A 56,225-nucleotide genomic window follows, 5' to 3' on the forward strand; every position below is an offset into this window, starting at 1 on the left:
GGCTCCAGCACAGCCCACTGGCCATCCGACAGATCCCCACGCCCCATCCGATGAGCCTGGCATCAAGTCCGATGACCTTCCAAAACAGACCCTAGCCCCCGATCGCCGACATCGGCCGGTCGGGCTGGTGGAACTCCGGGTCGTCGATCCCCGCGCCCGCCTTCTTCCCCCACATCGCCGCCCGCCACAGGGCGCCGATCTCGGCGTCGTCGGCGCCCGTGCGCAGGGCGGTGCGCAGGTCCGTCTCCCCGGTCGCGAAGAGGCAGTTGCGCACCTGGCCGTCGGCGGTGAGCCGGGTGCGGTCGCAGGCGCGGCAGAAGGGGCGCGTGACGGAGGCGATCACGCCGACCCGGGCCGGGCCGCCGTCGACCAGCCAGCGTTCGGCCGGCGCGGCGCCCCGGCGCGCGGAGGGCTCCGGGGCGAGCGCGAAGCGCGCGGCGAGCCGGTCGAGGATCTCCTCGGCGGTGATCATCGACGTGCGGTCCCAGCCGTGCTGGGCGTCCAGCGGCATCTGCTCGATGAACCGCAGCTCGTAGCCGCGCTCCAGGCACCAGGCGAGCAGGTCGGGCGCCTCGTGGTCGTTGACCCCGCGCATCAGCACCGCGTTCAGCTTCACCGGGGTCAGCCCGGCGGCCTCGGCGGCGGCCAGCCCGTCCAGGACGTCCTGGTGGCGCTTGCGGCGGGTGAGCGTGAAGAACACCTCGGGGTCGAGGGTGTCCAGGGAGACGTTGACGCGGTCGAGCCCGGCCTCGCGCAGCGCCGTCGCGGTGCGGGCCAGGCCGATCCCGTTGGTCGTGAGCGAGATCTCCGGGCGCGGCTCCAGTTCGCCGCACGCGGCGACGATCGCGACGAGCCCGGGGCGCAGCAGCGGCTCGCCGCCGGTGAAGCGCACCTCCCGCACGCCGAGGTCGCGCACCGCGATCGTGACCAGCCGGACGATCTCCTCGTCGGTGAGCAGGTCGGGCTTGCCGAGCCACTGCAGCCCCTCCTCGGGCATGCAGTACGTGCAGCGCAGGTTGCACCGGTCGGTGAGGGAGACGCGCAGGTCGACGGCCTGTCGTCCGAACGTGTCGAGTAGCACGGCGGTCCCTTCACCAGTAATGCGGCCGGCCCGGCCCACCGTCGCGGCGGGGCCGGGCCAGCATAGTCATCGCGCGGTGATCAGTGGGCGCCCAGTCCGGTCAGCGAGCGGACCTCCAGTTCAGCGTACTTCGCCGGGTCGGGGCTTTCCTTGGACAGCAGGGTGCCGATCCAGCCGGCCAGGAAGCCGATCGGGATGGAGACCAGGCCGGGGTTCTCCAGCGGGAACCAGTGGAAGTCCGAGTCCGGGAAGAGCGAGGTCTTCGCGCCGGAGACCACCGGCGAGAAGATCACCAGCAGCACCGAGCTGATCAGGCCCGCGTAGACGGAGGCGACGGCGCCGGCCGTGGTGAAGCGCTTCCAGAACAGCGAGTAGAGCAGCGTCGGCAGGTTCGCCGAGGCGGCCACCGCGAAGGCCAGGGCGACCAGGGCCGCGGTGTTGAGCTTGCCGGCGAAGAGGCTGAGCACGATGGCCACCGCGCCGATCGCGACGGCGGCCCACTTCGCCGAGAGCACCTCCTCCTTCTCGGTGGCCCGGCCGCGCCGGATCACGTTGGCGTAGAGGTCGTGCGCGAAGGAGGCCGAGGAGGCCAGGGTGAGGCCGGCGACGACGGCGAGGATGGTGGCGAAGGCGACCGCGGAGATCACCGCGAGCAGGATCGCGCCCCCGGTGGAGCCCGCGCCGCCGCCGAGCGACTCGGCCAGCTGCGGCGCCGCGGTGTTGCCCGCCGCGTTGGCCGCCTTGATCGCCTTGGGCCCGACGAGCGCCGCCGCGCCGAAGCCGAGCGCCAGCGTCATCAGGTAGAAGACGCCGATGATGCCGATCGCCCAGAGCACCGACTTCCGCGCCGCCTTGGCGGTGGGCACGGTGTAGAAGCGGACGAGGATGTGCGGCAGGCCGGCGGTGCCGAGCACCAGCGCGATCCCGAGGCTGATGAAGTCGAGCTTGGTGGTGCCGCTGACGCCGTACTTCAGCCCGGGTTCGAGGAAGGCCGCGCCCTTGCCGCTCGCGCTGGCGGCGGCGCCGAGCAGCTCGGACGGGTTGAAGTGGTACTTGGCGAGGACCAGGACGGTCATCAGCGCGGTGCCGGCGATCAGCAGCACGGCCTTGACGATCTGCACCCAGGTGGTGCCCTTCATGCCCCCTATCACCACGTAGACGACCATCAGCGCGCCGACCGCGACGATGGTCCAGCGCTTGGCGCCCTCCCCGCTGACGCCGAGCAGCAGGGCGACCAGCGTCCCGGCGCCGACCATCTGGGCGAGCAGGTAGAAGATCGACACGATGATCGTGGAGACGCCCGCGGCGGTGCGCACCGGGCGCTGCTTCATCCGGAACGCGAGCACGTCCGCCATGGTGTAGCGGCCGGCGTTGCGCAGCGGCTCGGCGATCAGGAGCAGGGCGACCAGCCAGGCCACCAGGAACCCGATCGAGTACAGGAAGCCGTCGTACCCGGAGAGGGCGATGGCGCCGGCGATGCCGAGGAAGGACGCGGCGGACATGTAGTCGCCGGAGATGGCCAGGCCGTTCTGGAAGCCGGTGAAGCCCCGGCCGCCGGCGTAGAAGTCGGCGGCGTCCTTGGTCTGCCGGCCGGCCCAGACGGTGATGCCGAGCGTGAGCAGCACGAAGAACCCGAACAGGGTCATCGTGAGTCCGCGGTGCTCGGTGGCGGAGCTGGCGAGCAGGATCATTCGGCGGACTCCCGGGGAGCATGGACGACGGCGCCGTGGGCCTCGCGGATCGCGGCGGCGGGCGGGTCGATCCGCCGGTCCGCGTACCGGGCGTACCACGCCGCGATGGCGAAGGTGGTGACGAACTGCAGCAGCCCCAGCACCAGTGCGACGTTGATGTGCCCGACGACCTTGGTGCCCATCAGACCGGGCGCGTAGCTGGAGAGCAGGATGTAGAGCAGGTACCACAGCACGAAGCCGATGGTGACCGGGAAGGCGAAGTTCCGGAAGGAACTCCGCAGGGCCCGGAACTCCTGGCTCTCGTCGATGAGTTGGACATCCGTAGGGGCAGTGGTGATCGGCGGCGATTCCACGCTGTACTCCTCACTCCTTCGGCGTAGCGGTCGCACAAGGCGGACGGTCGGACGTGAGGGGCGTCACAATCCGTATGCGCGCCGCGCAATGCTAGGAGCGTCGTGCCCGCCCCGGAAGGGGTTGACTGCGATCGGCCGCCTGTTCACCCCCTCGCACTATCCAATTGGCCGAAAACCACCACTGGCGTCACTTCGGGACCGCCTCGCCCCACGACTGAGGGGCGCCACCGTCCAACGGTGGCACCCCTCGTGACGATCTCTCGGGTTCGAGCGGGACCGTCAGAAGGCGATCCGGACCTTCAGGGCCGAGCGGTCGTCCATCGCCCGGTAACCGTCCGGGACCTCCGCCAGTCCGACCGTCCGGTCGAACACCAGGCCCGGCTCGATGGCGCCCGAGAGGACGTCGGGCAGCAGCTCGGGGATGTAGGCGCGGGCCGGCGCCACCCCGCCGTTCAGCGAAACGTTGCGACCGAACATCTGGCCGATATCGACGCCGGCGCTCCCGCCGTGCGGCACCCCGACGTAGCCCACCGCGCCGCCGTCGCGGGTGATCGAGACGGCCGTGCGCATCGACTCCTCGGTGCCGACGGCCTCCAGCACCGCGTGCGCGCCCAGTCCGCCGGTCAGCTCCTTCACGGCTTCCACGGCCGCGTCGCCGCGCTCGGCCACCACGTCCGTCGCGCCGAAGCGCCGGGCGAGGTCCGTGCGGGCGGGGTGCCGGCCGAGCGCGATGATCCGGCCCGCACCGAGCCGGTGCGCCGCCAGCACTCCGCACAGGCCCACCGCGCCGTCGCCGACCACGGCGACCGTCGCGCCCGGACGCACCCGCGCCGAGACGGCCGCGTGGTGTCCGGTGGACATCACGTCCGACAGTGCGAGCAGGCCGGGCAGCAGCTTCTCGTCGCCGGCCGCCTCCTTCGGCAGCCCGACCAGCGTCCCGTCTGCGAACGGCACCCGGACCGCCTCGCCCTGGCCGCCGTCCGAGCCCACCTGGCCCCAGAAGCCGCCGTGCGGGCAGGAGGTCTGGAGGCCTTCGAGACAGAACTCACAGGTGCCGTCCGACCAGACGAACGGCGCCACGACGAGGTCGCCCTTCGCGAAGCCGCGCACCTCGGCGCCGGCCTCCTCGACGACGCCCAGGAACTCGTGGCCGATCCGCTGCCCGGCCACGCGCTGCGCGACCCCGCGGTAGGCCCAGAGGTCGCTGCCGCAGATGCAGGCGTTCAGGACCCGGACCACGGCGTCCGTCGGCTGGCGGACCACCGGGTCGGGGACCTCTTCGATCCGGATGTCGTTGGGGCCGTGAATGACGGTGGCGCGCATGGATTTTCGTCCTTGTCTACGGGGTCGGCCGCATGTACGACGCCTATGCGGAACACTCTATTCCGACCGCCCCACCTGAACATTTCGGCCGGACGCCACCCGATCGGCGCTTATCCTGTTGGACCATGCAACCGATCCAGCCCGAGACGCACGGCGTGCACCTCCCGGCCCAGCGCACCGCCACCCTCGACGGGGGCTTCGCCGTGGTGGACGTCGAGACCACCGGCCTCGGCCGCTCGGACCGCGTCATCTCCGCGGGCGTCTACCAGCTGGACCCGGACGGCGAGATCACCGACCACTGGTACACCCTGGTCAACCCCGAGCGGGACCCGGGCCCGGTCTGGATCCACGGCCTCACCGCCCAGCTGCTCTCCGGCGCCCCGACCTTCCCGGAGATCGCCGACGAGTTCGCCACCCGCCTCGCGGACCGCGTCCTGGTCGCCCACAACGCGCTCTTCGACTGGAACATGATCTCCCGCGAGTTCTCCCGGGCCGGCCGCCGCGCCCCGGTCGACCAGCGGATCTGCACCATGGTCCTCTCCCGCGACCTGCGCCTGCCGCTGCCCAACGGCAAGCTCTCCTCGCTCGCCGCGCACTTCGGCGTCCAGCAGCGCCAGGCCCACAACGCCCTGGACGACGCCCGCGTGCTCGCCGAGGCGTTCCGCCCCAGCCTGCACCTGGCGCGCCTGGGCGGCGTCCCGCTGCCCCTGCAGACCTGCGTCGCGGTCACCGACCTCGGCGAGGACGAGCCCGCCGCCCCCGGCCGCAGCGGCTGGACCGGCGCCGCCTACCGCCAGGCCAAGAAGCGCCCGCCGTGCCCGTACCCGAACCCGGGGCGCTGGGAGGACGGCAAGCCGCTGGTCCAGGGCATGCGGGTGGCGTTCACCGGCGACACCGCCACCGACCGCGAGCTGCTGGAGGACCGCGCCGCCGAGGCCGGCCTGCACATCGCCGGCTCGGTGAGCCGGCTCACCAGCCTCCTCGTCACCAACGAGCCGAACAGCTGGAGCGGCAAGGCGCGCAAGGCCCGCGAGGTGGGCACCCCGGTCGTCGGCGAGGACGCCTTCCTCCAGCTGCTGCGCGAGGTCGCCCCGCACCCCGGTGCGTGAGGCGCCTGTGAGGTCGGCGTACGGTTCCCATGTGTACCGTTTTCTGCTGACCCGGCAATGGCTGATCACCCTGCTGATCGCGCTGCTGCTGATCCCCACGACGATCAAGCTGGGTTTCTGGCAGCTGCACCGTCACGAGGCGCGGGTGGCCCGCAACGAGCTGATCGCCAAGGCGCTCACCGCCCAGCCGGAGCCGTTCGACAGCCTGTCGCCGACCGCGGGCTTCGCGGTCCCCTCGGACCTCACCTGGCGCGCGGTGACGGCCGCCGGCCAGTACGACCCGGCGCACGAGTTCGTGGTCCGCAAGCGGACCGACTCCAACGGGACCATCGGCTACTTCGTCGTGACCCCGCTGAAGCTGTCGGACGGCAAGGGCACCGTCCTGGTCAACCGCGGCTGGGTCGCCTCCGGTGACACCGCCACCGAGTACCCGCCCGTCCCGGCGGCCCCGAACGGCGAGGTCACCGTCACCGGCCGGATGCGCGCCGACGAGACGGTCAAGGGCAGCGGCGGTTTCGTCAAGGACCGGGCCGGCCTGCCCGACCGCCAGTTCAACCTGATCAACACCGAGCAGCAGGCCAAGGAGACCGGCGTCCCCCTGCTCGGCGGCTACCTGGAGCTCACCGGCACCACCCCGGCCCCGGCCGCCCAGCCCGCGCTGATCCCCGACCCCGACCACTCCGACATCGGCCCGCACATGGCCTACGCGATCCAGTGGTGGCTGTTCACCTCGATGATCCCGGTCGGCGTGTGGATCCTGATCCGCCGCGAGGCCAAGGACCGCGCCAGGCAGCAGGCCGAACCCGAGGCCGCCGCGGAGACCGTCCCCGTCTGAGACCGTCCCCGCCCGAGGTCGGGCGCGCTTGAGGTCGGGCGCGCTTGAGGTCGGCCGCGCTTGAGGTCGGCCGCGCTTGAGGTCGGCCGCGCCACGCCGGACGCCCCCGACCCGGCAAGATGTCCCCCATGGATCTCGGACTGAAGGACAAGGCGTACGTCGTCACCGGTGCCACCCGCGGCCTCGGCTTCGCCACCGCCCGTGAACTCGCCGCCGACGGCGCCCACGTGCTGGTGACCGGCCGGACCGAGGAGGCCGTGGACGCGGCCGTCGCCGAACTCGCCGGTCTCCCCGGCACCGTCCACGGCGTGACCGCCGACAACGCCGACCCGCGGACCGCCGAACGGCTCGTCGCCGAGGCGAGCGCCGCCTTCGGCCGCCTGGACGGCGTCCTGATCAGCGTCGGCGGCCCCCAGGCCGGCCCGGTCGGGACGACCCCGGAAGAGGCCTGGCGCGACGCCTTCGAGTCGGTCTTCCTCGGCGCCCTGCGCATAGCCCGCACCGCCGCCGCGACCCTCGGCGAGGGCGGCGTGATCGGCTTCGTGCTCTCGGCGTCCGTCCGCCAGCCGATCGCGGGCCTCGGCATCTCCAACGGCCTGCGCCCCGGCCTCGCGATGGCCGCCAAGTCGCTCGCCGACGAGCTCGGCCCGCGCGGCATCCGGGTGGTCGGCCTGCTCCCGGCCCGGATCGACACCGACCGGGTCCGCGAGCTCGACGCCCTCGGCGGTGACCCGGACGGCGCCCGCGCCCACCACAGCGCCGCCATCCCGCTCGGCCGCTACGGCACCCCGGAGGAGTTCGGCCGGGTCGCCGCGTTCCTGCTCTCCCCCGCCGCGTCCTACCTGACCGGCGTGATGGTCCCGGTGGACGGCGGAGCCCTGCGCACCCTCTGAGCCCCCGGCCCGTCACTCCACCCGCGGAGGCCTCCGCCGCTGCCGCCGCCGACGGCGCCGCGGACCGGCGGGGGCCTCCTGGAGCACCCGGATCCGCAGGTCGGCGGGCAGCTCCGGCACCCCGAGGCTCCCGAGGGCGTCGGCCCGCGGTCCCGTCTCGAAATGCTCCACCAGCGCGGCCGGGTCCCCGCCGGGGGTGAGCCGGACGGCCCCCCGCAGCCGCGGGTGCCCGGGCGCGCGCACCAGGCGCACGTCCACGCGCTCGACCTCGGGCAGCACGACGGCCCCCGACTCCAGCGCCTCCTCCAGCGCCCGCGCGCTCACCCGCATCCTGAGCCCGGCCACCCCGGGCGTCGGCACCGCGATGCTGGAGAGCCCGGTGCGCCGCAGCTGCGCCACGAGCCACCACACCATGGCCAGGACCAGCGCCGACAGCCCGCCGATGACGGTCGGCCACCACCAGGAGCCCGCCACCCACCGGGTGCGCGACCTCGCGCTCACCACGGGCTGGTGGGGCGAGGTCAGCGGCCACCAGTCGGGCGGGTGCACCCCGAGCCGCCCGTACAGGTCGAGCCCGCCGGCCAGCACCAGCACCCCGGCCACCACGAGCGCCGCCCCGACCAGTCCGATCAGCACCCGGTTGACGGTCCCCCGGCTCATCCCGCCGCCCCGCCCACGCCGCCCGCGCTCCCCGCCGCCTCCGTCTCCGCCTCCCCGGCCCCCTCCCGCGGCACCGTCCGGACGTCCAGCCGCAACGGCCGCGCCAGCGTCACCCGCGCGAGCTCGTCCCGCAGCTGCCGCTGCAGCGACGCCGGGTCGGACGGCCCGTACAGGTGCACCCGGACCCTCCGCCGCCCGATCTGGATCCGGACCCGCTCGACGTCCGGGAGCCCGGCCGCCCGGTCGGTCAGCAGGTGCCCGATCCCGGACCGGTTGATCACCGCGCTGGTGCCCCCGTGCGGACGCAGCGCCAGCCACCGGCGCAGCCCCGGCGCGAACGCCAGCCAGAGCAGCAGCGCCCCCAGCCCGGTGGCCGCCCCCGCCCCGACCAGGACCCACAGGTCGTCGAGGTGACGGGTCGCGAGCTCGTCCGCGATCTCCGCCCGCCACCGCCGGACGGAGTGCCCCGTCCGCACCGACACCACGTCATAGAGCAGCGCGCCCGCGATCACCAGCACGCCCGCCGCCACCAGCACCGCCTCGGGCGTCCGCGCCGCCCGCGGCCGCCGTACCTTCCCCTCGCCCGCCCCCGCCCCCGCCTCCCCCTCCTCCGGCGCCGTCACGACCGCCCTCCCGTCACCAGCCGCTCCACGACCACGACCACCTCCGACACCCGCGTCCCCGTCAGCCCCTTGACCCGTGTCCCGACGCGGTCCCGCACGGCCCGGGCGAGCCCGGCCAGATCGGCGGGGAACGGCAGCTCGACCTCCACCCGGACCCGGACGGTGCTGCCGGGGACGGACACCGACACCACGGGCAGCGCACCCCTGACCGACCGTCCGGCCCACGCCTCCGCCAGGGCCTCCGTGGCCGCGCGGGCCGCGATGCGCGCGTACGCGCGGTCGGAGATCCGGATCCGGCCGCGCGTCGCCGCCGGGGCGGCCGGGCCCGCCATCAGCGGCGCCGGTCGCGGCCGCGGAGCAGGTCGCCCAGGTCCCCGAGTTCGATGTCGCCCTCCAGCAGCCGCCCGGCCACGAAGCCGACCAGCCCCAGCGCCGCCACCAGCAGGAAGGCCGCGAACCCGCCGAAGTACCCGGCGAAGCCGAGCGCCATGCCCACCACAAGGCCGACCACGGCCAGGTTCATCCGCTACTCCCTCGTCCTGCGCCCGGGATCCCGCGCGCCCGGGCCGTCACTTGAGCTTGGGCCGCTGCCCGGACGGCACCATCTGCTCCTCTTCCTCCTCGAACTCCGGCTCGTCCGGGAGGTGCACGTCGTTGACCGCGATGTTGACCTCGACGACCTCAAGGCCGGTCATCCGCTCGACCGCGTTGATGATGTTCTCCCGCACCTGGCGGGCGAGTTCGGGGATGACGACGCCGTACTCGACGACCAGCGCGATGTCGATCGCGGTCTGCTTCTCGCCGACCTCGGCCTTGATGCCGCGTCCGACGCTGGACCTGCCGCCGGGCACCCGGTCCCGCATGGCGCCGAACGTCCGGGCGAGCCCGGAGCCGAGGGCGTGGATGCCGGAGACCTCGCGGGCCGCCATGCCGGCGATCTTCTCGACCACTCCGACGGCCAGCGCCGTCCGGCCGCGCTCGCCGACCGGCTTGGGCGCGGCGGCGGCGGACCCGCCGGTCGAACCGGGCGCGCCGGAGGAACCGGACGGGCCCGAGGCGTGGGAAGGAGCAGAGGCGTGGGAAGGAGCGGAGGCCGGGGCGTTGGCGGGGTTCTTGTGCATGCTCGCGGGCGTCGGAGTGTCAGGCATGGGGCGGGTCTCCCGTCGTACGGCTCCAGCTATATCGCAGATCCCCACAACTCTGGCATTTCGCCACGTTTCGCGCCCGCCGAGCGACGCTCCGGCAACCCCGCGGGAACCCCCGGGAACGACGGAGGCCCGGCTCCGGGGAGCACCCCCCGGACCGGGCCCACCGAGCGGGAACGGACGTCAGTCGCCGATGCCCGCCAGGTCCCGCAGACGACGGGCCTGTGCGAGCCGTTCGGCGGAACGCTGCTCGTCGAACGACCGGCCCGAGGCCCCCTGCAGCAGGGCCTTCGTCTCGATCGCGGCGTTGCGCGGCGCGGCCAGCAGCGCGGCGGCCAGGTCGCGCGCGGCGCCGTCGAGCTCCGCGCCCGGGACGGCGATGTTGGCCAGGCCGATCGCGACGGACTCCTGCGCACCCACCCAGCGGCCGGTCACGCAGATCTCCAGCGCCCGCGCGTAGCCCACGAGTTCGGTGAGCGGCTTGGTGCCGGCGAGGTCGGGGACGAGCCCGAGCGACGTCTCCTTCATGGAGAACTGGACGTCCTCCGCGACGACCCGCAGGTCGCAGCCGAGCGCGAGCTGGAACCCGGCGCCGACGGCGTGCCCCTGGACGGCCGCGATCGAGATCAGGTCGGGCCGGCGCCACCAGGTGAAGGCCTCCTGGTAGGTGGCGATGGTGTCGTCGAGCTCCTTCTCCTCGGCGGCCGCGAGCTGGAGGAAGCTGGGCTCGCCGGGGATGCCCTCGGGGGTGAACATGGCCCGGTCGAGGCCGGCGGAGAAGGAGACGCCCTCCGCGCGGAGCAGCACGACGCGGACGGTGCCGGGCAGATCACGGCCGGCGGCGGCGAGGGCGCGCCACAGGGCGGGCGACTGGGCGTTGCGCCGCTTGGGCTGACACAGGGTGACGACGGCGAGGTCGCCGTCGATCTCCAGGCGGACGCCGTCCTGCTCCCCGCTCGGGGTCTGCGGGTCGGTGGCGGGGGCGGTCATGCGGAGACCTCCGGTGGCGAGGGACTTGGCTACCGGAGAGTAACAAACCCGGGCGCGCAGCGGCAGACCCAGCCGCCCGGGAGTGCGGGGGAATTCGTCGAAAAGGAAATGCGGGCATGACGATCGGCGGCCGGTCCACTCGATCCGAGGGTGGACGAATCAGCTGGTCGACTCACGATCAGCCCACGATCGTCGGACAATTAGCGACGATCGCCACTCGTCTCCCCGGTCGGCGCCCTGCCGCCGCGTCATCCAGCCATGAGCCGACGGGCCGTCAGGAACCGGCCCCGGCAGTCGCCTTGTTCTTGCCCCGCGTGGCACCGCCGCGGCCCCGGAGGATCACTCCGGATTCGCTCAGCATCCGGTGCACGAAGCCGTACGAGCGACCGGTCTCCTCCGCGAGAGCGCGAATGCTCGCCCCGGAGTCGTACTTCTTCTTGAGATCGGCCGCGAGCTTCTCACGCGCGGCACCGGTCACCCGGCTGCCCTTTTTCAGAGTCTCGGCCACCCGTGCCTCCTCGTAGCGTTGCTCGGTCAGATTCCCATGATCACCCATCCACCGCGTCCTGGCCACCCATTCGACAAGGTCGATGTCGGGAATGCGCCGTCCTTCGGTGGTGATCCGAGCGCACCAGGGCGCTCACGCAGAGTGCACGCCCCCGGGCGAATTGCGCCGGGTGCCGGAAAATAGCTGATCAGCAGCGTCGGCCCGACCACGATCGAGTGGCGGGCCGACGGAAGCTCCTTAAACGGAATCCGGGACTGCTTCATTCCCGGACACGCCGTAAGGACTAGGTTTTCTGGTCCGAAAAGGGGAGGGGGCGTCTACTTCCGGTCAGGCGAGCGAGACCAGATCGGCGTAGGACGGGTTCCACAGGTCCTCCACGCCGTCCGGCAGCAGGATGATCCGCTCCGGGTCGAGCGCCTCGACCGCGCCCTCGTCGTGGGTGACCAGCACGACCGCGCCGGAGAACTCGCGCAGCGCGCCCAGGATCTCCTCGCGGCTGGCCGGGTCGAGGTTGTTGGTGGGCTCGTCCAGCAGCAGCACGTTGGCGGAGGAGACCACCAGGGTGGCCAGCGCCAGACGGGTCTTCTCGCCGCCGGAGAGCACCCCGGCCGGCTTGTCCACGTCGTCGCCGGAAAACAGGAAGGAGCCGAGGATCTTGCGGATCTGCACCAGGTCGGTGTCCGGCGCGGCCGAGCGCATGTTCTCCAGGACGCTGCGGTCCGGGTCGAGCGTCTCGTGCTCCTGGGCGTAGTAGCCGATCTTCAGGCCGTGGCCCGGGATGACCTCGCCGGTGTCCGGCGCCTCCACCCCGGCGAGCATCCGCAGCAGGGTGGTCTTGCCGGCGCCGTTGAAGCCCAGCACGACGACCCGGGAACCCCGGTCGATCGCCAGGTCGACGTCGGTGAAGATCTCCAGCGAGCCGTAGGACTTGGACAGGCCGCTGGCGGTCAGCGGGGTCTTGCCGCAGGGGGCCGGGTCGGGGAAGCGCAGCTTGGCGACCTTGTCGTTCATCCGGACCTGCTCCAGGCCGGAGAGCAGCTTGTCGGCGCGGCGGGCCATGTTCTGCGCGGCCACCGTCTTGGTCGCCTTGGCGCGCATCTTGTCGGCCTGCGCGTTCAGCGTCGCGGCCTTCTTCTCGGCGTTGGCCCGCTCGCGCTTGCGGCGCTTCTCGTCGTCCTCGCGCTGCTGCTGGTACTGCTTCCAGCCCATGTTGTAGACGTCGACGCAGGAGCGGTTGGCGTCCAGGTAGAAGACCTTGTTGACGACCGTCTCGACCAGGTCGACGTCGTGCGAGATGACGATGAAGCCGCCCTTGTACGTCTTCAGGAAGTCCCGCAGCCAGACGATGGAGTCCGCGTCCAGGTGGTTGGTGGGCTCGTCGAGGAGCAGCACGTCGGAGTCGGAGAAGAGGATCCGGGCGAGCTCGACACGGCGGCGCTGACCACCGGACAGGGTGTGCAGCGGCTGGCCGAGGATGCGGTCCGGCAGGCCCAGCGCGGCGGCGATCGTGGCGGCCTCGGCCTCGGCGGCGTACCCGCCCTTGGTGAGGAACTCGGTCTCCAGCCGGGCGTACTTCTTCATCGCGTTGTCCTGGGTGGCGCCCTTGCCGTTGGCCATCCGGTCCTCGTTCTCGCGCATCTTCTTGAGCACGGTGTCGAGGCCGCGCGCGGAGAGGATGCGGTCCTTGGCGAGGACGTCGAGGTCGCCGGTGCGCGGGTCCTGCGGGAGGTAGCCGACCTCGCCGGAGCGGGTCACCGTGCCGGCGGCGGGCAGGCCCTCGCCGGCCAGCACCTTGGTGAGCGTGGTCTTGCCGGCGCCGTTGCGCCCGACCAGACCGATCCGGTCGCCGGCGGCGACCTTGAAGCTCGCGGACTCGATCAGAATGCGGGCGCCTGCGCGCAGCTCAAGGGCGTTCGCGGAAATCATGGCCGGGTACTACTCCTGGGACGTGGGCGGGCAGCCTGGGCGGTGCACAGGGCCGGGCGGCGGGAGGGGGCTCGTCGGCGGTCGGCACGGCGCACGGGGCGCCGACACTCGCCCGCTAGTGCCCGGAGAGAACAGCCATGACGGCAAGTCTACCGGGCCGCGCGGGAACCCCCCGGGGGGATTACCGCCCCGGGGTACCGGCGGCCCGTGGCGGGACGGCCCGGACGCTACGACTGCGGCGTCGCCGAGGCCTGGTCGGTGGCGGCGGCGGTCGGCTGGTCGGTGGCCGCCGGAGTCGGCTGACCGGCCGCCGGGTCCGGCGCCTGGGCGGGCGGCACGTCCGCCGTCGGCGTGGCCGACGGGTCGGTGCAGGCGTTCTGCGGGCGCACGGCGGCGAACGGCGCGGCCGGGCTCTCGCACGGGACGACGGGCGCCGCGGCCACGGTGTCGAACACCTTGGCCGGGACGATCGGACCGTCCGTGATCTGCACCCGGGTGCGGTCCAGCAGCTTGACCTGCGCGGCCGGCCCGGCGCTGAGCTCCCACCCGGTGCTGTCCAGCCGGTAGCCGGTGATGCCGCCGGAGACCGGCTGCCCGCTGCTCCCGAGGCAGCTGCGCGGGACGAGCACCGCGTAGTCGGTGCCGACCGTGCGCAGCGGGTCGTAGAGGCAGCTGCCCGGGGGCTTGCCGTTGTAGCGCAAGTCGCCGTCGGCGTCGCGCAGGCCCATGGTCAGGTTCGGGGTGACGATCGCCACCCACGGGGACGCCTTCTGGACGGTGTGCAGCGCCGCCGCGGCCCGGTCCTGGGCGAGCTGCCTGCGCTGCTCGTCGGTCCGCTTGTCGGCGCCCGGCTCGCCGTCGCCGCGCAGCCAGTCGGCCAGGCCGGGCACGGCGCGGTGCCAGCGCACCTCGTGGTCGCCCGGGCGCACCGAGGTGATCAGGCCGTCGTCCCAGACCACGATGGCGTTGTCACCGGCCATCGCCAGGTACAGCGCGTTGGCGCCCTCGCGGCGGTAGGACCAGGCCTGCTCGCCGGTCCCGCGGTGGACCGCCTCCAGGCCCGGCCCGACGACCTTCAGCTCCAGGTCGGCCGCGCTCAGGGACTGCGAGTTCACCGGCGTGGCCTCCGCGTCGCCCGGCCCCGCCACCCGGTCGCCGAACGGCACCGGCTTGTTGGCGTGCGCCGCCGCTCCGGCCGCAAGGACCAGCATCACCGCGACGGCGGGCAGGATCGAGCGGGGGGTCAGTACACGCAGCGGCTTCCAGGACACGTTGCGGAGGGTACCTTTCGGCGGGCACGCGAGTCAGCCGGGAATCGTCCGGGTCCCGCAGTGCGGACCGCGCACCGGAGCGCGCACGGCCGCCGCGCGCACCCCGCCGCCGACCTGCGCCGTCGGTGCCGACCGGGTCCGGCGCCGCTCCGCGCGGTCCGCCGGGGGCGGGCTCCGGGGCCGGTCCGGACTGTTACAGAGGTGATACACGGCGGGCACCCGGGGTGCCGCTGCGGCAGACGGCGTTCGAATATCGCCCACTTTAGGGTGACATTCGGCTTTTCCGACGCCCGACGGGCCTACTGTCGGCGAGCGGAGCGCCACGGTCCGTCCGCGCTCCCCCACCCGCCCCACCCGTGACGCCCGGGAGAGACCATGCGCATCGGCCGCCTGACGCTGGCCGCCGCCGCCCTGCTGCTGACGGCCACCGTCGGTGTCCCGGCCGGGACACCGCTCAGCCAGGGCGAACGGCACGCCCTCTCGTCCGACGCCTTCGAACCGCGCGGCGCCGCGCCCCGCCCGGCCGTCCAGCGGCCCCGGCACGAACCGCCCTTCGGCGCGTTCGTCGGCTCGTGGGACAACTACATCCCGCAGATCGGCCGGTACGCGCAGTGGCTCGGCAACGCCAACCTCCAGGTCGGCCACACCTACCTGGCGGGCAACAGCTGGGCGGACGTCGAGGGCGAGCCGGTGGTGCTCGGCATGTGGTCGCAGTGGCGGCTCGCCGACCCGTCCCGGGTGCTCGTGCTCGGCGTGCCGATGCTGGCGCCCAACGAGGCGAACGTGCCGGACGGCCAGGTGGCCAAGCTGCTCGGCCAGGGCGCGCACGGCGACTTCGACCGGCACTTCCTCAAGCTCGCCCACCGGCTGGTCGCCCTCGGCGGCGCGGACACCGTGCTGACCCCCGGCTGGGAGATGAACGGCGTCACCTACACCCACCGCTGCAAGCCCGACCCGACCGCCTGGAAGGCGTACTGGCGGCGGATCGTCAAGGTCATGCGCTCGGTGCCCGGACAGCGCTTCCGCTTCGACTTCGCACCCAACCGCGGGCTGGACGCGATCCCGTGGACCAAGTGCTACCCCGGCGACGACGTCGTCGACATCATCGGCATGGACAGCTACGACCAGCCGGCCGGGGCCACCTTCGACGACCACGTGCGCGAGCCGTACGGGCTCCAGGACCAGGTGGAGTTCGCCGCCAAGCGCGGCAAGCAGGTCTCGTACCCGGAGTGGGGCCTGTTCCGCAACGGCGACAACCCGGACTACGTGCAGCGCATGGTCGAGTGGATGCGCACCCACGACACCGCCTACCAGACCGTCACGGACTACTGCCCCCACGGCTTCTTCGGGTGCGACCGCAACCCGCGCTCCAGCGCGCGGTTCAAGCAGCTGATGGCGGGCTCGAAGGGGGCGCCGGCGGTCGTCCCGACGGCGCCCCCGGTCCCGACCGCACCGGCCGTGCCCTTCCTGCCCTCCGGGCCCGCCGTGCCGACCCCGCCGGGCACCCCGGCCGGCCAGAGCCCGTCGGCCGGAGCCTCGCCCACCGGTTCCCTGGCGCCGTCCCCGTCGCCCGCCGCCTCCCCCTCGCCGAGCGGGACCCCGGCCCGGCGGTAGGAAGCGCCCGGCACCCGGGAGCTCAGGCGCGGCGGCGGGCCAGCAGCGCCTCCTTGAGACGCGGGAAGCGGGTCCGCAGGACGTGCGCCACCGCCTGCCGGGCCCGGATGACACCGGCCCTGGCGGTCGCCACCGGGGCCGGGCCCCGCGGGCCGAACAGCAGCCGCTGGTTGGGCAGCTGGTCCGGCCGCCAGCGCTGCTTGTACGGCTCCTGGCCGCGCAGCAGGCTCAGCACCGGGATCCCGGCGCCGACCGTCTCGTCCAGCGCCGCGGCGAACAGGAGCCCGGCGATGTCGATCTTCTCGCGCAACTGCGGGTGCGCCCCGTACATGTACAGGCCGCCGAAGGACGGGCAGAGCAGCAGCAGGTTCACGGCCATCAGCTCGCCGTTCAGCCGGAACTGGTGCACGGCGGCCCGGCCGGAGGCAACCATCCCGGTCGTGGACTCGACCAGGTGCCGGGCGAAGCGCTCGGTGCGGTGCTCCGGGGTCACCCCGCGCTCCTGCCACTGGAGGAAGTGCAGCCGCAGCAGGGCCTCCAGCGCCGCCGGCACCTCCGCCACCGGGGTCGAGCCGACCTCCACGCCCGCCTCGGCGATCTTGCGCAGCTTCACCCGGCTGCGCTGGGCGGTCTTGCCGGGCACCCGCTTGAGCAGCTGCTCCATCGACACGGCCGGCAGGTACTGGCAGAGCGAGTCGGCGAACCGGCGGCGCCGGCCGCGCCAGTGCTCGAACACCTTCTGCACGGCCGCCTCGGGGTGGACCTCGCGCAGCTCCAGCGTGTGCCACGGCCGGGTGAGCGGGAGGGCGGCGGCGAACACGGCGGCGGCCCGGTCGGCGCAGTCGTCGTCGAGCAGGACGTCGGTGAAGTCGACCAGTCCGTCGCCGAGGGCGGTCAGCCCGCCGAGCGGGCCGCCGCGCCGCCGGAAGGCGCCCGCGCCGACCAGCAGGCCGTCCCGGCGGACGGTCACCACCAGCAGGCCGCCCGGGGTGCCGTAGTGGCGCCACCACGAGCGCTGCCAGTCGGCGGCCTGGAAGAAGGTGGTGGTCCGGCAGCGGGCGGCCAGGGCGTCCCACTCCTCGGCGAGGGTGTCGAGGGCGTCGTCCTCGCGGCGCAGCTCGGCGGTCCAGACCGGGCCCGGCGCCCGGTCGGGACCGGCCGGCGGAGCGGCCTGGGCGGGCAGGCCGGCGGCCCGGGACTCGGTCCTCATCGCGCGCTCCCGGTCGCGGCCTTCTCCTTGGCCGGGGGCTCCGCCTCGGCCCCGGCGGCGCCGGCGGGCTTGTCGGCCGTCTTCTCGGCCCGGCCCGGCTTCTCGGCCGGCTTCCCGGCGGCCTTGCCCGCGGGCCCGGCGGCCGTCCGGGCGGGGGCCTCCTCGGTCCGCGGGCGCGGAGCGCTCGGACCGGTCGCCTCCGGGGCCTCCGGGGCTTCCGGGACCCCGGGGGCGACGGGCGCCTCGGCGTCGCCGCGGCGGCGGGTCATCATCACCAGCGCGCCCAGCAGCAGCCCGGCCGCGCCGCCGACCGCGACGTCCAGGCTGCCGGACGGCGTGGTCGGCTTGTCCGGCGCGGCGGCCGGCGCCAGCGTGACCAGCCGGACGCCGGTGTCCCTGCTACTCGTGTTGGCGAAGGAGACCAGCGAGCGGGCCACCGCGTCGGCGGTCTGGGCGGCCTCCTGGGCCCGGGTGCCGGTCCCGGTGATCTCGATCATCGGGGCGTCCGGCGAGGTCGTCCCGTGCACCAGGTTCCCCAGGTCGGTGAGGGTGTGCCCGGTCTCGGCGGCGGCCGCGGCGAGCACCTGCGGCTGGCCGGCCAGCCGCCCGTACGCCTGGGCGAAGTTGGTCGCGGTGGCGGCCTCCCCCGCGTTCTGCGGCACCACGAGCACGTAGGCGCTGGCGGAGTACGAGGGGTGCGCGACGACGGCGTACCCGGCGCCGGCCGCGGCGCCCAGCGGCACCGCGAGCGCCACCGGCCACCAGCGGCGGACCAGGCGGCGGGCGCTTCGGCGCGGTGTGGTCATGGGTGTGACTCCTTGGAGATCAGGGCCGCACGCACGGCGGCCCTTCGGTGAGCGGGCCGGTGGGCCGTCAAGCGCGCGCCAGGCGGTCGTAGAGGGCGCCCAGGTCGGCGGCGACGCGGACGATGTCGTAGTGGCCGACCGCCGGGGGGCGCGGCAGCGGGCCGGCGGTGTGGTCGTTCAGGTGCCGCAGCTCGCGCAGCGCGGTCGCGAACGCGGCGGGCTCGGACGGGATGCGGCGGGCCTGCGGGGCGGCGCTGGGCGGCAGTTCGTCGAGCGCGGGGCAGGCGCTGTGCCGCACCGGCAGGCCGGCCGCGAGCCCCTCCAGGACGCCGAGGCCGAAGGTCTCCTCGGTCGAGGGGGCGGCGAGCACGTCCAGTGCGGTCAGCAGCTCCGGCACGTCGTCGCGTTCGCCGGTGAGCACCAGCCTTTCCCGGACGCCCAGTTCGGCGGCCAGCCGCTCCAGGGCGGCGCGCTCCGGGCCCTCGCCGATCAGCACCAGCCGGGCGTCCGGGTCGAGTTCGGCGAGCGCCTCCAGCAGGACGCCGAAGCGCTTGCCCGGTACCAGGCGGCCGATCCCGCCGACCACCCAGCTCCCCTCCGGCAGGCCGAGTTCGGCGCGCAGCCGGCGCCGGGCGGTGGCCCGCTCGCCGTCCGGCCGGCGGAAGCGCGCGGCGTCGATGCCGTTCGGGATCAGCTCGACCCGGGCCGGCGGGACGCCCCACGCGTGCAGCGTCTGGGCGACCTGGCGGGAGACCGCGACGGTGGTGGTCCCGAGCCGCTCGGCCACCAGGTAGAGGCCCTTGACGCCGCGCGTGACCGGGCGGCCCTCGATCACCCCGGCGTGCAGCGAGTGCTCGGTGGACACCACCGCACGGACCCCGGCCAGTCGCGCCGCGAGCCGGCCGTACAGCTGCGCCCGGTAGAGGTGGGTGTGCACGAGGTCGTAGCGGCCGCTGCGCACCAGCCGGACCAGCCGGGGCAGCGCGCCGAGGTCCCGGTTGCCGCGCATGTCGAGGTGGTGGACGGTGAAGCCGTCGGCGCGCAGGGCGGCGGCGACCGTGCCGGGGTTGGTGAGGGCGAGCACCTCGCACTGCTGGTGCGGCGGCAAGTGTCGTAGCAGCAGCTGGAGTTGGCGCTCGGCACCGCCGGAGGCGAGGCCGGTGACGATGTGCAGGACCCTCACCGTGCCGCCCTCCGGAGGGCGAGCCGGGCGCGGCGCAGCTCGGTGACGGTGTCGCGCAGCCGGTGCCGGCCGCGCTTGGCGCGCAGCCGCCAGGCGCCGTCGCGGTCGCCGACGTAGCAGCGGGGCAGCGCGAAGCGGCCGGTGAGCGGGGAGTGGGCGATCGCCACGGCGTAGTCGTAGCCGGCGTCGCGGACGGCCAGGGCGGCGGGCAGGTCGACGTCGCCGTACGGGTAGCAGAAGCCGGTGACCGGGCCGCCGACGACCTCCTCCAGGAGCCTGCGGCTCTCCCGGGTCTGGGTCGCGAGGACGTCGGCGGGCAGGCCGGGCAGCGACTGGTGACCGAGGCCGTGCGAGCCGATCTCCCAGCCGGCGGCGGCGAGTTCGGTGACCTCCTGGACGGTGAGGAGCTGCTTGCGCGGGCCCTCGGCGTCCCAGTCGTTGGCCCGGCCGAGCAGGTCGGCGACGACGTAGGCGGTGGCGGTGAAGCCGTACGCCTGCAGAATCGGTACCGCGTGCCGGGCGAAGTCGGCGTAGCCGTCGTCGAAGGTGAGTCCGACGAGCTTGTCGTCCCGTCCGGCGGCGCGGGCCCGCATCAGCTCGCGGACCGAGACGCCGCGCCGGCCGCGCCGGTGCAGCCAGGCGATCTGTTCGGCGAACCGCTCGGGGTTGACGGTGAGTCGGTAGGGGTCCTCCTCCTCGACCGCCACCGAGTGGTACATCAGGATCCACGGCGAGGTGGAGCCGGGGCCGGGCGGTTCGCCGATCGGGTTGCGGCTGCGGGGCAGTCGCGCCCGGTGCGGTGGGGCGTCGGTGGCGCCCGCCTGGGCGGCCGAACGGACGGTTCCCCGTTCAGTGTCCATGGGGAAGCTTCCCTTCATCGGCGACGGTTGGCGGGTTCAGGACCCGGACGGCGGCGAGGACCGGACCGCGGACCTCCCTGGCACCGAGGCCGGTGCCGAGGGCGGCGAAGGCCAGCGCCACGGCCAGCCCCCCGAACACGGTCGAGAGCAGGGGGTCGGCGGTGAGGCCGGCCGCGCAGGTGCCGAGCGCGGTGGCGCCGGCGGCGGCTGCCAGCAGCCGGCCGTGGCCGCCGAGCACCCGGCGCAGCCGCAGCGGGATGCCGCGCAGCACGAGGCCGCGCAGCAGCAGGGCCGCGGTGGTGGTGATTCCGGCCGCGTTCCCGGCGGCGAGGCCGAGCGCGCCGAAGCGGGGTGTGGCGAGCAGGCCGACGGCCACGGTGACGGCGAGGCCGAGCAGCATCGCCGCGACCGGGTACCAGTCGAGCAGGCGCCGCCCCCCGTCGTCGGTGCCCGGCTCGTCGGCCCGGCGCACGACGGGGCGCAGCGAGAAGTACGGGCGGATCATCACGCCGATCAGCGCCTGGGCGGGCAGCCCGAAGCTGTAGACCCGGATGACGGCGGCGGTGGCGGCGGTGTCCTGCGGGCCGAAGGCTCCGCGCTGGAAGAGCAGTGAGACGACCGAGGGCGCGCAGGCCATCAGGAACGCGGTGCCGAGCAGGACGACGGCTGCGGCCTGCCCGAGGTCCTTCTCCACCCGGTCGCGGGCGGTGGTGAGGTCGCCGGCCGCGAGCGCGCGGGCGACCAGCGGGAAGGTGACGGTACAGATCAGGATGCCCGCCGTCATGGCGAGTTGGGAGACCTTGGCGGCATAGTTGAGGTGCGAGATGGTGCCGGGCGGAAGTGCGGAGCCGAGGTAGCGCTCGACGAACACCTGGGACTGGCGGGTCAGGGTGAAGGCCGCGACCGGCAGCAGGGCGAACGGCATCAGGACCAGGGCGTGGCGCGAGCGGCCGGAGCGCGCGGCCCGGCCCGTCCGCAGCCGGCGGGCGAACGGGGCGACGAGCAGGACGGCCATCAGGGCGCTGCCGACCGCGACGCCGACGGCGGCCGAGCGGACGCCGAGGAAGGCCTGGCAGCTCAGCATCACGGCCAGGATGCCGACGTTGTAGGCGACGTAGATGCCGGCCGGCGCGGTGAAGCAGTGGTGGGCGCGCAGCGCGGCGGCGAGGTAGCCGGCCACGCCGAACGGCAGCACGGTGATCGCGGTGATCCGGGTGCAGGAGACGGCGAGGGCGGGGTCGCCGAGGCCGGGGGCGAGCAGTTCGACGAGCTGGGGCGCGCCGATCGCGGTGCCGAGGGCGAGGGCGCCGAGGGCGAGCAGCAGCCACGGCAGGGTGGCCCGGACGAGCTGGCGGACCGGGTCCGGGCCGTCCGGGCGCTCCTCGCGCAGCACCAGGGCGAGGGCGAACGCGGGCACCATGAGGAAGGACATGGCGTCCTCGATCAGCAGCGGCGCGGCCGTCTCGGGCACCGTCCAGGAGACCAGGAAGGCGTCGGTGCCCTGGTTGGCGCCGAAGTAGCGGGCCAGCAGGAGGTCGCGCAGGAGCCCGAGGGCGGAGCCGGCGGCGCTGAGCACGGCGGTGATGCCGAAGGCCTTGGCGAGGAAGCCGCGCCGGGGGGCCGGGCCGGGGCCGCCGGGCACGACCTCGGCGGGCGGGGCCTGGCGGGGCGCGGGCAGCGTCGGGACGAGCGCGGGCCGGTCCGTCGTCATGTCAGGCCTCCGGGGTCGCGGCGCGGGCGGCGAGGCCGAGGACGACGGAGGTCAGCACCGTGGTGGTGCCGCCGATGTCGGCGTAGAGGAAGTCGACGAGCACCCAGGTCAGCAGCGCCAGGGCGGCGAGGCCGGGGCCGCGGGAGCGGCGCAGGCAGCCGAGCAGCAGGCCGAGGAAGAGCGCGGCGTAGGCGACGATGCCGATCAGTCCCTGTTCGCTGAGCACCAGGAAGTACATGTTGTGCGGGGAGAGCAGCGGCTCGCGCTGGAAGCCGATGGTGGGGTCGGCGGCGTCACTGCCGGAGGACAGCCGCAGCGGGGCGTGGCTGTCGCGCAGCTGCTGGAAGGCCTTGGGGCCGGCGCCGTGGACGGGGTGGTCCTGCCAGATCCGGGTGGCGGTCGACCACAGGTCGTAGCGGTCGGAGACGGACTGGTCGGGGGCGGCCTCGACGGAGCCGATCGAGCTGAGCCGCTCGGTGACCCCGGAGGCGCCGAGGCCGAGTCCGCCGACGAGGACGACGGCGGCGGCCGCGCCGAGCACGACACCGCGCACGAGCAGCCGGGCGTCGGCGCGCAGCAGCAGGACGGTGACGGCGACACCGGTGGCGATCCAGCTGCCGCGGCTGAAGGAGACGGCGAGCGGGAAGGCGAGGAAGGCGGCGGAGGCGTACATCGCGCGCCGCAGCCGGACGCTGCCGCCGGGTCCGCGTTCGGCGAGGGCGAGGGCCAGGGCCGCGAGCAGGCCGTAGCTGACGACGGTGGACATCGCCATGATGTCGAGCGCGCCGAACGTGCCGACGGCGCGGATCGGCTGGCCGGTGTACGAGGCGCCGGTGCGGGTCAGGTACTGGTCGGCGCCGACGGCGCCCTCGATGAGCGCGGCTGCCACGAAGGAGCCGAGGACGAGCCGCTGGTCGATGCGGTCGCGCAGCGAGCAGAGCACCGCGGCCGGGACCAGGACGAAGACCTGGACGAGCCGGACGAAGCCGGTGACGCTGCTGGCCGGGTCGATCGAGCCGACGGTGGCCACGGCGGCGGCGAGCACGACCGCGGCGAACTGCGCACAGGTGGCGCGGGCGACGACGGGCAGCCGCCCGCGCAGCAGGTTGTAGGCGGTGAGGGCGACCAGCGCCAGCGAGGCGAGGTCGGCGGCGGTGATGTGGACGGCGGCGGTGACGTCCTTCTCGCCGGTGGGCACGCACACCAGGAGCACGGTCGCCGCGGCGAGCAGGCTCGGCCGGTCGGCGAGCGCGGGCAGGGCCTTGCGTAAGGCCGGCGGCCGGGCCGCGGCGGGGAGGGTGAGGGCCACGAAAGGTCAGCTCCCGTCCGGGTGGAGCATCAGGGCCGCGGTCCGGCAGAGGATCTTGACGTCCTGCCAGAGGCTCCAGCTCTCGATGTAGCGGTTGTCGAAGCGGGCCCGGTCCTCGATCGAGGTGTCCCCGCGCAGGCCGTTGACCTGGGCCAGGCCGGTGAGGCCGACCGGGACGCGGTGGCGGTCCGCGTACTCGGGGTAGGCCTGGCTGAACCGCATGACGAAGTAGGGGCGTTCCGGGCGCGGGCCGACGAGGCTCATGTCGCCGCGCAGGACGTTCCACAGCTGCGGCAGCTCGTCCAGCGAGCTCTTGCGCAGCAGCTTGCCGACGGCGCCCATCCGGTGGTCCTGGGAGATGTTCCAGCGGGTGGCCGACTCGTGCTCGTTGCTGGGGCGCAGGGTGCGGAACTTGAGGACGGTGAAGACCCGGCCGTCCAGCCCGGTGCGCTGCTGGCGGAAGAGCACGCCCGGGCCGGTGTCGAAGCGGACGGCGAGCGCGCACAGCACGAGGACCGGGGCGAGCAGCAGCAGGCCGAGGCCGGCGGCGGCGACGTCCAGGGCGCGCTTGGCGGCCCAGCCGGGGCGGCGCATCGCGGGGCGCCCGACCTGGAGGCAGGGGAAGCCCCAGAGGTGGTCGCCGGCGGCCGGCGGCGCGGTGGGCAGCGAGCCGTACTCGCGCAGGGCGGGCACCAGCCAGACCTGGCAGCCGAGCCGGACGGCGTCGCGCAGGGTGGCGGCGGTCTCGGCCTCGTCGGCGGCGCCGGCGGTGGCGACGACGTGCTGGACGCGGTGGCGGCGGACCTCGCGCTCCAGGACCTCGCGGCCGCCGAGGACGGGCAGGTCGGTGTCGCCGGCCAGCAGCGGCGGGTCCGCGTCGAGGAAGCCGACGGGGCGCATCCCGTACTCGCCGCGCGCGTTGAGGGCGGCGGCGACCCGGTGGCCGAGCCGGCCGGCGCCGAGCACCAGGACGGGGCTGGGGCGGCTGCGGCGGATCCGGCGGACGAGGTGGTAGAGGACGGCGCGGCCGACGACGGCGATCAGCAGCTGGGCGCCGAGCAGCGCGGTGAGCCGGGCCGGGGTGGCCGGGCCGCAGTCGGGCCAGCGGCCGTCCAGGCAGCCGGTGAGGGTGACGGCGAAGGCGGTGGCGACCGCGGCGCGCACGGCCAGCGCGGGCAGTTCGTCCAGGACGGACAGGGTGAGCCGGGTGCGGTAGAGGCCGCCGGCCAGGTTGAGGACGAGCAGGAGGGGCAGGACGGCGGCGACGCCGAGCAGCGGGGCGACCCGCACCGCGGAGTCGAGGAAGCGGTTGGCGATGCCGGCGGCGGCGCACAGCGCGATCGCGTCGACCTGGACCAGCGCGAGCGGCAGTGCGAGCCGGGAGCGGACCGCCCTGCGGTGCCGGTGCCCCGGCGCCACCGCGCGGGCCCGCGCGGCCCCGGCCGGCCGGTCGAGCAGCCCGGTGCCGGGTCGCCGCGGGCCGGACAGGGGCCGGCCGGATCGCGGCACACTGTCGTGGTCAATGGTCATCAGCGCACGAACTCCCCTGCTGTGTGCCCGGGGTGGCGGAGCCCTGGCGCCGGTTGGCGCGGGGCGGCCGCCCGGGCCCGGTGGGCGCGGTCCTGACAGCACCTGCTGCCGCCGGCGGCTCTCGATTCTCTCGCGAATTCCCGGGGAAAAATCGAAACGAAGCAGGCAAAATCAGACAATACCGAACCCGGACTTGCGGGCCGGAGGATGACTTGCCATTTCATTCCAGCCGCCCATTAATAGGTATTTCTGATTTGACGCCTCGTCCTTATCCGGTTGAGGGTGCGAATACGCCAGCGCCTCGTCAGCGGGCATTCACGGCATGTGAAACGATCAGATCCGCTCTGGGACACGGGTGCGGCGGCGTCCGGCGGCCGGACCGGCACCCAGCAGGTGGCGGTACAGGACGTCCACCTGTTCGACCACCGTGCGGACGTCATGACGGGCGACCACGTGGTCGCGCAGCCCGGCGCCGCGGCGCTCGCACTCGATCGGATCGGACAGCGCTTCGGCCATTCGGGTGGCCAGCGCCGCCGCGTCCTCCGCCGGGACGACGGCCTGCCCGTGCGCGGCGGACGGCAGGCACTCGCGGGCCCCGGACACGTCGGTCAGCAGCACCGGACGGCCCGCGGCCATCGCCTCCAGCGGGGCGAGCGCCATCCCCTCCCAGCGCGAGGGCAGCACCACGAGGTCGGCCGCCGCGAGCCACGGCCGCGGATCCGGCACGTCCCCCACCATCCGCACCCGGGACGGCTCGGCCGACGCCCGCACCGTCTCCGCGAGGGCCTGCTCGTCCGGCCCGCCGCCGACCAGTGCCAGCCGCGCCTGCGGCACCCGGCGGACCACCTCGGGCCAGGCCGCCAGCAGCACGTCCTGCCCCTTCTGCCGGCACAGCCGCCCCACGCAGACGGCCAGCGGGGCGTCCAGGTCCAGGCCGAGCGCGATCCGGGCGGCCCGGCGGTCGGCGGGCGCGTAGTGGCGGACGTCCACGCCGTTGGGCACCACCGCCCAGTCGGCGTGCACCCCCGCGGCGACGCCGTCGGCCCGCTCCTGGACGCTGACGCACAGCAGCCGGTGCGCCCAGCGGGTCGCGAAGCGCTCCCAGCGCAGGGTGGCGGCCGCCAGCGGGCCGTCCACGGCGGCGAAGGACCAGGCGTGCGGCTGGAAGACGGTCGGCACCGCGCCGCGCACGGCCAGCCGGCCGGCCAGCCCGGCCTTGGCACTGTGCAGGTGGACCACGTCGGGCGCGGCGGCCCGGACGATCCGGCGCAGCCGCCAGGCCTCCTTGGCCGTCCCCGGCCCGGGCGAGCGCTCGGCGGGCCAGTCCTGGACCAGCGCGCCCACGGCGGCGGCCTCCTCGGCCAGCCGGCCGCCGCGCGGACAGGCCACCAGCACCCGGTGACCGGCCTCCCGCTGGCCCCGGACCAGATCGACGACGACGCGGGCCACCCCGCCGTCCACCGGCTGCGAAATGTGAAGGATCGTCATATGCACGGCGGCGAGCCTAGGGTGGCATCGCCGTGCCGGGCGGCCCCCGTCACCCGCAGGTGGCGGGCCGTCCACCCGTACGGCTCGCGGCTCGTACGGGTGGTCGGACCCCTCGAAATCCCGGGCGATTTCCCGGGCCCCCCGGGGTGGTTCAGCGCACCTCGGCGGCCAGGTTCGCGAGCACCTCGTCGTGGATGCGGTTCAGGCCCTTCGGGGCGAAGGTGCGCTCGAAGAAGCCGCCGATGCCGCCGGCGCCCTGCCAGGTCGCCGAGACCGTCACCTTCGACCGGCCCTCGCCCGCCGCCGAGACGGTCCAGGTGATCACCATGCTGGAGTTGGCATCCTTCTCCACCAGCTGGTCCGGCTTCGGGGCCGAGACCGTGAACAGGCAGTCCCGCACGCGCTTCTCGGTGGCCTGGAGCTTCCAGTGCACCTGGGTGCCGGCCCCGGTGCCGCCGGCCCGGACCTCGTACTCGCTGTACTGCGCGGGCAGCAGCTTCGGGCGGGTCACCTGGTAGTCGGCCAGCGCCTCGTACACCCGCTCCGGGGCGGCGTCGTAGACCCGCTCGGTGGTGGCCAGCACCTGTCCCATGACCTGTACTCCTCGTGTGGTGGTTCCGATCTCAGCGGCAAGCCAACCACAGGGCCGCGGACCGGGCCTTCCGGGGCTCGCGCCCGGACGCGGAGGCCGTAGGGTGGCGGATGTGCTCGAACTGGTGACAGCAGTGCGCTACGTGGACCCGCTGCGGGCCGGCGGCTCCGTGCCCGGCGTCGTGGAGACCGACGACCTCGGCACCTACGTCGTGAAGTTCACCGGCGCCGCACAGGGGCGCAAGGCGCTGGTCGCCGAGGTGATCGTCGGCGAGCTCGCGCGGCGGCTCGGCCTGCGCGTGCCGGAGCTGCGGCTGGTGGACTTCGACCCGGCGGTCGCCGCGGACGAACCGGACACCGAGATCCAGGACATGCTCAGGGCCAGCGCCGGACTCAACCTCGGGATGGACCTGCTGCCCGGCGCGCGCGACTACCGGCCCGGACTGGTCCCCGTCGGCTCCGCCGAGGCCGGCCGGGTGGTCTGGCTGGACGCCCTCACCGGCAACGTCGACCGCACCGTGCACAACCCCAACCTCGTGGTCTGGCACGGGCGGCTCTGGCTCATCGACAACGGCGCCGCGCTGATCTTCCACCACCGCTGGTCCAGCGCGGAGGCGGCCGTCGGCAAGCGCTACGACCTCAGCGCACACGCGCTCGGCGGCTGCGCCCCGGACGTCCGGCTGGCCGACGAGGACCTGGGGCCGCTGGTGACCGTCGGGCTGCTGGAGGAGGTGCTGGCGCTCGTCCCGGACGAATGGCTGGCCGACGAGCCCGGGTTCGACTCGGTGGACGCGGTGCGGCACGCGTACGTCACGCACCTGGCCGCCCGCGCGGTGCTGTCCGCCGAGTGGCTGCCGGAGGGCTTCGCCACGCCCGAGCAGCTGCGCGAGGCCGAGCGGCGGCGGGCCGCCCGGACGAGGGCCGGCCGCCCGGCCTGGCTCCAGGAGGTGCCGGACCTGCACGGCAAGCCGGCGGTCGAGACGGTGTGGGAGCACCACTTCGAGAGTTAACGCACCGCGGGGTGGATCCAGTCGAGGTACTCGATCGTGGTGCCGGCCAGCAGGCCGCCCATGAGCAGGGCGAAGACCGCGGCGCCGTTCCTCCGGCGGACCTTCGCGGGGATCAGGGCCGCGCCGAGGCCCGCCACGAGCAGGCCGGTGAGCGGGCCGGCGGCGAGCATCGCGATCAGCCCCGCCACCGCGCCGACGGAGGCGCCGGCCGCGAGCCCCATCACGCCGCACATCAGGCCGACGACCACGAACTGCGCCAGCATCGGGCCCGCGGCGAGGAGTTCGGCCCCGCCCAGGACGAACCAGGGCCAGCTGCGCCCGCCGCCGACCGGCCGGGCCGGGACCGCGTTCCAACCGGTGTCGGTGTGTGCCATGCCGCTCAACTCCCCTGATGCTTCCGTTCGGTACGGATCCATCCTGGCGAGCGGGCCACCGGCGGACCTGAGTACGGGTACTCAAAAACGACCGGGGAGCGGGACCCAGTGGGCCCGCTCCCCGGTGCTCAAGTGCTCAGGTGCTCAGGTGCTCGGCTGTTCCACGCGGTCGGCGCGTCAGCGCCACCACTGGACCGCCTTCTCGGCGTTGATGATGCCCGCGCCGTAGAAGCCGTTGTCGTTCTCGTCGCCCTCGCAGGTCGCCTTCCACTGGCCGGCGCCGCCCGGGTTGAAGTCCCCGGTCGGGCAGGCGTGCGACTCGGCCTGGTTGGTCAGCAGCTCGGTCAGCTCCTCGGGGCTGGCCCACGGGAAGGTGCTGGCGAGCAGCGCGACGACACCGGTGACGTGCGGGGTGGCCATCGACGTGCCCTGCATGTAGCCGTACTTGTTGCCCGGGATGGTGGACAGGATCCGGCCGTCCTTGTCCGGGGTGTCCGGGATCTGGTAGCGGCGGTCGCCACCCGGCGCGGCGACGGTCACGACGCCCTTGCCGTAGCTGGAGTAGTACGACTTCTCGCCCTTGACGCCGACGGCGGAGACGGCGACGACGCCCGGCAGCTCGGTCGGCAGCGACAGGCAGTCGTTGGTGACCGGGCGGGTGCCCGGGGTGGTGTCGTCCGGGCTGGAGACGTCGGTGGTCTTGTGGGCCAGGTCGATGTTCTCGTTACCGGCCGCGGCCACGTTGAGGACGCCCTTGCGCTGCGAGAACGCGACCGCCTTGCGGACGGCGGCGGTGATCGCCGCCTGGTCCTTGTCGTTCGGGCAGTTGAACATCCACGGGTCGACGTAGTAGCTGTTGTTGGTCACCTTGAAGCCGTGCTCGCCGGCCCACACGAAGCCGCAGACCGCGTTCTCCGGGTAGATGAAGCCGCCGTCGTCGACGACCTTGACCGCCGCCAGCTTCACGTTCGGCGCGATGCCGACGATGCCCTTGCCGTTCTTGGCGGCGGCGATGGTGCCGGCCACGTGGGTGCCGTGGTCGCTGGTGGTCGGCTGCCAGGCCTTCCAGTCGGTGTTCGGCTTGCCGTCGACGCAGGAGACCGACTGCGAGGCGTCCACGTTGGGGGCCAGGTCCTCGTGGGTGGCGTCGATGCCCGAGTCCAGCACGCCGACGGTCACGTTGCGGCTGCCGAGCGAGATCTTGTGCGCCTTGTCGACGCCGATCTGGCGCATGTCCCACTGGTTGGCCTCGTACGGCTCCTGACCGGCGGCGGGGGCCGCGGCGGGCTCGGCGGCGACGTCGGCCTTGCCCTGGTCGGCGGCGAGGATGCCCTTGGTGCGGCTCGCGCCGACCGAGTCGACGCCCTTGACCTGGCGCAGCTTCTCGGCGAACGCGGTGTCGTTCGAGCGGGCGACCACGACGCCGATCTGCTCGTAGGAGTACACCACCGTGCCGCCCAGGGTGGTGATCGCCTTCTCCACCTTCTGCACCTGGCCGTGGTTGGCCTTGGTGTTGACCACGTAGCTCAGCAGCGGGCCGGTGGTCGAGCCGGCCGCGGGCGCGGGCGCCGCGACGGCGGTACCGGCCGGGAGCGCGAGGGCGCCCGCCGTGGCGAGCACGAGGCCCACCGCCGCGTACCGGGTCCGGCTGATCCGAGAAACACGCATAGGGGTAGACCCTCCCGAGTCGTCATGCAACAGCTGCGGCAGCAGGTGCGATGGAGTGATCGGGACGCTAATGAATATTTACTAAGAAAAGCAAGAGGTAGTCATCTAATCGTCACAACTAGACCAACAGCGGAGCCCAGGAGTCCGCAGGTCAACCGGCAAACAGTCGGTCATAGTGTTAAAAAGTGATGGTCCACGGGCCGGTTGGGACGCCTACCACCTAAAGGGTGTACAACCGGCGAGCATTGTCCGCGGCGACCATCCGGGCCAGCCGCTCCGCGTCGGCCGCCGAGCAAGCGCCGGCGGCCCGCCACTCCCCGAGCAACTCGCCCAGCCCGTAACGGAACTGGGCGGCGCCGACCAGGTACAGCTCGGGCAGGCCGTACGCGTCGGTGGAGAACAGCAGCTTGCCGAACGGCGCCAGCTCCAGCATCTCGCCGAGCACCGCCGCCACCCGGGGGCCGGTGTACGAGGCCGTCAGACCGAGGTCGACGTACACCGTGGGGAAGGCCTGCGCGAGGAACGCGGCCTGCCGGTGGTACGGGTAGCAGTGCAGCAGCACGAGCGGGACGCCGCTCGGCTCGGCGGCGCGGACGAAGGGGGTGAGCAGGGCCGGGTCGGCCAGGTGCAGGGTGAGGTCGGGATCGCCGAAGCCGGTGTGGAGCTGGATCGGCAGGCCGAGCTCGGCGCACACGTCGACGGCCGTCCACAGCAGGTGGTGCAGGAGCACCGGGTCCGTCAGCCGGCCGCGCCCGGCGCGCTGCCAGGCTCCCGCCGCGGCCACCACGGCGGCCCGGGCGGGCCGTTCGGGCGGGACGGCGAGGCCGTGCCGGTAGGCGATGACGGACTTGACGGCGACGGCCCCGGCGGCGGCCCCGGCCAGGGCGTCGCGGACGGCCTCCGGCCAGCCCCCGGCCGTCGCGGGCACCGCCTCGGCGACCGTCTCCAGCCGGATCACCTCGCGCGCCCGGACCCGGGCGGCCTCGGCGAACTCGCCGAGCGGGAGCAGCGGGCGGCCCGCGGCGGCGGTGAGCCCGGTGTCGATCAGGCAGGTGTCGAGCGCGGCGGCGGCCAGCAGTCGGCCGGTGGCCTCGGCGGCACCCAACTCCCTTCTGCGGGCGAGGTATTCGTCGGCCGGCGCATGGGCGGGCAGGCCGAGCGCGGGCGGGCACCAGCGCCGGACGACGAGGCCGAGGGCGCTGTCGAAGGGCGTGGTGCCGGGCGCGGGCGGGCGGTCCGACTCGGTGAGCAGCCCGGCCAGGGCGTCGTCCGGGAGGTCGGCCGCCACCACGCTGTGGCAGTGGTGGTCGACCAGCGCGGGGACGTCGAGGAGCACCGGTCAGTACCGCCAGCGGGTGGCGGCCACCATGCGTTCGGGGGTGGTGTCGGCGTACTGCTCGGCCTCGGCCCGGCGGACCGCGAGCACCGCCTGGTAGAGCGGTTCGCCGAGGGCCTCGCGGAGCACCGCCGAGCGCTCGTAGGCGGCGATCGACTCGGCCGGGCGGGCCGGCAGCCGGGGCACCGTGCCGGGCGCGGCGGCGGCCGGATCGCCGGTGAACTCCGGCGGCAGGGCGAGGCGCTGCTCCATGCCGGCGAGTCCGGCGGCGAGCACGGCGCCGACCGCGAGGTAGGGGTTGGCGCTGGCGTCGAAGCACTTGACCTCGGCGTTGGCCGCGGCGGAGCGCTCCCCCGCCGAGCCGGTGACCAGGCGCAGCGCGGCCTCGCGGTTCTCCAGGCCCCAGCACTGGTAGGCGCCGGCCCAGTGCGAGGGCACGAGCCGCAGGTACCCGGCGGGGCTGGAGCAGCCGAGCACGAGCAGCTCGGGCAGCGCGGCGAGCACGCCGGCCAGGAAGCCCTCGGCCTCGGCGGTCAGGCCGTGCGGGCCGGAGCCGCCGCGGCCGAGGTTGCGGCCGTCCCGCCAGAGGCTCAGGTGGAGGTGGCCGCCGTTGCCGACCGTGCCGGCCTCGACCACGGGTGCGAAGGAGACCCGCAGGCCGTGCCGGTTGGAGACGGCACGGATGGTGTGCCGGACCAGGACCGCGGTGTCGGCGGCGGCGACCGGGCCCTCGGGGGCGACGGAGACCTCGAACTGGCCCGGCGCGTACTCGGGGTGGATCTGCAGGACGTCGAGCCCCTGCTCGCCGAGGGCGCGCAGGACGTCCCGCAGGTAGTCGGAGAGGTCGGTGAGGCGGTGCATCCCGTACGCGGGGCCGTGGGTGGGGTACTGCGGCTCGTCCGCCGGGGCGCCGGCGAGGGCGGCCACCCACTCGACCTCGATGCCGGCCTTGAGGCCGATGCCGCGCGCGGCGGCCGTGGCCTCCATCCGGCGGGCGAACAGCCGCTGGCAGCCGGGGTGCGGGGTGCCGGCCTGGGTGTGCCGGTCCCCCGGGGCCCAGGCCCAGCCGGGCTGGGCGGCGAGCGGGACGACCCGGTCGAGGTCGGGGTACAGGCGCAGGTCCCCGGTGGGGCCGCCGATGATCGGGCTGGTCGTGATGGCGTCGTCGGCGAGGAACACGTCGAAGCAGGGGGCGGCGCCGACGCCCCACTGGGCGGCGTGCACGAGGCCGCCGAGCGGCACGGCCTTGACCCGGGTGATGCCGGCGTTGTCCACCCAGGTGACGGCGACCGCCTCGACCCCGGCCGCGCGGAGCCGGTCGGCGGCGGCCTCGGCCTGCCGGGCGCGCTCGGCGCGCGGGGGCAGTTCGACGGCGGCGTGGGCGTCCACGGCGACGGCGATGGTGTCAGCAGTCATGCCTTCATGCTGCCCCTCCGGGTGGGTCCGCGTAACTCCTCGATCGGGTGGTTGGAACGGACGCGCGTCCTCCCGTTCACCCGTTCGGGGTGGGGTGGTTTTGCCGCCGTCCGCCCTCTTCCTACTGGGCAGTAGCTTCGCTACAGTGGCCGCACGCACCGCCGTCGGGCTTCGGGAGCCGCACCGACGGGTGCCGTGCGTCCTTCACCGGCCGGTGCCGCGAACCGCGGCGGGCCGGGTTTCCCTCCTCGCGTCAGCGCCGCTCCGTTCACCTCCGAGCGCCTGAGCACGACGGCACACCCGCAGTTCGGCCGGAGCGGACCGGCCGCCGCGCGGGTGGGCCGCACCCGTCATCCCTCCAGCCCCCGCGCGCGGACCCTCCTCCGGCGGGCTGCCGCCCCCTGCGTACGCACGGGCGCGGCGGCACGTCCGCCGGAGCGTGCGCGGGCCCTTCATGACTAGGAGTCAGGACCATGCAGCGTCCCTTCCCCACGGTCGCCGTGGTCGGCCTCGGCACGATGGGTGCCGGCGTCGCGGTGGCGGTCGCCAAGAGCGGCCGCCGGGTGATCGGCATCGAGGCCACCGAGGACTCGGCCGCCCGGGCCCTGGCCCGGATCGAGGAGGCCACCGCGCACGCCGTCGAGCGCGCGCGGATCACCGCCGAGGAGCGCGCGGCCCTGCTCGCGCAGATCTCCGTCGGCCACGAACTCTCCGCCGCCGCGGGCGCCGACCTCGTGATCGAGGAGGTGCCCGAGCAGCTGGAGCTCAAGCGTGAGGTCTTCGCCGAGCTGGACCGGATCTGCCCGCCGGAGACGGTGCTCGCCACCGGCACCACCGCGCTGTCGGTGACCCGGATCGCCGCTGCGACCGCCCGCCCGGACCGGGTGCTCGGCCTGCACTTCTTCAACCCGGTCCACACCATGAAGCTGGTCGAGGTGGTCCGCACGGTGCTGACCGCCCCGCAGGTCGCCGAGGACGCCGCCGGGTTCGCCCGGGACCTCGGCAAGGAGCCGGTCGCGGCCGGCGACCGGGCCGGTTTCGTGGTGAACGGCCTGCTGTTCGCGTACCTGAACCAGGCCGCCGCGATGTACGAGTCCAAGTACGCCTCGCGCGAGGACATCGACGCCGCGATGCGGCTCGGCTGCGGCCTGCCGATGGGCCCGCTGGCACTGCTCGACCTGATCGGCGTGGACACCGCGCGGACCGTCCTGGAGGCGATGTACGAGCAGTCCAGGGACCGCCTGCACGCGCCCGCGCCGATCCTCGGCCAGCTGGTGTCGGCCGGTCTGCTGGGCCGCAAGTCCGGCCGGGGCTTCTACACCTACGAGGCGCCGGGCTCCTCCAGGGCCGTGGACGCGGCCACCGGCCCGGCGCGGCCGAAGGTGGCGGGCCGCGAGGTGCGGACGGTCGGCGTGTGCGGCTCGGGCACGATGGCGACCGGCATCGCCGAGGTGTTCGCCAAGTCCGGGTACGCCGTGCTGCTGGCCGCGCGCAGCCAGGAGAAGGCGGACCGGGCCAAGGCGCAGCTGGCGAAGTCGCTGGAGCGCTCGGTGGCGAAGGGCCGGATGGGCGCCGAGCAGCGGGACGCGGCGCTGGCCCTGGTGACGCCGGTCGGGCAGTACGCGGAGCTGGCCGAGGTCGACCTGGTGGTCGAGGCGGTGGCCGAGGACCTGGCGGTCAAGCGGGAGCTGTTCGCGGCCCTGGACAAGATCGTCCGGCCGGGCGCGGTGCTCGCCACCACCACCTCCTCGCTGCCGGTGATCAGCTGCGCGACCGCCACCTCGCGGCCGCAGGACGTCGTCGGCATGCACTTCTTCAACCCGGCGCCGGCGATGAAGCTGGTCGAGGTGGTCTCCACCGTGCTGACCGCGCCGGACGTCACCGCGACCGTCCTGGACCTGTGCGCCAAGGTGCGCAAGCACCCGGTGGAGTGCGGGGACCGGGCCGGCTTCATCGTCAACGCGCTGCTCTTCCCCTACCTGAACGACGCGGTGCGGATGCTCCAGGAGCACTACGCGACGGTGGACGACATCGACACCGCGATGAAGCTCGGCTGCGGCTACCCGATGGGCCCGTTCGAGCTGCTGGACGTGGTCGGCCTGGACGTCTCGCTGACCATCGAGCAGGTGCTGCACCAGGAGTTCCGCGAGCCGGGCCTGGCCGCCGCGCCGCTGCTGGAGCACCTGGTGGCGGCGGGCTGCCTGGGCCGCAAGACCGGCCGCGGGTTCCGCGACCACGCGCGCCGGTGACCGTGCCGCAGCCCGGCGGCGCCGCTCCCCGCGGGGCGGCGCCGGCCGGGAGCGCGCCGACGGCCGGGCAGCCGCGCTCGGCCTGGAACCCCGGGACGGTGTCGGCCCGCTGGCCGCGCCCGGCCGTGACCGGCCCGGTCTCGCCGGTCCGCCGGGGAAGGGCCGCCGGGGCGCAGCCGGGGCCGTGTAGCGTTCCGGACATGGATCGGGTTCAGTCAGCCACCCCGCAGCAGTCCGCCGCACCGCGCGCCGCCGACCGGCCGGCCACGTCGGCCGGGGGCACCGGCCCGGACGCCGGCCCGGGCAGCCGCCGGGCCGCGGCGCAGCGCCTGCAGATGCGCCAGGACCTGGCCACGGCCGCGATGGACCTGTTCGCCTCGCAGGGCTACGAGGAGACCACCGTCGACCAGATCGCGGCGGCGGCCGGGGTCGCCCGGCGCACCTTCTTCCGGTACTTCCGGTCGAAGGAGGAGGCGATCTTCCCGGACCACGACGACACGCTCGTCCGGGTCGCGGACCTGCTGGCCAGCGCCGAGCCCGAGGAGCACCCGCTCGACGTGGTCTGCCGGGGCATCAAGGAGGTGCTGCGGATGTACGCCTCCACCCCGGGGGTGTCGGTCGCGCGGTACCAGCTGATCCGCCAGGTGCCGGCGCTGCGCGAGCGGGAGATCGCCGTGGTGGCCCGGTACGAGCGGCTGTTCACCCGGTACCTGCTGGGCCGCTTCGACACCGGCGAGGACATCCCTTCGGGCTGGCAGCGCGGCGGCGAGGACGACTCGATGCTGGCCGAGGTGTCGGCGGCGGCCGTGGTCGCGGCGCACAACCACGTGCTGCGGCGCTGGCTGCGGGCCGGCGGCCGGGGTGACGTGGAGGCGCAGCTGGACCACTCCTTCGAGGTGATCCGGCGGACCTTCTGGGCGTCCAGCGCGCCCGGTGCCAGGCGCCGCGGATCCCTGGTGGCACCCGGTGTCAGTGGGGCGCCCGGGGAGGTGCTCGCCGAGAGCGCACTGAGTGCCAGCCCCGGAGGTGAGGTACTCATCACAGTCGCCCGGACGGACGCTCCGCTGGACGTCGTAGTGGACAGCATCCGGGCCGCGCTGAGCGGCTCCGGGCACATCTGACGGGAGCATTTCCGCAGGTCACGGAGGAAACGAAGGTCAAAAAGGGCCCGCGCCGAGGAATCGGCGGCGGGCCCTTTTCGTCCCCGTTCGGGTGTCCATGACAGCCGCCGGAAGTCGGCCAAATTCCTGACACCCGGTGTCTTTACGGCTGGCACAGGGTGCCACTACGTTGTTACTCACCAGTCGCGGCGCCGCGGCTCCCCACCTCGGCGCGCCGTCGTCCGGTGTTCCCACACCCCGGGAGCAGAGCGAGTACCACCCGGCCCACGGCCGGGCCGACCAGCCTGACCCCGCCCACCACCCACCACAGCGAAGCCGGTGTCCGCTCCCGGCCTTCCCCAGACGCCCTGTGCGCCCTCACACAGGTACGCCTCCGGAGGCAGAGCCATGCAGCAAATCCTCGACGCGATCCTCAGCAACGACGCCACGGCGGAGGACTTCGCAGCGATCCAGCTCCCCGAGTCCTACCGGGCGGTCACGCTCCACAAGGACGAGGAGCAGATGTTCGCCGGCCTCGACAGCCGCGACAAGGACCCCCGCAAGTCCCTCCACCTCGACGACGTCGCCCTGCCCGAACTGGGCCCGGGCGAGGCCCTCGTCGCCGTCATGGCCAGCGCGGTCAACTACAACACCGTGTGGAGCTCGATCTTCGAGCCGGTCTCCACCTTCGGCTTCCTGGAGCGCTACGGCCGGCTGTCGCCGCTCACCAAGCGCCACGACCTGCCGTACCACGTCCTCGGCTCCGACCTGGCCGGTGTCGTCCTGCGCACCGGTGCCGGCGTCAACGCCTGGAAGCCCGGCGACGAGGTCGTCGCCCACTGCCTCTCGGTCGAGCTGGAGTCCCCGGACGGCCACAACGACACGATGATGGACCCGGAGCAGCGCATCTGGGGCTTCGAGACCAACTTCGGCGGCCTGGCCCAGCTGGCCCTGGTGAAGACCAACCAGCTGCTGCCCAAGCCCAAGCACCTCACCTGGGAGGAGGCCGCCTCCCCCGGTCTGGTCAACTCCACCGCCTACCGCCAGCTGGTCTCGCGCAACGGCGCCGGCATGAAGCAGGGCGACAACGTGCTGATCTGGGGCGCCAGCGGCGGCCTCGGCTCGTACGCCACCCAGTACGCGCTGGCCGGCGGCGCCACCCCGATCTGCGTGGTCTCCAGCCCGCAGAAGGCCGAGATCTGCCGCGCCATGGGCGCCGAGGCGATCATCGACCGCTCGGCGGAGGGCTACCGGTTCTGGAAGGACGAGCAGAACCAGGACCCGCGCGAGTGGAAGCGCCTGGGCTCGAAGATCCGCGAGTTCACCGGCGGCGAGGACGTCGACATCGTCTTCGAGCACCCGGGCCGGGAGACCTTCGGCGCCTCGGTGTACGTCACCCGCAAGGGCGGCACCATCGTCACCTGCGCCTCCACCTCCGGCTACATGCACCAGTACGACAACCGCTACCTGTGGATGTCGCTCAAGCGGATCGTCGGCTCGCACTTCGCCAACTACCGCGAGGCCTACGAGGCCAACCGCCTGGTCGCCAAGGGCAAGATCCACCCGACCCTGTCGAAGGTCTACTCCCTGGAGGAGACCGGCCAGGCCTCCCTCGACGTGCACCACAACAAGCACCAGGGCAAGGTCGGCGTGCTGTGCCTGGCCCCCGAGGAGGGCCTGGGCGTGCGCGACGCGGAGTTCCGCGCCACGCACCTCGACGCGATCAACCGCTTCCGAAACGTCTGAGGCCGATCCGATGACCGAGCCGCAGAAGCGCGACCGGCCCTGGCTGATGCGCACCTACGCCGGACACTCCACCGCGAGCGACTCCAACGCGCTCTACCGGCGGAACCTGGCGAAGGGCCAGACCGGCCTCTCCGTCGCCTTCGACCTGCCGACCCAGACCGGCTACGACTCCGACCACATCCTCGCCCGCGGCGAGGTCGGCCGGGTCGGCGTGCCGGTGGGCCACGTCGGCGACATGCGCACCCTGTTCGACGGCATCCCGCTCGAACAGACCAACACCTCGATGACGATCAACGCCACCGCGATGTGGCTGCTGGCGCTCTACCAGGTGGTCGCCGAAGAGCAGGGCGCCGACGTCGCCAAGCTCACCGGCACCACCCAGAACGACATCGTCAAGGAGTACCTGTCGCGCGGGACGCACGTCTTCCCGCCCGGCCCGTCGGTGCGCCTGATCACCGACATGATCGCCTACACGGTCGGCAACATCCCCAAGTGGAACCCGATCAACATCTGCAGCTACCACCTGCAGGAGGCCGGGGCCACGCCCGTCCAGGAGATCGCCTACGCGATGTGCACCGCCATCTCGGTGCTCGACGCGGTGCGCGACTCCGGGCAGGTGCCGGCCGAGCGCATGGGCGACGTGGTCGCGCGGATCTCCTTCTTCGTGAACGCCGGCGTGCGCTTCGTCGAGGAGATGTGCAAGATGCGCGCCTTCGCCCGGCTGTGGGAGAAGGTCACGCGCGAGCGCTACGGCGTCGAGGACCCCAAGCAGCGCCGGTTCCGCTACGGCGTGCAGGTCAACTCGCTGGGCCTGACCGAGGCGCAGCCGGAGAACAACGTCCAGCGGATCGTGCTGGAGATGCTCGCCGTCACGCTCTCCAAGGACGCCCGCGCCCGGGCCGTCCAGCTCCCGGCCTGGAACGAGGCGCTGGGCCTGCCCCGGCCGTGGGACCAGCAGTGGTCGCTGCGGATCCAGCAGGTGCTCGCCTACGAGTCCGACCTGCTGGAGTACGGGGACATCTTCAACGGCTCCGAGGTCATCGAGGCCAAGACGGCCGACCTGCTGGCCGGCGCCGAGGCGGAGATCGCCAAGGTGCTGGAGATGGGCGGGGTGATCCCGGCCGTCGAATCCGGCTACCTGAAGTCCAACCTGGTCTCCTCGCACGCCGCCCGGCGGGCCCGGATCGAGTCCGGCGAGGACAAGATCGTCGGCGTCAACTGCTTCGACACCACCGAGGAGAGCCCGCTCACGGCCGACCTCGACACCGCGATCATGGTCGTCGACCCGGCCTCCGAGCAGTCCGTCCTCGCCGCCCTGGAGGCCTGGCGCGGACAGCGCGACGAGGCCGCCGCCCAGGAGGCGCTGGCGGAGCTCAAGGCCGTCGCCGCCACCGACGCCAACCTGATGCCGGCCACGCTCGCCTGCGCCCGGGCCGGCGTCACCACCGGGGAGTGGTCCTTCGCCCTGCGCGAGGTCTTCGGCGAGTACCGCGCCCCCACCGGCGTCGGCGGCGCCCCGGTCGCGGTCGCGGCCGAGCCCGGCGGCGAACTGGCCGCCGTGCGCGCCGCCGTGGCCGCCACCGCCGAGGAGCTGGGCGCCGGCAAGCTGCGCCTGCTGGTCGGCAAGCCCGGCCTGGACGGGCACTCCAACGGCGCCGAGCAGATCGCCGTCCGGGCCCGCGACGCCGGGTTCGAGGTGGTCTACCAGGGCATCCGGCTCACGCCGGAGCAGATCGTCTCCGCGGCCGTCGCGGAGGACGTCCACTGCGTGGGCCTGTCGATCCTCTCCGGCGCGCACTCCGAGCTCGTGCCCGACGTGCTGCAGCGCCTGCGGCGGGCCGGGGTGGAGGATGTCCCGGTGATCGTGGGTGGCATCATCCCGGCAGCGGACGGCGAGGCCCTCAAGGCCGCCGGCGTCGCCGCCGTGTTCACCCCGAAGGACTTCGGCATCACGACCATCATCGGCCGGATCGTGGACGAGATCCGGCTGGCCAACAAGCTCCAGCCGTGGACGCCCGCACCGACCCCGGCCACGAACTGACCAGCTGACCAGCTGACCACTGGGAAGGAACAGAACCACCCTCATGACCACTGTCAACCGCCTGCGCCCGCGCCGCTCCTGCCTCGCCGTGCCCGGCAGCAACCCGCGCTTCCTGGAGAAGGCCCAGGGCCTGCCCGCCGACCAGGTCTTCCTCGACCTGGAGGACGCCTGCGCCCCGCTGGTCAAGGAGAGCGCCCGCCACACCATCGTCGACGCCCTCAACAACGGCGACTGGGGCGGCAAGACCCGCGTCGTGCGCGTCAACGACTGGACCACCCACTGGACCTACCGCGACGTGATCACCGTCGTCGAGGGCGCCGGCCCCAACCTCGACTGCATCATGCTGCCGAAGGTCCAGGACGCCGAGCAGGTCAAGGCGCTCGACCTCCTCCTCACCCAGATCGAGAAGACCATGGGCTTCGAGGTCGGGAAGATCGGCATCGAAGCGCAGATCGAGAACGCCAAGGGCCTGATCAACGTCGACGCCATCGCCGAGGCCTCGCCCCGGCTGGAGACCATCATCTTCGGCCCCGCCGACTTCATGGCCTCGATCAACATGAAGTCCCTGGTGGTCGGCGAGCAGCCCTCCGGCTACAACGCCGACGCCTACCACTACATCCTGATGCGCATCCTGATGGCCGCCCGCGCCAACGACCTCCAGGCGATCGACGGCCCGTACCTGCAGATCCGCAACCAGGAGGGCTACCGCGAGGTCGCCGGGCGCTCCGCCGCCCTCGGCTTCGACGGCAAGTGGGTGCTGCACCCCGACCAGGTCGCCGCCGCGAACGAGATCTACTCGCCCTCGCAGGAGGACTACGACCACGCCGAGCTGATCCTCGACGCCTACGACTACTGCACCTCCGCGGCGGGCGGCGCCAAGGGCTCGGCGATGCTCGGCGACGAGATGATCGACGAGGCCAGCCGCAAGATGGCCCTGGTCATCTCCGGCAAGGGCCGGGCCGCCGGCATGGAGCGCACCACCAAGTTCGAGATCCCGGAGGCGTAGCACCATGCAGTTCGGACGCACCTACGAGGAGTTCGAGGTCGGCGCGGTCTACAAGCACTGGCCCGGGAAGACCGTCACCGAGTACGACGACCACCTGTTCTGTCTGCTCACCATGAACCACCACCCGCTCCACATGGACACCAACTACGCGGAGAAGACGACCGACTTCGGGAAGAACGTCGTCGTGGGCAACTACATCTACTCGCTGCTGCTCGGCATGTCCGTCCCGGACGTCTCGGGCAAGGCGATCGCCAACCTGGAGATCGAGTCGCTGCGGCACGTCGCGCCGACCTTCCACGGCGACACGATCTACGGCGAGACCACCGTCCTCGACAAGTGGCCCTCCAAGTCCAAGGACGACCGGGGCATCGTCTACGTCGAGACCAAGGGGTACAAGCAGGACGGCACGGTCGTCTGCATCTTCCGCCGCAAGGTGATGGTGCCGACCGAGACGTACATCAAGGAGCGCGGCGGCGAGCAGCCCGGCCGTCCCACCCCTCTTTCCTGAACCGCTTTTCCCCTCCCAATGCCCCGGAGGGGCAGGCCGCCGTCATCGGCCGACCCCCACCCGGAACGGGGGCCCTGCTGCCGCAGCCACGCCGGCAGGGCCCCCGGCAATCCCCCCCCCCCCGACTTTTCACGACAAATCGGAGCCGCACGATGGGACGCCTCGCACAGACCGACGGCCTCACCGAGATCCAGCGGGACATCCTCGCCACCGTGCGGGATTTCGTCGACAAGGAGATCATTCCGGTCGCGACCGAGCTGGAGCACAAGGACGAGTACCCGACCGCCATCGTCGAGGGGATGAAGCAGCTCGGCCTCTTCGGCCTCACCATCCCCGAGGAGTACGGCGGCCTCGGCGAGTCGCTGCTCACCTACGCCCTCGTGGTGGAGGAGATCGCCCGCGGCTGGATGTCCGTCTCCGGCATCGTCAACACGCACTTCATCGTGGCGCACATGATCAACGCCCACGGCACGCAGGAGCAGAAGGACTACTTCCTGCCGAAGATGGCGGCCGGCGAGATCCGCGGCGCGTTCTCGATGTCCGAGCCCGGCCTCGGCTCCGACGTCTCGGCCATCTCCACCAAGGGCGTCAAGGACGGCGACTTCTACGTCCTCAACGGCCAGAAGATGTGGCTCACCAACGGCGGCACCTCCACCCTCGTCGCGGTCCTCTGCAAGACCGACGAGGGCGGCAGCAGCCCGTACAAGAACATGACCACCTTCCTGATCGAGAAGACGGCCGGATTCGGCCCGAACCCGACCGTCCCCGGCCTCACCGTGCCCGGGAAGATCGAGAAGATGGGCTACAAGGGCGTCGACACGACCGAGCTGGTCCTCCAGGACGTCCGGATCCCGGCCGACCGGATCCTCGGCGGCGTCCCCGGCCGCGGCTTCTACCAGATGATGGACGGCGTCGAGGTCGGCCGCGTCAACGTCGCCGCCCGCGGCTGCGGGGTCGCCCGCCGCGCCTTCGAGCTCGGCATCTCCTACGCCCAGCAGCGCTCGACCTTCGGCAAGAAGATCGCCGAGCACCAGGCGATCCAGTTCAAGCTCGCCGAGATGGCCACCAAGGTCGAGGCCGCCCACCAGATGATGGTCATGGCCGCCCGCAAGAAGGACAGCGGCGAGCGCAACGACCTCGAAGCCGGCATGGCCAAGTACCTCGCCTCCGAGTACTGCAAGGAGGTCGTCGAGGACGCCTTCCGCATCCACGGCGGCTACGGCTTCTCCAAGGAGTACGAGATCGAGCGCCTTTACCGCGAGGCCCCGATGCTGCTCATCGGTGAAGGAACTGCGGAGATCCAGAAGATGATCGTCGGACGCCGGCTCCTGGAGGAGTACCGGATCGCCGAGTGACCTCCGGGCCACCCCGGCTCGACGGGTGGCCCCCGGAACAGCCGGCCGACGGGCGTGCGGGCCCGTCCCGGCATCCCGCCGTGCCACGACGGCCCCGGCCTGGTCCGCCTGGGGTCCGGCACGGCCCCGGAAGCGGCCGCAGGGCGTAGAGCTGCAGCTACGCGCCCCGCGGCCGCTTCCGCACGCCGTCGCGGCGCCGTCCCGGGGCGTCCGGGAGCGGATGGCGCGGACGCGGCGTTCCCCCGGCGCACCCGCTGAGACAAGAGTCACCAGGCCCGTCCGGGCCCTTGGGAACCGGACGGGGCCGAGCTACGGTCGTATGAGTAGGCGTGACCTCGCGCCTGCGGAACGAGCAGGCGGGTTGCCCACCCACCGTGTGCTCCCGATAGCATCCACCGGGACAGCAGCCGTCCCTCTCTTACCCGATCCCGCGGTGGCCCCCGTCCAGCGGCCATGATCCCCCGCGACAAAGGTCTTCGATGCCCATCAGCCCGTCCCCTCACACCTCCGTCACGGACCGCGATGCCCTCGCAGCCACGACGGCCGGTCGGCGACCCCGCGTGACCATCGCGCGCGGAGCCACCCCCTGGTTCGTCCCCACCCTCGCCACGGCCGCCGTGACCACCGCCCTCACCCGGCGCAGCGGCAAGTGGGCCCTGGCGGCGGTACCCGCCTGCGCGCTCGGCGCGGGCATGCTGTGGTTCTTCCGCGACCCCGAGCGTGAGATCGGCACGGGCAGAGTGATCTCCCCCGCCGACGGCGTGGTGCAGAGCATCGACGCCTGGCCGGACGGCCGCACCCGGGTCGCCATCTTCATGAGCCCGCTCAACGTCCACGTCAACCGCGCGCCGCTGCCCGGCACGGTGACGTCGGTCGAGCACGTCGCGGGCGGGTTCGTGCCCGCGTTCAACAAGGACAGCGACCAGAACGAGCGGGTCGTCTGGCACTTCGACACCGAGCTCGGCGACATCGAGATGGTGCAGATCGCGGGGGCCGTGGCCCGCCGCATCGTGCCCTACGTCGACGCCGGCACCAAGGTCGCCCAGGGCGACCGGATCGGCCTGATCCGGTTCGGGTCCCGGGTCGACACCTACCTGCCGGCCGGCGTCGAGGTCGGCGTCGAGGTCGGCCAGAAGACCACAGCCGGGGTGACACGCCTTGACCGTGACTGATCCTGAGACCATCGTCGGCCTGGACGACGAGGAGACGGCGCTACGCCGTCGCCGCTGGGCACGCGACCGCGAGCTCCGCGCGCCGCGCTCGCCGCAGCACCTGTCCACCGCCGACTTCCTGACCCTGGGGAACGCCGTCTGCGGCTTCCTGGCGATCTACTCGATCACCACCGGGGTCCTGATCCCGCACATCACCAACCCGGACGTCGCTCCGGACCGGCACAGCGCCGCCACCGCGGTGACGCTGCTGCTGATCGGCTCGATGTGCGACCTCTTCGACGGCCTGGTGGCGCGCAAGCTGCGCTCCTCCGCCCTGGGCGCCGAACTCGACAACCTGGCCGACCTGATCAGCTTCGGCATCGCGCCGGCCTACTTCGTCGCGGTCTGGGGCATGGTCTCGCAGGGCTCCAACCGGCCGCTGTCCGCGCTGATCGCGCTGACGGTGCTGCTCGCGGTGGTCCTGCGGCTGGCCCGCTTCTCGGCCGTGAAGATGCGGCCCGGGGTGTTCCAGGGCATGCCCTGCCCGATGGGCGCCATGACGGTCATCGCGATCGTGCTGCTCGACCCGCCGTTCCTGCCCGGTCTGGTCGCCATCTTCGGCGCCGCGTACCTGATGGTCAGCCGGATCGAGTACCCGAAGCCGCAGGGCCTGCTGGCCACCGCCACGCTGTGCTGGATCGTGGTCTCCATCGGCTGCCTGGCCGCGTGGGCCACCGGCCTGCCGGGCGGCGACCTGCTCCTGCACGTCGGCGCCTTCGCCCAGATCGCGCTCGCGGCCATGGCGCCGCTGCTGGTCATCCGGCGCAAGGTCGGCCAGAAGGTCGGCGACGTCCGCGCCCGGCGGGCGGAGTCGCGGCTCGGCTGAGCCTCCCGCGTACGAAGCGCTATGACGAAGGGGCCCGGATCCGCTGCGGATCCGGGCCCCTTCGTCATACGCGCTTCCGGGCGCTCACGCCCCGCCGGTGTGGACGCTGAACGCCGAGCGACGGGCCGCCCGGGCCACGCCCGGGTCCGGGTGCACGCCCGACACCGCCGTCAGCACCGAGGCCGCCCGCGGGTGCCCCGACTGCCGGGCCCGGGCGAACAGCCGCACCGGGTCGCCCGCCGAGGCGCCCTCCACGTGGCCGACCAGCAGCTCGGTCTCGCCGTGGTCCAGCACCGCGGCCGCCGTGTCCACCCAGAGCCAGGCCGCGTCCTCGGCGCCCAGCACGTCGGCCGGGGACACGCCCTCGTCCGACTGCTCAGCGAGCCACAGCAGCGCGTACGGGCGCAGCACCGGCTCGTCCACGGCCGCGCGCACCGCCTGCTCGGCCGTGCCCCCGGCCACCCGCAGCGCCTCGAAGGCCAGGCCGCGCACGAGCGCGTCGTCGCCCTGGGCGGCGTCCAGCAGCTCCGCCACGGCGCGGTCCGCCGGGCGGGCCGCCACCCAGGCGCGGTACTCGGCCCGGGCCGGGCCCGGCGAGTAGTCGGCGCAGGCGTTCAGCAGCTCGTAGGCGCTCTGCTCGATGTGGCCGGCCGCGGTCTGGGCGACCGTGCAGATCTCCTCCAGCTTCGCCCGCACCGCCCAGTGCCCGAGCGGCGACAGCTCGGCGGCGTCGTTCCGGCGCACCACGGCGCCGACGGCCGCGAGGCCGTCCAGCATCCAGTCCAGGACGGCGGCGACGTCCGCCGGCGCGGCCGGGGTGTCGATCTGCGGCTCGCGGCAGGTGCCGCGGACCGCCGACACGGCGGAGGCGGCGTGCGGCACGGGCGACAGGCCCACGCCCCCGCTGCCGCCGACCCGGCGCTCGTCCAGGCCGCGGCGCAGCAGCTCCAGGAGCTCGCTGTCGGCGACCGGGCCGGCCACCAGGTGCAGGAAGGAGAGCAGCTGCGGGGCCTGGTCCACGGCCTGGCCGGCCAGCACCGTGAAGACGCCGCGCAGGGCGGCCGGCGGGACCGGCGCGAGCAGCGTCCAGGCGTCGAACAGCGCGGACCAGCCGCGCACCACGGCCTCGTCGTCGTGCTCCCAGGCGTGCAGCCGCCAGCCCGGCCCGGCGCCGCCGTCGCGGGCCTCGACCAGGCCGACCAGCAGCGCCTGGCCCCAGGCCTTGGCCGCGGCGCCGACCGTCATGGCCAGTGCGCGGCCCGCCGCGCGGGCGTCCTCGGGGAGCAGTTCGCCCCGCTTGTCGACCTCGCCGAGCTCCCCCGCCCAGCGGGCGATCCGGACGGCGTCCACCAGCATCCGGCGGGCCAGCGGAGCCAGCTCGGCGGGGGCGGGGAAGCCGTCCGGCACGGGGACCCGGCCGCGGCCTGGGGCGGGTGCGGGGCCTCGTCGGCGGGGTACGCCGCCCCCGCCCGGCCTGGCCCCGACGGGCCGGTGGGCCGTACCGGGGAGGCGGGTCACCGTCGCACCGGTACCGATCGTCGGTGGGAGCGGGGCATCACGGTCGCGCGGGTTCCGAGACGTCACGTCGAGCAGTCTTCCCCTTGTACCGGCCTTCTGTCACATCCGGTTGGTTGTACGGGCGGGCGGGTTGTGGCAGCACCTCCGCAAGATCGGGCAACAGCGGCAAACCGCCTGGCCGGAATCGTGTGGCGGGCTCATGCCAGGCCCGTTTGCGGTGGTCACGGGGGGTGTTCGAACGGATACGGAAAGGGCTGCGGCGAGGGGTGAATGGCCGACTCTCGCGGTGTCGCCGACGGATGGAGGCGGGAATGCGCGCACCGGGCACGCCCGCCGGGAGTGCTCCGGGTGGATGCGGATCGGCCAGGTCGGCGAGGGCGGGACCGGTGGCGGAAATCGACCGCGCCGACTTCCCGTTCCGGCGGAATCGGCTTCCGGTGCCCGGGTGGCGCGCGATGACGGGTGGGGGGAATTGCAAGAACGGAGGAAGCGGGGGCCGGACCGGGGAATGACCGGCCGGAATGCCCCGGATTAACGGCAGCCGGTCCGGATCAGAGGAGGGGGGTGAGCCAGCGCCGGAGGAGTTCCGAGTAGTGCGCGGGGTCGGAGTTCCAGAGGGCGGTGTGGTCCGCGCCCGGGAAGGCCCGGAGGCTGACGACGTCGGGACGGGCCGTGGCGAGGTGCCGGGCGGCGCGGAACGGCGCGATCGGGTCGTCCGGGCTGTGCAGGACGAGGGTCGGCACGCGCAGGTCGGCCCCCTCGGCGAGGCGCGCGAAGTCGGCCAGGTCGACCCCGGTGCGGCCCTCCGCGGCCAGCGCGCCGAGCTCGGCGACCGGCCTGGAGTAGCCGGCCCGGACCGCGTCGCGGCGGGCGGTGGCGGGCAGGTCGAGCACCGGCGAGTCCAGGACGATCCCGGCGATCGCCCCCGCCCAGGCCGAACGGGCCGCGGCGTGCAGGCACATCGTGGCGCCCACCGACCAGCCGTAGAGGATCACCCGGCCGGCGCCGCTGTCGAGGGCGAGCCGCACGGCCGACTCCACGTCGCGCCACTCGGTCTCGCCGAAGTGGCCGAGCCCGTCCGGCGAGGCGGGGGCGCCCTGGTCGCCGCGGTAGGTGACGGCGAGGGCGGGCAGCGCCAGGCGCTGGAGGACGGGCAGCACGGGGAGCGTCTGGGCGCGGTCGGCGCCGGGGCCGTGCACGAGGACCACCCAGGTGCCGCGCTTGCCGTCCAGGCGCCAGGCGGGCATCGCGCCCAGCTCGCCGGCGACGGCGGTCTCGGTGAACGGGAGGCCGAGGGAGGTCGTCGGGTCGCCGAGGTGCACGCGCGGGGTGAAGCGGACCTCGGTGCCGGGCGTCAGGGTGCCCCGGTCGGCGCGGACCAGGCGGCGGGTGACGCCCTGTTCGTCGCTGTGCAGGATGTCGTCGACGACGGCGTGGCCGTCGCCGTCCCACTCCAGCGCCCAGCGGCCGGGGTGGAGGGCCGCGGGCGTCCGGTTGAAGGTGATCCGGCCGGCGGCGAGGCTCTGCACCAGGACGGGGCCGGACTCGAGCACGACGGTCTCCGGCCGCACGAGCCGCTCGGACGCCCGCCGGCCGACGACCAGCACGGCGACCCCGGTGCCGACGGCGGCTGCCGCCACGGCGGCTGCGGTTCCCCAACGCATATCGCTCCCCGCTCTGTGAGTCTGCTGGGGACAAGTTCACTGGCGGGTGGGAGCGGGGGCCAGTGGGATGGGCTGGACGGGGGACGGGGTGGGGGTGGCGGCTCCTGCGGAGAGCGGGGAGGCCGAGGCGGAGGCGGGGGCGGGGTGGGGACGGGGAGGCCGGGACGGGTCAGACCGGGATCTCCGTGTGGAGGCGGCCGAGGAGTTCCCAGAAGCGCGGGGCCAGGGGCCGGTCGCGCGGGGGCAGGGTGGGCGTCGCGGCGCCCCAGTGCGGGGAGGACACCTGGTGCTCCTGGTGCAGGGCCGTCAGGACGGTCGCGAGGTCGTCCTCGTGGACCGGCACGAGCCGCGCGACCGCCCGCAGGTGGGGCTGCCAGCGGCCGTCCACGCACCTGCGCAGCCGCTGGTCGAGCTCGGCGCCGCGGCCGGTCACCTCGACGAGTTCGGTGAGCCGCAGTCCGAGCACCTGGGCGAGCGCGTGCGTCCGCTCCTCGTCGCCGTCCCACGTCCCGGTGAGTTCGGCCTCCTGGTAGACGCGCAGGGCGACGCCGATGCGACGGGCGGCGGTGTCCTGGCTCAGTTCGCGGGCCACGCGGTGGTCGCGCAGGCGGGCCGGGCGGGTGCCCATGAGCTGCGCGGGCGGGCACCACAGGGCGCGGGCGAGGGCGATGAACTCCTCCTCGGTGGGGCGCAGCTCGCCGCTCTCCCAGGCGATGACGTGCGTGGGCAGCAGCCGGACGCCGTGTGCGGCCATGCCGCCGGCGACCTGTTCGGGGGTCAGGCCGAGCCCGGCGCGGTGGGCGCGGGCCGCGGCGGGCGAGAACGGCACCGGGGGCAGGGCGGGCGGAGGCTGTCTTCGTCGCATGTGAACGAACGCTAGGGCCGGTACGAACGGGCCCCCAGCCGCCGAACGCACGAAGCGCCGGGGAGGGCGCGCGCGGACCGCTGGAGGATCGCACAGGATGTCATGCCCCTGCGGCGGCAGTACTCGGAGGTAGTGACGGGGGCGTTCGGGGGCGCGCGCCGGGCCTCCCGCGTGTGACCAACCCCTCCGTGACCTCGGTTGACTCCCGGTTCGGCCGCGTGATGGGATCCCAGGGCCAAACGGAGGCATGCAGAGGAAGCCGGTGCGAGTCCGGCGCGGTCCCGCCACTGTCACCGGGGAGCACGGCCGGAACGACGCCACGGCGGACCGTCAGTCTTCGCTGACGTGCTGCTGGAAGGCTCCGGGGGTGCGTTCGACCCGGAAGCCAGGAGACTCTCGCCCCCGGTACGTCGATCCAGGGCGCGGACCCTGAGTGAGGACTCGCACGCGATGCAGGCTGCCCCGACCCGCCGAGCCCTCCCCTGTCCCCCTCCGTCGTGCGCCCGCTGACCCGCGCCGCCGCCTTCGCGGTCGGCGCCGTCGCGGGCTACCTGGCGGACGCCCGCTACGCCGATCCGCGCCGCGGCCACCCGGTGGCCGTCTTCGGCGGTGCGGCGACCCGCCTGGAGCGCCGGATGTGGCGCGACGACCGGGCCACCGGGGCCGCGTACACGGCGCTCTGCGTGGGCGCCGTCGCGGCGGGCGCGGTGGCGCTGGAGCGGACGGCCGGCCGCCGGCCGCTGGGGCGGGCCGCGCTGGCCGCCGCCGCGACCTGGACGGTGCTCGGCGGCACCTCGCTGACCCGGGAGGCGCGCACGATCGGCCGGGCGCTGGCCGCGGGCGACCTGCCCGCCGCCCGGGAGCGGCTGCCGCACCTGTGCGGGCGCGACCCGAGCGCGCTGGACGGGCAGCAGATCGCCCGCGCCGTCGTGGAGTCGGTGGCCGAGAACACCGCGGACGCCGTCGTGAACGCGCTGGCCTGGGGCGCCCTCGCCGGCACGCCCGGTCTGCTGGCCTTCCGCGCCGTCAACACGCTGGACGCGATGGTGGGTCACCGCTCGCCGCGCCACGCCCGGTTCGGCTGGGCCTCGGCCCGGCTGGACGACGTGGCGGGCTGGCCGGGCGCCCGGCTGACGGCGCTGCTGACGGTGGCCGCCGCGCCGCAGCCGCGGACGGCCTGGCGGGTGTGGCGGCGGGACGGTTCGGCGCATCCGAGCCCGAACGCGGGGCAGGCCGAGTCGGCGTTCGCGGGCGCCGTGGGCGTGCGGCTGGGCGGCACGCTGCAGTACGGCGAGCGCGTCGAGCACCGGCCGGTGCTGGGCGCGGAGCTGCGGCCGGTGACGGTGGACGACATCGAGCGGGCCTGCGCGCTGTCGCGGCGGGTGGGCGCGCTGGCGCTGGGTACGACGGTCGCGGGGCACGTCCTGCTGCGATCGCTGCTGAGGAGGGGAAGGGCATGACCAACGCGCTGCTGGTCGCGGGGACGACCTCGGACGCGGGCAAGAGCGTCGTCACGGCGGGCATCTGCCGGTGGCTGGCCCGCCGGGGCGTCCGGGTGGCGCCGTTCAAGGCGCAGAACATGTCGCTGAACTCGTTCGTGACGGCCGACGGCGCCGAGATCGGCCGGGCCCAGGCGATGCAGGCCCAGGCCGCCCGGGTGGAGCCGGAGGCGGCGATGAACCCGGTGCTGCTCAAGCCCGGCGCGGACGGCCGCAGCCAGGTGGTGCTGCTCGGCAGACCGGTCGCCGAGGTGGGCGCGCTGGACTACCGCGAGCGCAAGCCCGTCCTGCTGGAGCGCGCCCTGGAGTGCCTGGCGGACCTGCGCCGCCGGTACGACGTGGTGGTGTGCGAGGGCGCGGGCTCGCCCGCCGAGATCAACCTGCGCGACCGGGACATCGCCAACATGGGCCTGGCGACGGCCGCCCGGCTGCCCGTCGTGGTGGTCGGCGACATCGACCGGGGCGGCGTGTTCGCGGCGATGTACGGGACGCTGGCGCTGCTGTCCGAGGAGGACCAGCGGCACGTGGCCGGCTGGTTCGTCAACAAGTTCCGCGGGGACGCCCGGCTGCTGGCGCCCGGCCTGGAGATGCTGCACGGCCTGACCGGCCGTCCGGTGCTCGGCACGCTGCCGATGCTGCCGGGGCTGTGGCTGGACGCCGAGGACTCGCTGGACCTGTCGACGGTCGTGGACCGGGTCGACGGGCGCGGGCCGCTCGGGGCGGACGTGCTGCGGGTGGCCGTGGTGCGCTTCCCCCGGCTGTCGAACTTCACCGACCTGGACGCGCTGGCGCAGGAGCCCGGCGTGCTCGTCCGCTGGGCGACCCGGCCGGAGGAGCTCGCCGACGCCGACCTCGTCGTGCTGCCCGGCACCCGGGCCACCGTGGCCGACCTCGCCTGGCTGCGCGAGCGCGGGCTGGAGCCGGCGCTGCGGGCGCGGGCGGCGGCCGGGCTGCCGGTCCTCGGGGTGTGCGGCGGGTACCAGATGCTGGCGGGCTCGATCGTCGACGACGTCGAGTCCAAGGCCGGTGCCGTCGACGCGCTCGGCCTGCTGCCGACGCGCGTGCGGTTCGGCGTGGAGAAGGTGCTCGCCCGGCCGGTCGGCGAGGCCTACGGGCACCGCGTCGAGGGCTACGAGATCCACCACGGGGTGGTCGCCGTGGACGGCGGGGAGCCCTTCCTGGACGGATGCCGGGTGGGCTCGGTGTGGGGCACGACCTGGCACGGCGCGCTGGAGAACGACGGGTTCCGCCGGGAGTTCCTGCGCGAGGTGGCCGCGCTGGCGGGCCGCGCGTTCGTCCCGGCGCCGGACACCTCGTTCGCCGAGGCGCGCGAGGCCCGGCTGGACCGCCTGGGGGACCTGATCGAGGAGCACGCGGACACCGACGCGCTGTGGAAGCTGATCGAGGGCGGGGTGCCGGCGGCCGGAACGCTGCCGTTCCTGCCGCCCGGTGCGCCTGAGGAGGCTGGCAACGCATGAGTGACGTCCGCTACCCGTTCACCGCGGTCGTCGGGATGACCGACCTGCGGCTCGGACTGCTGCTGAACGCGGTCTCCCCGGCCGTGGGCGGCGTGCTGGTGCGCGGCGAGAAGGGCACCGCCAAGTCGACGATGGTCCGCGCGCTGGCCGGCCTGCTGCCGTCCATCGCCACCGTCGACGACTGCCGCTTCTCCTGCGACCCGGCCGCGCCCGACCCGCAGTGCCCGGACGGACCGCACGCCTCCTCCGGGAGCAGCGAACGGCCGTCCCAGCTGGTCGAGTTGCCGGTCGGCGTGGCCGAGGACCGGATCGTCGGCTCGCTCGACCTGGAGCGCGCGCTCGCCGAGGGCGTCAAGGCGTACGAGCCCGGACTGCTCGCCAAGGCGCACCGCGGGGTGCTCTACATCGACGAGGTGAACCTGCTCCAGGACCACGTCGTCGACCTGCTGCTGGACGCCGCCGCGATGGGCCGCTCCTACGTCGAGCGCGAGGGCGTCTCGGTGCGGCACGCGGCCCGGTTCCTGCTGGTCGGCACGATGAACCCGGAGGAGGGCGAGCTGCGGCCGCAGCTGCTCGACCGCTTCGGCCTGACCGTGGAGATCGCCGCGACGCGCGACCCGGCCGAGCGCGCCGAGGTCGTCCGGCGGCGGCTCGCCTACGACGCGGACCCGGCCGGCTTCGCGGCGCGGTTCGCCGGCGAGGAGCGGGCGCTCGCCGAACGGATCACCGCCGCACGGGAGTTGCTGCCCAAGGTCGAGCTCACCGACGTGGCGCTCCGGCAGATCACCGCCGTGTGCGCCGCGTTCGAGGTGGACGGGCTGCGCGCCGACATCGTCATGGCGCGGACGGCCGTCGCGCTGGCCGCGTGGGACGGGCGCACGGAGGTGCTGGAGGAGGACGTCCGCAAGGCCGCCCAGCTCGCGCTGCCGCACCGACGCCGTCGCAACCCGTTCGACGCGCCCGGACTGGACGAGGAGCAGCTGGACCGGACCCTGGAGGAGCACGCACAGCCCGAGGACTCCCCGGAGGACTCCCCCGGGACCGACGGTGACGGTGACGGCGACGACCCGGACGGCGACGGCCCCGGCCCCGGCGACGGCGGCCCCGGCCCGGACGGCGGCGGCGCGCCCGAGCCCGAGAGCGGTCCGCAGGCCCCGGAGGCCGCCGCCTCCGACGCCGCCGCCCCGGACCTCCCCGAGCAGCAGCCCGTCCCAGCCCAGCACCCCGCCCCCGCGCGGGAGTCGGCGCCGGTCGCGGCCGGCGACCCGTACCGCACCCGGCTGTTCGCCGTGCGCGGCACCGGCCACGGCGCGCAGGGCCGCCGCTCCCCCGCCGAGACCGACAGCGGGTACACCGTCCGCGCGCGACGCCCCCAGGGCGCCCTCAGCCGCCTGCACCTGACCGCCACCCTCCAGGCCGCCGCGCCGCACCAGGTGGCGCGCGGGCGCGCCGGCGCCGCGCTCGTGCTGCGCAAGGACGACTTCCGCGAGCAGGTGCGCAAGGGCCGCGAGTCCAACCTGGTGCTGTTCGTCGTCGACGCCTCCGGCTCGATGGCCGCCCGGCAGCGGATGACCGCCGTCAAGGGCGCCGTGCTGTCGCTGCTGATGGACGCCTACCAGCGGCGCGACAAGATCGGCATGATCACCTTCCGCGGCGCGGGCGCCGAGCTGGCGCTCCCGCCCACCTCGTCCGTCGAGGTCGGCGCGGCCCGGCTGGAGTCGCTGCCCACCGGCGGCCGGACCCCGCTGGCCGCCGGCCTGCTGCGCGCCCACGAGGTGCTGCGGATCGAGCGGCTGCGCGACCCGGCCCGCCGCCCGCTGGTCGTCGTCGTCACCGACGGACGGGCCACCGGCGGCCGCGACGCGCTCGCGCAGTCCCGGCGCGCCGCCGGGCTGTTCGCCGCCCAGGGCGTCGCGAGCGTCGTCCTGGACTGCGAGTCCGGCCCCGTCCGGCTCGGCCTCGCCCGCACCCTCGCCGGACACCTCGGCGGCACCGCCGTCACCCTGGACGAACTGCGCGCCGAGGGCGTCGCCTCGCTCGTCCGCGACAGTCGCGACAACCGTGCAACCACCATGCGAAAGGCGGCCTGAGCAGCATGCCCAAGGGTGTTCCCGAGAGCGTTCCCGACGACGGCCTGACGACCCGCCAGCGCCGCACGCAGCCGATCACCGCCGTGCACACCGGCCCCGGCAAGGGCAAGTCCACGGCCGCGTTCGGCATGGCGCTGCGGGCCTGGAACCAGGGCTGGTCCGTCGGGGTGTTCCAGTTCGTGAAGTCCGCCAAGTGGAAGGTCGGCGAGGAGAACGCGCTGCGCGTCCTCGGTGCCTCCGGCGAGGGCGGCACCGTCGACTGGCACAAGATGGGCTCCGGCTGGTCGTGGATCCAGCGCTCCAGCGAGATGGAGATGGACAGCGAGGCCGCCGCCAAGGAGGGCTGGGAGCAGGTCAAGCGCGACCTCGCGGCCGAGACCTACCGCTTCTACGTGCTCGACGAGTTCACCTACCCGATGCACTGGGGCTGGGTCGACCCGGAGGAGGTCGTGTCCGTGCTCGAGGACCGGCCGGGCAGCCAGCACGTCGTCATCACCGGCCGGTACGCCCCCGAGGCGCTCACCGGCTTCGCCGACCTCGTCACCGAGATGACCAAGGTCAAGCACCCCATGGACGCCGGCCGCAAGGGCCAGCGCGGCATCGAATGGTGATTCCTTGAGCATCCCCCGCCTCGTCGTCGCCGCGCCCTCCTCGGGCGCGGGCAAGACCACCGTCGCCACCGGCCTGATCGCCGCGCTCGCCGCCCGCGGGCTCGCCGTCTCCCCGCACAAGGTCGGCCCGGACTACATCGACCCCGGCTACCACGCGCTGGCCGCCGGGCGACCGGGCCGCAACCTGGACGCCTTCCTGTGCGGGCCGGAGCGGATCGCGCCGCTGTTCCTGCACGGCGCGGCCGGGGCCGACGTCGCCGTCGTCGAGGGCGTCATGGGGCTGTTCGACGGGGCGTCGGGGCGCGGGGAGCTGGCGTCCACCGCGCACGTCGCCAAGCTGCTGCGCGCGCCGGTGGTGCTCGTGGTGGACGGCAGCTCGCAGTCCCGTTCGGTGGCCGCGCTGGTGCACGGCTTCGCCTCCTGGGACCCGGAGGTGCGGCTCGCCGGGGTGATCCTCAACCGGGTCGCCTCCGACCGCCACGAGCACCTGCTGCGCGAGGCCTTGGAGGAGGGCTCCGGCGTGCCCGTGCTGGGCGCGCTGCGCCGCTCCACGGCCGTCGCGACGCCCTCGCGCCACCTCGGGCTGATCCCGGCCGTGGAGCGGTCGGCGGAGGCCCTGAAGGCCGTCGCGGACATGGGCGACCTCGTCGCCGCCTCGGTGGACCTGGACGCGGTGCTGGCGCTGGCCCGGACCGCACCGGCCCTGGACGCCGAGCCGTGGGACCCTGCGGCCGAGGTCGCGCCGGTCGCCGGCCGGCCCCGGATCGCCGTGGCGGGCGGCGCCGCGTTCTCCTTCTCCTACGCCGAGAACGCCGAACTCCTCGGCGCCGCCGGGGCGGAGGTCGTCCCGTTCGACCCGCTGCACGCCTCCGGGCTGCCCGAGGGCACCGCCGGGCTCGTCATCGGCGGCGGCTTCCCCGAGCTGTACGTCCGGGAGCTGAGCGGGAACGCGGGACTGCGCTCGGCGATCCGGGAGTTCGCCGCCTCCGGCGGTCCGATCGCGGCCGAGTGCGCCGGACTGCTCTACCTGGGGCGGGAGCTGGACGGGAAGCCGATGTGCGGCGTGCTCGACACCACCGCCCGGATGACCGAACGGCTCACCCTCGGCTACCGGGAGGCCGTCGCCCTGCACGACTCCCCGCTCGGCCCGGCCGGCACCCGGCTGCGCGGCCACGAGTTCCACCGCACGGTCTGCGAGCCGGCCAGCGGCGACCACCCCGCCTGGGGGTGGCGCCTGCCCACCGGACCCCGCACCGAGGGCTTCGCCGACGGCAACGTCCACGCGTCGTACCTGCACCTGCACTGGGCCGGCACCCCGGAACTCGCCACGTCCTTCGCGGGCGCGGCGGCGGCCTACGGGGGTTCGCGCTGAACGTCGTCGTCCTCAACGGTGGCTCCAGCTCGGGCAAGTCGAGCATCGCGCGCCACCTCCAGGAGCTGCTGCCGGAGCCGTGGCTGCACCTCGGCACGGACACCCTGGTCGACGCGCTGCCGCCACGGCTGCGCGAGGGCGGCGAGGGGATCGGCGGCATCGGCGGCCCGGACGGCGGGGGCGAGGACGCCGACGGCGTGGTGAGCGTCGGACCGGCGTTCGCGGCGCTCGACGCGGCCTGGACGACCGGGGTCGCGGCGATGGCGCGGGCCGGCGCCCGGATCGTCGTCGACGAGGTGTTCCTCGGCGGCGCGGCCTCGCAGCGGCGGTGGCGGGCGGCGCTGGACGGCCTGGACGTGCTCTGGGTCGGCGTGCGGTGCGACGCCGCCGTCGCGAGCGCCCGGGAGGCGGCGCGCGGCGACCGGGCCGCCGGGATGGCCGCGGCGCAGGCGCAGGCGGTGCACGTGGGTGTGACGTACGACGTGGAAGTGGACACGTCCCGGACGGATGCGGTCGGCTGCGCCCGAATCGTCCTCGGCCACCTCCCCGGGTGCGATTGACTGTCCGCCAGG

50 protein-coding genes and 1 riboswitch are annotated in these 56,225 nt (G+C 74.1%); of the genes, 20 read left to right on the forward strand and 30 right to left on the reverse strand.

The window, feature by feature from the left end:
• Positions 1 to 91: 91 nt before the first annotated feature.
• The 4 genes from moaA to ACFVU9_RS24795 form a co-directional block, all read right to left on the reverse strand.
• Positions 92 to 1,081: a GTP 3',8-cyclase MoaA gene (gene moaA / locus ACFVU9_RS24780; RefSeq protein WP_380445090.1), complete on the reverse strand. Its 990-nt coding sequence runs from the start codon at positions 1,079 to 1,081 to the stop codon at positions 92 to 94.
• 80 nt (positions 1,082 to 1,161) lie between these two features.
• Entirely contained in the window at positions 1,162 to 2,772 is a 1,611-nt protein-coding gene (locus ACFVU9_RS24785) for a cation acetate symporter (RefSeq protein WP_380445091.1), read from the reverse strand.
• Positions 2,769 to 3,125: a DUF485 domain-containing protein gene (locus tag ACFVU9_RS24790; RefSeq protein ID WP_380445092.1), complete on the reverse strand. Its 357-nt coding sequence runs from the start codon at positions 3,123 to 3,125 to the stop codon at positions 2,769 to 2,771. Before ACFVU9_RS24790 ends, ACFVU9_RS24785 begins: the two co-directional genes overlap by 4 nt.
• Positions 3,126 to 3,404: 279 nt before the next feature.
• Positions 3,405 to 4,448, reverse strand: a complete 1,044-nt coding sequence (locus ACFVU9_RS24795; RefSeq protein WP_387596798.1) for a zinc-dependent alcohol dehydrogenase family protein — start codon at positions 4,446 to 4,448, stop codon at positions 3,405 to 3,407.
• A 125-nt stretch (positions 4,449 to 4,573) separates the two neighbouring features.
• On the opposite strand from ACFVU9_RS24795, the gene ACFVU9_RS24800 reads away from it, so the two are divergent.
• From ACFVU9_RS24800 to ACFVU9_RS24810, 3 genes are all read left to right on the forward strand, one after another.
• Entirely contained in the window at positions 4,574 to 5,557 is a 984-nt protein-coding gene (locus ACFVU9_RS24800; RefSeq protein WP_380499163.1) for a DEDDh family exonuclease, read from the forward strand.
• Between the two features lie 31 nt (positions 5,558 to 5,588).
• A complete protein-coding gene (locus ACFVU9_RS24805; protein ID WP_380505489.1) occupies positions 5,589 to 6,392 on the forward strand; it encodes an SURF1 family protein in 804 nt (267 codons plus the stop codon).
• A gap of 128 nt (positions 6,393 to 6,520) precedes the next feature.
• Entirely contained in the window at positions 6,521 to 7,285 is a 765-nt protein-coding gene (locus ACFVU9_RS24810; RefSeq protein ID WP_380445096.1) for an SDR family oxidoreductase, read from the forward strand.
• Positions 7,286 to 7,297: 12 nt separating this feature from the next.
• Here the strand turns inward: ACFVU9_RS24810 and ACFVU9_RS24815 are convergent, their stop codons facing one another.
• The 9 genes from ACFVU9_RS24815 to ACFVU9_RS24855 all read right to left on the reverse strand — a co-directional run bounded on the left by ACFVU9_RS24815 (position 7,298) and on the right by ACFVU9_RS24855 (position 14,408).
• Entirely contained in the window at positions 7,298 to 7,945 is a 648-nt protein-coding gene (locus ACFVU9_RS24815; protein WP_387596803.1) for an alkaline shock response membrane anchor protein AmaP, read from the reverse strand.
• Entirely contained in the window at positions 7,942 to 8,568 is a 627-nt protein-coding gene (locus ACFVU9_RS24820) for a DUF6286 domain-containing protein (RefSeq protein ID WP_380445098.1), read from the reverse strand. Before ACFVU9_RS24820 ends, ACFVU9_RS24815 begins: the two co-directional genes overlap by 4 nt.
• Positions 8,565 to 8,900: a hypothetical protein gene (locus tag ACFVU9_RS24825; protein WP_380445099.1), complete on the reverse strand. Its 336-nt coding sequence runs from the start codon at positions 8,898 to 8,900 to the stop codon at positions 8,565 to 8,567. Before ACFVU9_RS24825 ends, ACFVU9_RS24820 begins: the two co-directional genes overlap by 4 nt.
• The gene (locus ACFVU9_RS24830) at positions 8,900 to 9,091 is read right to left on the reverse strand and encodes a hypothetical protein (protein WP_380445100.1); all 192 of its coding nucleotides are present in this window, start codon (positions 9,089 to 9,091) and stop codon (positions 8,900 to 8,902) included. Before ACFVU9_RS24830 ends, ACFVU9_RS24825 begins: the two co-directional genes overlap by 1 nt.
• A gap of 46 nt (positions 9,092 to 9,137) precedes the next feature.
• Positions 9,138 to 9,689: an Asp23/Gls24 family envelope stress response protein gene (locus ACFVU9_RS24835; RefSeq protein ID WP_380445126.1), complete on the reverse strand. Its 552-nt coding sequence runs from the start codon at positions 9,687 to 9,689 to the stop codon at positions 9,138 to 9,140.
• A gap of 207 nt (positions 9,690 to 9,896) precedes the next feature.
• A complete protein-coding gene (locus tag ACFVU9_RS24840) occupies positions 9,897 to 10,703 on the reverse strand; it encodes an enoyl-CoA hydratase/isomerase family protein (RefSeq protein ID WP_380445101.1) in 807 nt (268 codons plus the stop codon).
• Positions 10,704 to 10,977: 274 nt separating this feature from the next.
• Entirely contained in the window at positions 10,978 to 11,211 is a 234-nt protein-coding gene (locus tag ACFVU9_RS24845) for a helix-turn-helix domain-containing protein (protein ID WP_030059940.1), read from the reverse strand.
• Positions 11,212 to 11,538: 327 nt separating this feature from the next.
• Entirely contained in the window at positions 11,539 to 13,137 is a 1,599-nt protein-coding gene (locus tag ACFVU9_RS24850) for an ABC-F family ATP-binding cassette domain-containing protein (protein ID WP_380445102.1), read from the reverse strand.
• 227 nt (positions 13,138 to 13,364) lie between these two features.
• Positions 13,365 to 14,408: a hypothetical protein gene (locus ACFVU9_RS24855; RefSeq protein ID WP_387596808.1), complete on the reverse strand. Its 1,044-nt coding sequence runs from the start codon at positions 14,406 to 14,408 to the stop codon at positions 13,365 to 13,367.
• Between the two features lie 375 nt (positions 14,409 to 14,783).
• Here ACFVU9_RS24855 and ACFVU9_RS24860 point away from each other — a divergent pair, with 375 nt between their 5' ends.
• Complete coding sequence (locus ACFVU9_RS24860; RefSeq protein WP_387596811.1) at positions 14,784 to 16,022, forward strand: glycoside hydrolase family 26 protein; 1,239 nt, start codon at positions 14,784 to 14,786, stop codon at positions 16,020 to 16,022.
• 22 nt (positions 16,023 to 16,044) lie between these two features.
• Here the strand turns inward: ACFVU9_RS24860 and ACFVU9_RS24865 are convergent, their stop codons facing one another.
• The 10 genes from ACFVU9_RS24865 to ACFVU9_RS24910 all read right to left on the reverse strand — a co-directional run bounded on the left by ACFVU9_RS24865 (position 16,045) and on the right by ACFVU9_RS24910 (position 26,711).
• Positions 16,045 to 17,232, reverse strand: a complete 1,188-nt coding sequence (locus ACFVU9_RS24865; protein WP_387596814.1) for a GNAT family N-acetyltransferase — start codon at positions 17,230 to 17,232, stop codon at positions 16,045 to 16,047.
• Positions 17,229 to 18,038 (reverse strand): Wzz/FepE/Etk N-terminal domain-containing protein, encoded by an 810-nt coding sequence (locus ACFVU9_RS24870; RefSeq protein WP_387596817.1) that lies wholly within the window; start codon positions 18,036 to 18,038, stop codon positions 17,229 to 17,231. The genes ACFVU9_RS24865 and ACFVU9_RS24870 overlap by 4 nt, the downstream gene beginning before the upstream one ends.
• A gap of 67 nt (positions 18,039 to 18,105) precedes the next feature.
• Positions 18,106 to 19,221 (reverse strand): glycosyltransferase, encoded by a 1,116-nt coding sequence (locus tag ACFVU9_RS24875; protein WP_387596819.1) that lies wholly within the window; start codon positions 19,219 to 19,221, stop codon positions 18,106 to 18,108.
• Positions 19,218 to 20,081, reverse strand: coding sequence for a polysaccharide deacetylase family protein (locus ACFVU9_RS24880; protein ID WP_380445108.1), 864 nt, complete (start codon positions 20,079 to 20,081; stop codon positions 19,218 to 19,220). Before ACFVU9_RS24880 ends, ACFVU9_RS24875 begins: the two co-directional genes overlap by 4 nt.
• Entirely contained in the window at positions 20,071 to 21,792 is a 1,722-nt protein-coding gene (locus tag ACFVU9_RS24885) for a lipid II flippase MurJ (RefSeq protein WP_387596822.1), read from the reverse strand. Before ACFVU9_RS24885 ends, ACFVU9_RS24880 begins: the two co-directional genes overlap by 11 nt.
• 1 nt (position 21,793) lies before the next feature.
• Entirely contained in the window at positions 21,794 to 23,101 is a 1,308-nt protein-coding gene (locus ACFVU9_RS24890) for an O-antigen ligase family protein (protein WP_387596824.1), read from the reverse strand.
• Positions 23,102 to 23,107: 6 nt separating this feature from the next.
• Positions 23,108 to 24,631, reverse strand: coding sequence for an exopolysaccharide biosynthesis polyprenyl glycosylphosphotransferase (locus ACFVU9_RS24895; protein ID WP_387596827.1), 1,524 nt, complete (start codon positions 24,629 to 24,631; stop codon positions 23,108 to 23,110).
• A 171-nt stretch (positions 24,632 to 24,802) separates the two neighbouring features.
• Positions 24,803 to 24,946: a hypothetical protein gene (locus ACFVU9_RS24900; protein ID WP_380445112.1), complete on the reverse strand. Its 144-nt coding sequence runs from the start codon at positions 24,944 to 24,946 to the stop codon at positions 24,803 to 24,805.
• 18 nt (positions 24,947 to 24,964) lie between these two features.
• Positions 24,965 to 26,119, reverse strand: coding sequence for a glycosyltransferase (locus tag ACFVU9_RS24905; protein ID WP_380445113.1), 1,155 nt, complete (start codon positions 26,117 to 26,119; stop codon positions 24,965 to 24,967).
• Positions 26,120 to 26,270: 151 nt separating this feature from the next.
• Positions 26,271 to 26,711, reverse strand: a complete 441-nt coding sequence (locus tag ACFVU9_RS24910) for an SRPBCC family protein (protein WP_359961043.1) — start codon at positions 26,709 to 26,711, stop codon at positions 26,271 to 26,273.
• Between the two features lie 112 nt (positions 26,712 to 26,823).
• Between ACFVU9_RS24910 and ACFVU9_RS24915 the strand changes: the two genes are divergently transcribed.
• Complete coding sequence (locus tag ACFVU9_RS24915) at positions 26,824 to 27,720, forward strand: HipA family kinase (protein ID WP_380506326.1); 897 nt, start codon at positions 26,824 to 26,826, stop codon at positions 27,718 to 27,720.
• On the opposite strand, the gene ACFVU9_RS24920 is transcribed toward ACFVU9_RS24915, so the two are convergent.
• The 4 genes from ACFVU9_RS24920 to ACFVU9_RS24935 form a co-directional block, all read right to left on the reverse strand.
• Positions 27,717 to 28,094: a hypothetical protein gene (locus ACFVU9_RS24920; RefSeq protein WP_387596832.1), complete on the reverse strand. Its 378-nt coding sequence runs from the start codon at positions 28,092 to 28,094 to the stop codon at positions 27,717 to 27,719. The genes ACFVU9_RS24915 and ACFVU9_RS24920 overlap by 4 nt on opposite strands.
• 177 nt (positions 28,095 to 28,271) lie before the next feature.
• Positions 28,272 to 29,762 carry a S8 family serine peptidase gene (locus ACFVU9_RS24925; RefSeq protein ID WP_380506262.1) on the reverse strand — a complete coding sequence of 497 codons (1,491 nt, stop codon included), beginning with the start codon at positions 29,760 to 29,762 and terminating at the stop codon, positions 28,272 to 28,274.
• 220 nt (positions 29,763 to 29,982) lie between these two features.
• Positions 29,983 to 31,098, reverse strand: a complete 1,116-nt coding sequence (locus ACFVU9_RS24930; protein ID WP_387596835.1) for an amidohydrolase family protein — start codon at positions 31,096 to 31,098, stop codon at positions 29,983 to 29,985.
• A gap of 3 nt (positions 31,099 to 31,101) precedes the next feature.
• The gene (locus ACFVU9_RS24935) at positions 31,102 to 32,514 is read right to left on the reverse strand and encodes a glutamine synthetase (RefSeq protein ID WP_387596838.1); all 1,413 of its coding nucleotides are present in this window, start codon (positions 32,512 to 32,514) and stop codon (positions 31,102 to 31,104) included.
• Positions 32,515 to 32,987: 473 nt separating this feature from the next.
• Between ACFVU9_RS24935 and ACFVU9_RS24940 the strand changes: the two genes are divergently transcribed.
• The 9 genes from ACFVU9_RS24940 to ACFVU9_RS24980 all read left to right on the forward strand — a co-directional run bounded on the left by ACFVU9_RS24940 (position 32,988) and on the right by ACFVU9_RS24980 (position 44,556).
• Entirely contained in the window at positions 32,988 to 34,763 is a 1,776-nt protein-coding gene (locus ACFVU9_RS24940; protein WP_387596841.1) for a 3-hydroxyacyl-CoA dehydrogenase family protein, read from the forward strand.
• 200 nt (positions 34,764 to 34,963) lie between these two features.
• Positions 34,964 to 35,884: a TetR family transcriptional regulator gene (locus tag ACFVU9_RS24945; RefSeq protein WP_387596844.1), complete on the forward strand. Its 921-nt coding sequence runs from the start codon at positions 34,964 to 34,966 to the stop codon at positions 35,882 to 35,884.
• Between the two features lie 387 nt (positions 35,885 to 36,271).
• Complete coding sequence (gene ccrA, locus ACFVU9_RS24950) at positions 36,272 to 37,609, forward strand: crotonyl-CoA carboxylase/reductase (RefSeq protein WP_380445121.1); 1,338 nt, start codon at positions 36,272 to 36,274, stop codon at positions 37,607 to 37,609.
• Positions 37,610 to 37,619: 10 nt separating this feature from the next.
• On the forward strand, positions 37,620 to 39,650 hold the full coding sequence (locus ACFVU9_RS24955) for a protein meaA (RefSeq protein ID WP_380506271.1): 2,031 nt from the start codon (positions 37,620 to 37,622) through the stop codon (positions 39,648 to 39,650).
• Between the two features lie 43 nt (positions 39,651 to 39,693).
• Positions 39,694 to 40,656: an HpcH/HpaI aldolase/citrate lyase family protein gene (locus tag ACFVU9_RS24960; protein ID WP_380445123.1), complete on the forward strand. Its 963-nt coding sequence runs from the start codon at positions 39,694 to 39,696 to the stop codon at positions 40,654 to 40,656.
• 4 nt (positions 40,657 to 40,660) lie between these two features.
• Complete coding sequence (locus tag ACFVU9_RS24965) at positions 40,661 to 41,164, forward strand: MaoC family dehydratase (RefSeq protein WP_045704019.1); 504 nt, start codon at positions 40,661 to 40,663, stop codon at positions 41,162 to 41,164.
• Positions 41,165 to 41,316: 152 nt separating this feature from the next.
• A complete protein-coding gene (locus ACFVU9_RS24970; protein WP_380445124.1) occupies positions 41,317 to 42,519 on the forward strand; it encodes an acyl-CoA dehydrogenase family protein in 1,203 nt (400 codons plus the stop codon).
• A gap of 479 nt (positions 42,520 to 42,998) precedes the next feature.
• Positions 42,999 to 43,691: a phosphatidylserine decarboxylase gene (locus ACFVU9_RS24975; protein ID WP_329926306.1), complete on the forward strand. Its 693-nt coding sequence runs from the start codon at positions 42,999 to 43,001 to the stop codon at positions 43,689 to 43,691.
• On the forward strand, positions 43,678 to 44,556 hold the full coding sequence (locus ACFVU9_RS24980) for a CDP-alcohol phosphatidyltransferase family protein (protein ID WP_380445125.1): 879 nt from the start codon (positions 43,678 to 43,680) through the stop codon (positions 44,554 to 44,556). Before ACFVU9_RS24975 ends, ACFVU9_RS24980 begins: the two co-directional genes overlap by 14 nt.
• 84 nt (positions 44,557 to 44,640) lie before the next feature.
• On the opposite strand, the gene ACFVU9_RS24985 is transcribed toward ACFVU9_RS24980, so the two are convergent.
• The 3 genes from ACFVU9_RS24985 to ACFVU9_RS24995 form a co-directional block, all read right to left on the reverse strand.
• A complete protein-coding gene (locus ACFVU9_RS24985; protein WP_380449099.1) occupies positions 44,641 to 45,963 on the reverse strand; it encodes a hypothetical protein in 1,323 nt (440 codons plus the stop codon).
• A 662-nt stretch (positions 45,964 to 46,625) separates the two neighbouring features.
• On the reverse strand, positions 46,626 to 47,714 hold the full coding sequence (locus tag ACFVU9_RS24990; protein ID WP_380506274.1) for an alpha/beta hydrolase family protein: 1,089 nt from the start codon (positions 47,712 to 47,714) through the stop codon (positions 46,626 to 46,628).
• A gap of 193 nt (positions 47,715 to 47,907) precedes the next feature.
• On the reverse strand, positions 47,908 to 48,603 hold the full coding sequence (locus tag ACFVU9_RS24995) for a helix-turn-helix domain-containing protein (protein WP_380445240.1): 696 nt from the start codon (positions 48,601 to 48,603) through the stop codon (positions 47,908 to 47,910).
• Positions 48,604 to 48,854: 251 nt separating this feature from the next.
• A riboswitch (cobalamin riboswitch) is annotated at positions 48,855 to 48,999 on the forward strand.
• 101 nt (positions 49,000 to 49,100) lie between these two features.
• Between ACFVU9_RS24995 and ACFVU9_RS25000 the strand changes: the two genes are divergently transcribed.
• The 6 genes from ACFVU9_RS25000 to cpt are packed head-to-tail and all read left to right on the forward strand — an operon-like array spanning position 49,101 to position 56,213.
• Entirely contained in the window at positions 49,101 to 50,063 is a 963-nt protein-coding gene (locus ACFVU9_RS25000; protein ID WP_380506277.1) for a cobalamin biosynthesis protein, read from the forward strand.
• Positions 50,060 to 51,580 (forward strand): cobyric acid synthase, encoded by a 1,521-nt coding sequence (locus tag ACFVU9_RS25005; protein ID WP_380445238.1) that lies wholly within the window; start codon positions 50,060 to 50,062, stop codon positions 51,578 to 51,580. Before ACFVU9_RS25000 ends, ACFVU9_RS25005 begins: the two co-directional genes overlap by 4 nt.
• Positions 51,577 to 53,670, forward strand: coding sequence for a putative cobaltochelatase (locus tag ACFVU9_RS25010; protein WP_387596852.1), 2,094 nt, complete (start codon positions 51,577 to 51,579; stop codon positions 53,668 to 53,670). The genes ACFVU9_RS25005 and ACFVU9_RS25010 overlap by 4 nt, the downstream gene beginning before the upstream one ends.
• 5 nt (positions 53,671 to 53,675) lie before the next feature.
• Positions 53,676 to 54,281 (forward strand): cob(I)yrinic acid a,c-diamide adenosyltransferase, encoded by a 606-nt coding sequence (gene cobO, locus ACFVU9_RS25015; RefSeq protein ID WP_380445236.1) that lies wholly within the window; start codon positions 53,676 to 53,678, stop codon positions 54,279 to 54,281.
• Between the two features lie 4 nt (positions 54,282 to 54,285).
• The gene (locus tag ACFVU9_RS25020; RefSeq protein WP_387596855.1) at positions 54,286 to 55,653 is read left to right on the forward strand and encodes a cobyrinate a,c-diamide synthase; all 1,368 of its coding nucleotides are present in this window, start codon (positions 54,286 to 54,288) and stop codon (positions 55,651 to 55,653) included.
• Positions 55,650 to 56,213, forward strand: a complete 564-nt coding sequence (gene cpt, locus ACFVU9_RS25025; protein WP_380496451.1) for a chloramphenicol phosphotransferase CPT — start codon at positions 55,650 to 55,652, stop codon at positions 56,211 to 56,213. Before ACFVU9_RS25020 ends, cpt begins: the two co-directional genes overlap by 4 nt.
• Positions 56,214 to 56,225 lie beyond the last annotated feature (12 nt).

This window comes from Kitasatospora sp. NPDC057936 (genome assembly GCF_042887525.1).
Classification (GTDB): Bacteria; Actinomycetota; Actinomycetes; order Streptomycetales; family Streptomycetaceae; genus Kitasatospora.

Bases quoted from the DNA above. Each gene is read 5' to 3' on its own strand.
- ACFVU9_RS24785 (WP_380445091.1), bottom strand. From the start codon at position 2,772: ATGATCCTGCTCGCCAGCTCCGCCACCGAGCACCGCGGACTCACGATG.
- ACFVU9_RS24795 (WP_387596798.1), bottom strand. From the start codon at position 4,448: ATGCGCGCCACCGTCATTCACGGCCCCAACGACATCCGGATCGAAGAG.
- ACFVU9_RS24800 (WP_380499163.1), top strand. From the start codon at position 4,574: ATGCAACCGATCCAGCCCGAGACGCACGGCGTGCACCTCCCGGCCCAG.
- ACFVU9_RS24810 (WP_380445096.1), top strand. From the start codon at position 6,521: ATGGATCTCGGACTGAAGGACAAGGCGTACGTCGTCACCGGTGCCACC.
- ACFVU9_RS24815 (WP_387596803.1), bottom strand. From the start codon at position 7,945: ATGAGCCGGGGGACCGTCAACCGGGTGCTGATCGGACTGGTCGGGGCG.
- ACFVU9_RS24825 (WP_380445099.1), bottom strand. From the start codon at position 8,900: ATGGCGGGCCCGGCCGCCCCGGCGGCGACGCGCGGCCGGATCCGGATC.
- ACFVU9_RS24830 (WP_380445100.1), bottom strand. From the start codon at position 9,091: ATGAACCTGGCCGTGGTCGGCCTTGTGGTGGGCATGGCGCTCGGCTTC.
- ACFVU9_RS24835 (WP_380445126.1), bottom strand. From the start codon at position 9,689: ATGCACAAGAACCCCGCCAACGCCCCGGCCTCCGCTCCTTCCCACGCC.
- ACFVU9_RS24840 (WP_380445101.1), bottom strand. From the start codon at position 10,703: ATGACCGCCCCCGCCACCGACCCGCAGACCCCGAGCGGGGAGCAGGAC.
- ACFVU9_RS24850 (WP_380445102.1), bottom strand. From the start codon at position 13,137: ATGATTTCCGCGAACGCCCTTGAGCTGCGCGCAGGCGCCCGCATTCTG.
- ACFVU9_RS24860 (WP_387596811.1), top strand. From the start codon at position 14,784: ATGCGCATCGGCCGCCTGACGCTGGCCGCCGCCGCCCTGCTGCTGACG.
- ACFVU9_RS24865 (WP_387596814.1), bottom strand. From the start codon at position 17,232: ATGAGGACCGAGTCCCGGGCCGCCGGCCTGCCCGCCCAGGCCGCTCCG.
- ACFVU9_RS24870 (WP_387596817.1), bottom strand. From the start codon at position 18,038: ATGACCACACCGCGCCGAAGCGCCCGCCGCCTGGTCCGCCGCTGGTGG.
- ACFVU9_RS24880 (WP_380445108.1), bottom strand. From the start codon at position 20,081: ATGGACACTGAACGGGGAACCGTCCGTTCGGCCGCCCAGGCGGGCGCC.
- ACFVU9_RS24885 (WP_387596822.1), bottom strand. From the start codon at position 21,792: ATGACGACGGACCGGCCCGCGCTCGTCCCGACGCTGCCCGCGCCCCGC.
- ACFVU9_RS24895 (WP_387596827.1), bottom strand. From the start codon at position 24,631: ATGACCATTGACCACGACAGTGTGCCGCGATCCGGCCGGCCCCTGTCC.
- ACFVU9_RS24900 (WP_380445112.1), bottom strand. From the start codon at position 24,946: ATGCCCGCTGACGAGGCGCTGGCGTATTCGCACCCTCAACCGGATAAG.
- ACFVU9_RS24905 (WP_380445113.1), bottom strand. From the start codon at position 26,119: ATGACGATCCTTCACATTTCGCAGCCGGTGGACGGCGGGGTGGCCCGC.
- ACFVU9_RS24910 (WP_359961043.1), bottom strand. From the start codon at position 26,711: ATGGGACAGGTGCTGGCCACCACCGAGCGGGTCTACGACGCCGCCCCG.
- ACFVU9_RS24920 (WP_387596832.1), bottom strand. From the start codon at position 28,094: ATGGCACACACCGACACCGGTTGGAACGCGGTCCCGGCCCGGCCGGTC.
- ACFVU9_RS24925 (WP_380506262.1), bottom strand. From the start codon at position 29,762: ATGCGTGTTTCTCGGATCAGCCGGACCCGGTACGCGGCGGTGGGCCTC.
- ACFVU9_RS24935 (WP_387596838.1), bottom strand. From the start codon at position 32,514: ATGACTGCTGACACCATCGCCGTCGCCGTGGACGCCCACGCCGCCGTC.
- ACFVU9_RS24940 (WP_387596841.1), top strand. From the start codon at position 32,988: ATGCAGCGTCCCTTCCCCACGGTCGCCGTGGTCGGCCTCGGCACGATG.
- ACFVU9_RS24945 (WP_387596844.1), top strand. From the start codon at position 34,964: ATGGATCGGGTTCAGTCAGCCACCCCGCAGCAGTCCGCCGCACCGCGC.
- ccrA (WP_380445121.1), top strand. From the start codon at position 36,272: ATGCAGCAAATCCTCGACGCGATCCTCAGCAACGACGCCACGGCGGAG.
- ACFVU9_RS24955 (WP_380506271.1), top strand. From the start codon at position 37,620: ATGACCGAGCCGCAGAAGCGCGACCGGCCCTGGCTGATGCGCACCTAC.
- ACFVU9_RS24960 (WP_380445123.1), top strand. From the start codon at position 39,694: ATGACCACTGTCAACCGCCTGCGCCCGCGCCGCTCCTGCCTCGCCGTG.
- ACFVU9_RS24965 (WP_045704019.1), top strand. From the start codon at position 40,661: ATGCAGTTCGGACGCACCTACGAGGAGTTCGAGGTCGGCGCGGTCTAC.
- ACFVU9_RS24970 (WP_380445124.1), top strand. From the start codon at position 41,317: ATGGGACGCCTCGCACAGACCGACGGCCTCACCGAGATCCAGCGGGAC.
- ACFVU9_RS24975 (WP_329926306.1), top strand. From the start codon at position 42,999: ATGCCCATCAGCCCGTCCCCTCACACCTCCGTCACGGACCGCGATGCC.
- ACFVU9_RS24995 (WP_380445240.1), bottom strand. From the start codon at position 48,603: ATGCGACGAAGACAGCCTCCGCCCGCCCTGCCCCCGGTGCCGTTCTCG.
- ACFVU9_RS25005 (WP_380445238.1), top strand. From the start codon at position 50,060: ATGACCAACGCGCTGCTGGTCGCGGGGACGACCTCGGACGCGGGCAAG.
- ACFVU9_RS25010 (WP_387596852.1), top strand. From the start codon at position 51,577: ATGAGTGACGTCCGCTACCCGTTCACCGCGGTCGTCGGGATGACCGAC.
- cobO (WP_380445236.1), top strand. From the start codon at position 53,676: ATGCCCAAGGGTGTTCCCGAGAGCGTTCCCGACGACGGCCTGACGACC.